Source organism: Nocardia higoensis NBRC 100133, from assembly GCF_000308595.1.
Taxonomy (GTDB): domain Bacteria; phylum Actinomycetota; class Actinomycetes; order Mycobacteriales; family Mycobacteriaceae; genus Nocardia; species Nocardia higoensis.
In genome coordinates, this window is sequence record NZ_BAGA01000072.1 from 57134 (window position 1) to 104029 (window position 46896).

General features: G+C 69.4%; 42 protein-coding genes and 1 pseudogene (1 of these 43 running past the window's edge). 15 read left to right on the forward strand and 28 right to left on the reverse strand.

The window, feature by feature from the left end; genetic code table 11:
- The 5 genes from ON26_RS10770 to ON26_RS10790 all read right to left on the reverse strand — a co-directional run.
- Positions 1–629, reverse strand: partial view of an acyl-CoA synthetase gene (locus ON26_RS10770; RefSeq protein WP_040795909.1) — the 5' end (the start) only. The gene continues 961 nt to the left of window position 1, outside the view; only the first 629 of its 1590 coding nucleotides appear in the window; the start codon lies at positions 627–629; the stop codon falls past the left edge of the window.
- 167 nt (positions 630–796) lie between these two features.
- The gene (locus ON26_RS10775; RefSeq protein ID WP_040795910.1) at positions 797–1639 is read right to left on the reverse strand and encodes an SDR family NAD(P)-dependent oxidoreductase; all 843 of its coding nucleotides are present in this window, start codon (positions 1637–1639) and stop codon (positions 797–799) included.
- Between the two features lie 185 nt (positions 1640–1824).
- Complete coding sequence (locus ON26_RS10780) at positions 1825–2349, reverse strand: hypothetical protein (protein ID WP_040795911.1); 525 nt, start codon at positions 2347–2349, stop codon at positions 1825–1827.
- On the reverse strand, positions 2346–2663 hold the full coding sequence (locus tag ON26_RS10785) for a hypothetical protein (protein WP_040795912.1): 318 nt from the start codon (positions 2661–2663) through the stop codon (positions 2346–2348). Before ON26_RS10785 ends, ON26_RS10780 begins: the two co-directional genes overlap by 4 nt.
- A 39-nt stretch (positions 2664–2702) precedes the next feature.
- Positions 2703–3371 carry a DJ-1/PfpI family protein gene (locus ON26_RS10790; RefSeq protein WP_040795913.1) on the reverse strand — a complete coding sequence of 223 codons (669 nt, stop codon included), beginning with the start codon at positions 3369–3371 and terminating at the stop codon, positions 2703–2705.
- 154 nt (positions 3372–3525) lie between these two features.
- Between ON26_RS10790 and ON26_RS10795 the strand changes: the two genes are divergently transcribed.
- Positions 3526–4470 carry a GlxA family transcriptional regulator gene (locus ON26_RS10795; RefSeq protein WP_040795914.1) on the forward strand — a complete coding sequence of 315 codons (945 nt, stop codon included), beginning with the start codon at positions 3526–3528 and terminating at the stop codon, positions 4468–4470.
- Between the two features lie 25 nt (positions 4471–4495).
- Here ON26_RS10795 and ON26_RS10800 read toward each other — a convergent pair whose 3' ends face one another.
- Together ON26_RS10800 and ON26_RS10805 are read right to left on the reverse strand one after the other, a co-directional pair.
- Positions 4496–5302 carry an SDR family NAD(P)-dependent oxidoreductase gene (locus ON26_RS10800; protein ID WP_040795957.1) on the reverse strand — a complete coding sequence of 269 codons (807 nt, stop codon included), beginning with the start codon at positions 5300–5302 and terminating at the stop codon, positions 4496–4498.
- 108 nt (positions 5303–5410) lie between these two features.
- A complete protein-coding gene (locus tag ON26_RS10805; protein WP_040795915.1) occupies positions 5411–6646 on the reverse strand; it encodes an MFS transporter in 1236 nt (411 codons plus the stop codon).
- A 68-nt stretch (positions 6647–6714) separates the two neighbouring features.
- Between ON26_RS10805 and ON26_RS10810 the strand changes: the two genes are divergently transcribed.
- On the forward strand, positions 6715–7101 hold the full coding sequence (locus ON26_RS10810) for a MerR family transcriptional regulator (RefSeq protein ID WP_040795916.1): 387 nt from the start codon (positions 6715–6717) through the stop codon (positions 7099–7101).
- Between the two features lie 40 nt (positions 7102–7141).
- Here the strand turns inward: ON26_RS10810 and ON26_RS10815 are convergent, their stop codons facing one another.
- The 3 genes from ON26_RS10815 to ON26_RS10825 all read right to left on the reverse strand — a co-directional run bounded on the left by ON26_RS10815 (position 7142) and on the right by ON26_RS10825 (position 10859).
- Entirely contained in the window at positions 7142–7858 is a 717-nt protein-coding gene (locus tag ON26_RS10815; protein WP_040795917.1) for an MspA family porin, read from the reverse strand.
- 249 nt (positions 7859–8107) lie between these two features.
- On the reverse strand, positions 8108–9307 hold the full coding sequence (locus tag ON26_RS10820; RefSeq protein WP_040795918.1) for a thiolase family protein: 1200 nt from the start codon (positions 9305–9307) through the stop codon (positions 8108–8110).
- Between the two features lie 34 nt (positions 9308–9341).
- A complete protein-coding gene (locus tag ON26_RS10825; RefSeq protein ID WP_040795919.1) occupies positions 9342–10859 on the reverse strand; it encodes a carotenoid oxygenase family protein in 1518 nt (505 codons plus the stop codon).
- Between the two features lie 218 nt (positions 10860–11077).
- Between ON26_RS10825 and ON26_RS10830 the strand changes: the two genes are divergently transcribed.
- The 3 genes from ON26_RS10830 to ON26_RS10840 all read left to right on the forward strand — a co-directional run bounded on the left by ON26_RS10830 (position 11078) and on the right by ON26_RS10840 (position 13804).
- On the forward strand, positions 11078–12298 hold the full coding sequence (locus ON26_RS10830; RefSeq protein WP_040795920.1) for an acetyl-CoA acetyltransferase: 1221 nt from the start codon (positions 11078–11080) through the stop codon (positions 12296–12298).
- A gap of 37 nt (positions 12299–12335) precedes the next feature.
- Entirely contained in the window at positions 12336–13298 is a 963-nt protein-coding gene (locus tag ON26_RS10835; protein ID WP_040795921.1) for a winged helix-turn-helix transcriptional regulator, read from the forward strand.
- Between the two features lie 104 nt (positions 13299–13402).
- On the forward strand, positions 13403–13804 hold the full coding sequence (locus ON26_RS10840; RefSeq protein ID WP_157171856.1) for a hypothetical protein: 402 nt from the start codon (positions 13403–13405) through the stop codon (positions 13802–13804).
- 127 nt (positions 13805–13931) lie between these two features.
- On the opposite strand, the gene ON26_RS10845 is transcribed toward ON26_RS10840, so the two are convergent.
- Both ON26_RS10845 and ON26_RS10850 read right to left on the reverse strand, forming a co-directional pair.
- The gene (locus ON26_RS10845; RefSeq protein ID WP_040795922.1) at positions 13932–14225 is read right to left on the reverse strand and encodes a hypothetical protein; all 294 of its coding nucleotides are present in this window, start codon (positions 14223–14225) and stop codon (positions 13932–13934) included.
- A gap of 232 nt (positions 14226–14457) precedes the next feature.
- On the reverse strand, positions 14458–15861 hold the full coding sequence (locus ON26_RS10850) for an LLM class flavin-dependent oxidoreductase (RefSeq protein WP_040795923.1): 1404 nt from the start codon (positions 15859–15861) through the stop codon (positions 14458–14460).
- Positions 15862–16241: 380 nt separating this feature from the next.
- On the opposite strand from ON26_RS10850, the gene ON26_RS10855 reads away from it, so the two are divergent.
- Positions 16242–17450 (forward strand): LLM class flavin-dependent oxidoreductase, encoded by a 1209-nt coding sequence (locus tag ON26_RS10855; RefSeq protein ID WP_040795924.1) that lies wholly within the window; start codon positions 16242–16244, stop codon positions 17448–17450.
- An 8-nt stretch (positions 17451–17458) separates the two neighbouring features.
- Complete coding sequence (locus ON26_RS10860) at positions 17459–18817, forward strand: NtaA/DmoA family FMN-dependent monooxygenase (protein ID WP_040795925.1); 1359 nt, start codon at positions 17459–17461, stop codon at positions 18815–18817.
- A gap of 40 nt (positions 18818–18857) precedes the next feature.
- Here ON26_RS10860 and ON26_RS31585 read toward each other — a convergent pair whose 3' ends face one another.
- The 3 genes from ON26_RS31585 to ON26_RS10875 form a co-directional block, all read right to left on the reverse strand.
- Positions 18858–19394 carry a hypothetical protein gene (locus ON26_RS31585; protein ID WP_051026925.1) on the reverse strand — a complete coding sequence of 179 codons (537 nt, stop codon included), beginning with the start codon at positions 19392–19394 and terminating at the stop codon, positions 18858–18860.
- A 99-nt stretch (positions 19395–19493) separates the two neighbouring features.
- Positions 19494–20711, reverse strand: a complete 1218-nt coding sequence (locus ON26_RS10870; RefSeq protein ID WP_051026926.1) for a DUF3089 domain-containing protein — start codon at positions 20709–20711, stop codon at positions 19494–19496.
- 127 nt (positions 20712–20838) lie between these two features.
- On the reverse strand, positions 20839–22353 hold the full coding sequence (locus tag ON26_RS10875) for a carboxylesterase/lipase family protein (protein WP_051026934.1): 1515 nt from the start codon (positions 22351–22353) through the stop codon (positions 20839–20841).
- Positions 22354–22518: 165 nt separating this feature from the next.
- Between ON26_RS10875 and ON26_RS10880 the strand changes: the two genes are divergently transcribed.
- Positions 22519–23115: a QsdR family transcriptional regulator gene (locus ON26_RS10880; protein WP_051026927.1), complete on the forward strand. Its 597-nt coding sequence runs from the start codon at positions 22519–22521 to the stop codon at positions 23113–23115.
- 449 nt (positions 23116–23564) lie between these two features.
- Here the strand turns inward: ON26_RS10880 and ON26_RS10885 are convergent, their stop codons facing one another.
- From ON26_RS10885 to ON26_RS34500, 3 genes are read right to left on the reverse strand one after another with little or no spacing between them, the layout of a single operon-like run.
- Complete coding sequence (locus ON26_RS10885; RefSeq protein ID WP_245545809.1) at positions 23565–24530, reverse strand: linear amide C-N hydrolase; 966 nt, start codon at positions 24528–24530, stop codon at positions 23565–23567.
- Positions 24531–24567: 37 nt separating this feature from the next.
- The gene (locus ON26_RS10890; protein WP_245545810.1) at positions 24568–25254 is read right to left on the reverse strand and encodes a DUF3089 domain-containing protein; all 687 of its coding nucleotides are present in this window, start codon (positions 25252–25254) and stop codon (positions 24568–24570) included.
- A complete protein-coding gene (locus ON26_RS34500) occupies positions 25136–25810 on the reverse strand; it encodes a DUF3089 domain-containing protein (protein WP_245545811.1) in 675 nt (224 codons plus the stop codon). The genes ON26_RS10890 and ON26_RS34500 overlap by 119 nt, the downstream gene beginning before the upstream one ends.
- Positions 25811–25978: 168 nt before the next feature.
- Here ON26_RS34500 and ON26_RS10895 point away from each other — a divergent pair, with 168 nt between their 5' ends.
- Positions 25979–27802, forward strand: a complete 1824-nt coding sequence (locus ON26_RS10895; protein WP_040795928.1) for an alkyl/aryl-sulfatase — start codon at positions 25979–25981, stop codon at positions 27800–27802.
- Positions 27803–27854: 52 nt separating this feature from the next.
- Positions 27855–28775 carry an NADP-dependent oxidoreductase gene (locus tag ON26_RS10900; protein WP_051026928.1) on the forward strand — a complete coding sequence of 307 codons (921 nt, stop codon included), beginning with the start codon at positions 27855–27857 and terminating at the stop codon, positions 28773–28775.
- 35 nt (positions 28776–28810) lie between these two features.
- Here the strand turns inward: ON26_RS10900 and ON26_RS10905 are convergent, their stop codons facing one another.
- The 6 genes from ON26_RS10905 to ON26_RS10930 all read right to left on the reverse strand — a co-directional run bounded on the left by ON26_RS10905 (position 28811) and on the right by ON26_RS10930 (position 35717).
- Complete coding sequence (locus ON26_RS10905; RefSeq protein WP_040795929.1) at positions 28811–30034, reverse strand: allantoate amidohydrolase; 1224 nt, start codon at positions 30032–30034, stop codon at positions 28811–28813.
- 73 nt (positions 30035–30107) lie between these two features.
- A complete protein-coding gene (locus ON26_RS10910; protein ID WP_040795930.1) occupies positions 30108–31427 on the reverse strand; it encodes an FMN-binding glutamate synthase family protein in 1320 nt (439 codons plus the stop codon).
- A gap of 31 nt (positions 31428–31458) precedes the next feature.
- Positions 31459–32172 (reverse strand): GltB/FmdC/FwdC-like GXGXG domain-containing protein, encoded by a 714-nt coding sequence (locus tag ON26_RS10915; protein WP_040795931.1) that lies wholly within the window; start codon positions 32170–32172, stop codon positions 31459–31461.
- On the reverse strand, positions 32157–33056 hold the full coding sequence (locus ON26_RS10920; protein WP_040795932.1) for a class II glutamine amidotransferase: 900 nt from the start codon (positions 33054–33056) through the stop codon (positions 32157–32159). The genes ON26_RS10915 and ON26_RS10920 overlap by 16 nt, the downstream gene beginning before the upstream one ends.
- 53 nt (positions 33057–33109) lie before the next feature.
- Positions 33110–34459, reverse strand: coding sequence for a type III glutamate--ammonia ligase (gene glnT / locus ON26_RS10925; RefSeq protein WP_040795933.1), 1350 nt, complete (start codon positions 34457–34459; stop codon positions 33110–33112).
- A gap of 67 nt (positions 34460–34526) precedes the next feature.
- Positions 34527–35717 (reverse strand): NAD(P)/FAD-dependent oxidoreductase, encoded by a 1191-nt coding sequence (locus ON26_RS10930; protein WP_040795934.1) that lies wholly within the window; start codon positions 35715–35717, stop codon positions 34527–34529.
- 303 nt (positions 35718–36020) lie between these two features.
- Here ON26_RS10930 and ON26_RS10935 point away from each other — a divergent pair, with 303 nt between their 5' ends.
- Entirely contained in the window at positions 36021–37448 is a 1428-nt protein-coding gene (locus ON26_RS10935; RefSeq protein WP_083884002.1) for an ammonium transporter, read from the forward strand.
- Positions 37449–37656: 208 nt separating this feature from the next.
- A pseudogene (locus tag ON26_RS10940) lies at positions 37657–37980 on the forward strand (esterase-like activity of phytase family protein); the annotation flags it as partial.
- An 11-nt stretch (positions 37981–37991) separates the two neighbouring features.
- Here ON26_RS10940 and ON26_RS10945 read toward each other — a convergent pair.
- Positions 37992–38666, reverse strand: coding sequence for a helix-turn-helix domain-containing protein (locus tag ON26_RS10945; RefSeq protein ID WP_040795936.1), 675 nt, complete (start codon positions 38664–38666; stop codon positions 37992–37994).
- Between the two features lie 70 nt (positions 38667–38736).
- Complete coding sequence (locus ON26_RS10950) at positions 38737–41352, reverse strand: tetratricopeptide repeat protein (RefSeq protein ID WP_040795937.1); 2616 nt, start codon at positions 41350–41352, stop codon at positions 38737–38739.
- 286 nt (positions 41353–41638) lie between these two features.
- Here ON26_RS10950 and ON26_RS10955 point away from each other — a divergent pair, with 286 nt between their 5' ends.
- Complete coding sequence (locus tag ON26_RS10955) at positions 41639–43057, forward strand: phenylacetate--CoA ligase family protein (RefSeq protein WP_040795938.1); 1419 nt, start codon at positions 41639–41641, stop codon at positions 43055–43057.
- A 66-nt stretch (positions 43058–43123) separates the two neighbouring features.
- Here the strand turns inward: ON26_RS10955 and ON26_RS10960 are convergent, their stop codons facing one another.
- Positions 43124–44308: a TetR/AcrR family transcriptional regulator gene (locus ON26_RS10960; RefSeq protein WP_051026929.1), complete on the reverse strand. Its 1185-nt coding sequence runs from the start codon at positions 44306–44308 to the stop codon at positions 43124–43126.
- Between the two features lie 297 nt (positions 44309–44605).
- Between ON26_RS10960 and ON26_RS10965 the strand changes: the two genes are divergently transcribed.
- Positions 44606–44872 carry a response regulator transcription factor gene (locus ON26_RS10965; RefSeq protein ID WP_051026930.1) on the forward strand — a complete coding sequence of 89 codons (267 nt, stop codon included), beginning with the start codon at positions 44606–44608 and terminating at the stop codon, positions 44870–44872.
- A 13-nt stretch (positions 44873–44885) separates the two neighbouring features.
- Here ON26_RS10965 and ON26_RS10970 read toward each other — a convergent pair whose 3' ends face one another.
- Complete coding sequence (locus ON26_RS10970) at positions 44886–45305, reverse strand: hypothetical protein (RefSeq protein ID WP_040795940.1); 420 nt, start codon at positions 45303–45305, stop codon at positions 44886–44888.
- 205 nt (positions 45306–45510) lie between these two features.
- Between ON26_RS10970 and ON26_RS10975 the strand changes: the two genes are divergently transcribed.
- The coding region (locus ON26_RS10975) for a hypothetical protein (RefSeq protein WP_040795941.1) at positions 45511–46896 on the forward strand (1386 nt) is incomplete at its 3' end.

The window sequence follows — 46896 nt, forward strand, 5'->3', positions numbered from 1 at the left end:
GCGCTCACGTACTGGGTGATCAGCGATTTGCTGGACAGCAGCACGCCTTTGGGGCGCGACTCGGTGCCGCTGGTGTACATCAGGCGGATCGGATCGTCGTCGCCGACGAGGACCTCGGGTTCCGACTCGTCGGCGTGGGTCTCCCAGGTCTCGTAGGCGATCCACCGATCGTCGGCCGAGTCCGCGCCGCCGATGCGGACCAGTAGGTCGGGCCGGTGCTCGCCCTGCTCGACCGCGGCGGTCGCCACCTCGAGCAGGCCGTCCTGGACGACGAACGCCTTCGCGCGCGAATGGCGCAGGATGTAGGCGATCTCCTCGGCGCCGAGCATGAAGTTGACCGGCACGAGCATCGCGCCGATCCGGGCCAGCGCCAGCGTGAGCACGGCGTACTGGCTGGAATTGCGCGACAGCAGCGCGACCGCGGTGCCCTTGCCGATGCCCTGGTCGATGAGCGCGTGGCCAACCCGGTTGACGATCGAGTCGAACTCGCGGTAGGTCAGCCGCCGTTCGCCGTCGGCTATCGCCAGCCGCTCGGGGTAGCGCTGGGCGCTGCGTCGCAACAGGTCGCCCACGGTCTGCGAGCGCGCGGTCGCGATCGTGCGGGCGAGGGTGGACTCGTGATCGGGCATCGTGTTCCTTTCGGCCGAGCTCGCCGACGGCGGGAGCGGCACCGGGGTGTCGCGTCGGCCACTGGACAGTAGCCCGGCATTTGCGAAGTGTCTCGACCCGGTCCGCGCCGGACGGCGGAGAAGCAGCGGTCCTCCTCCGCCGGACCGGTGCCGCGGCGAAAGGACCGTCAGAAGGACATGGGCGGCGCGGGAGCCCGTCGCTCGCTCAGCGTTTCCGCGCGGTGGCTCAGTGCGCCGAGGCCGAACGCCTTGTCGGTGAAGCCCCAGAACTCGCCCGCGGCGATGTCGGCGAACATGTTCTCCGCGGCATCGACCGGATCCATGCCCGCGGTCTCGCCGAGATTGTGCAGCACCTCGAACATCTGGTCGGCCGCGGCGTTGCCGCTGGGGGCGGCGGCTTGGGCGTCGACGAAGATCCGGCTGCGCACCGAATACGGCAGCAGCACGGTCACCTGAATGGGTGCGCCGGTGAGCGCGACTTCCTGGTGCAGGCTCTCGGTGAGCGCGACGATCGCGTGCTTGCTGACGATGTAGGGCGTCTGCAGAGCCTGGGTGAGCACACCGCCGACCGAGGACATATTGGCCACCGTCGCGGGCGTGCCCGCCGCGATCATCTTGGGCAGGAAAGCCCTGATGCCATGGAACACGCCGTCCACGTTCACGTTCATCACATGACGCCACCGCTGCACCGGTATCTCCCAGAGCACCCCCGCGGTCTCCAGCCCCGCGTTGTTGATCAGCAGCTCCACGCTGCCATACCGCTCGTAGACGTCGGTGGCGAGCTTCTCGAAGGCCTCGGCATCGGTGACGTCGAGTACCTGCGCCTCGGCCTTCAACCCCTGCGCGAGGATGTCGTCGGCGACCGTGCGGGCCCGCTCGGCATCGACATCGGTGACCACGACCTGCATCCCGATGGCGGCCGCGTACCGCGCGAGCCCCTCGCCGATACCCGAACCCGCGCCGGTGATGACGGCGGTGCCGCCGGCGAAGCGTTCCTGTGCCGCGCTCATCCGGCGCTCTCGATGCGGCTCATGCGGATGATGTTATGGGACAACATGACTCGGTCCTTTCGAGCTGACTGTTCGGTTGTTCTCGTTCGACTACCGAAAGATCATCTCGCTCCGGCCGGTTCCGCGCAGCCCGGATGGCCGCGGCAGCCGAAATGCCGGTGCCTCGACGGCTCTCACCAGCCCCCTCACAAGCCCGCACCGGTGGTCGACCCGGGCCGGTAGATCATCAACACGACCACGATCGCCCAGAGCAGATTGAACATTCCGGTGGACATGCCCAGCCGCGCGGTGAGTCGTTCCAGCGGCGTGGCATCGTCGGCGCGTGAGCGCGTCCGCGGCGCCGCAACGGGCACGCCGACCGCGCTCGGCGCCTGGATCCGGGCCAGCGCCGACTCCTGGGCGGGCAGGATCACCCCCATGAGCAACACGGCGGCAGCGGCGGTGAGGATCATCGACACCAGCAGCCAGGCATCGCCGAGCACGCCGAGGCTCGCCCCGGTGGCGAACCCGAACACCGGAACGAAGACTCCGACGACCGCGTAGACGCGGGTGATCCGGTGCAGCACAGCGACGATGGCGGCCTTACGGGGCTCGTCGGGGTCCCGATGCGCCGCGCGGACGGCGGGCGGATACATGCTGGCCGCGACGGCGACCGGGCCGATGGCCAGAATCGCGGCCAGAACATGGACCGACAGCAGGAATCCGGTCATGCGCCGATCCGTTCGCCGGTGACCTTGCTGCGCGGCAGACGGCCCGCGCGGGAGTGCCCGGTCAGGGTGTCGCCGGTGACGGTGACATCGAATTCGAGGTTCGAGCGCAGCGGTTCGGTGATGCTCTGCCGCCAGGTGACGCGCTCACCGTCGGGGCCGGGTTCGCAGACGATGTCGTGCAGCACGACGTGTTCGCCTGCGCGGCTCGCGGTTCCGCTGATCCCGGTGGAGGTGTCGGTGAAGTCGTAATCGGCTTCGATGGTGCCTATCGGAGTCTTCATCCGTAGCCGCCATGCGCCGGTGATGCTACTCATCTCTGTGCCTTCGGGTCGTGGCTTTCGGGTGGTGGTCGGTCAGGCCGCGGCGGGGGAGCGGCCGGTGTTCTTCCAGGTGGTTCCGCGCCGCTCGTACTCGAACAACTCCTCGACGGCGTGGGCGATTCGCGGCCCGAAGTCGCGTTCCAGCAGGTACAGGCCCAGGTCGAGACCCGAGGTGACCCCGCCCGCGGAGACCAGATCGCCGTCGTCGACGACGCGCGCCCGCACCGCGGTGGCACCGGTGGCGTCGAGCATGTCGATGCCGAGGACGTGGGTGGTCGCGGTGCGGCCATCCAGCAGGCCTGCCATGGCGAGTGCCAGGGAGCCGCCGCAGATCGTCGCGAGGGTGATCGCCGGGTTGTCCAGGCAGCCGCGCAGGAGCGGCATGGCCTCGGTGGCGGCGAATCGGGCGAGCAGTACCGGGACGGTGACGTCGCCGGCGTCGGGATCGCCGTCGACGGGACCGGACGCACCGGGGACCAGGACATAGCCCGGGGTCGTCGAATCCAAGGTTCCGGTGGCACGCAAAGTGATTCCCGGCGTGCCGGAGACGACCTCCCTCGGGCCTTCGGCGGTGACGTACTCGAGGTCGAGCGCCGTCGCGCCGAGGACGTCCCGGCCCGCTGTCAGTACTTCGTGGGGCGCGATGATGTCGAGCGGATCGAAGCCGTCGAACAGGACGAATTGCGCACGCGGTTGTGGCATGAAGATCCTTCCTTGGGGGCGTGCTCCCATGATCGACCGCGGCGCAGTCGCGACATCAGTGGCGATCCGGTCATAGAACATCTGAATCCGGCCACATGGGCGATGTGTACCGCGTCGACCTTCCCGGCCGGGCTCTCCGGCGTACGGTCGACAGATGTACACCGTGGCTGTGCTCCTGCTCGACGATGCGATCGCCTTCGATCTGGCCACACCTATCGAAGTGTTCGGGCGCGTGCGGCTGCCGGACGGGCGTGCGGGCTACCGCGTCGTCGTCGCCGGGCCGCAGCGGGAGATCAGCGCGGGCCCGCTGCGCATCACCGTCGACGCGGGTCTCGATGTCGCGGAACGAGCCGACCTGATCGTCGTCCCAGGTCTCGAGGACCCCGCCCGGCCCACCTCGCCCGAGGTACTCGACACCCTCCGCGCCGCGGTCGCCCGGGGTTCCCGTGTCGCCTCCATCTGCGTGGGCGCATTCGTCCTGGCCGAGGCGGGGCTGCTCGACGGCAAGGATGCGACCACCCACTGGCTCGCCGCCCACGACCTCGCCCGCCGCTATCCGGCCGCACGCGTCGACCCGGACGTCCTCTACACCGACAACGGTCAGATCCTCACCTCCGCGGGCGCGGCTGCCGGGTTGGACCTGTGCCTGCACATCATCGGCAAGGACTACGGCGTCGCGGTCGCCGCCGACACCGCCCGGCTCTCGGTGACGCCGTTACAGCGCACCGGTGGCCAGTCGCAGTACATCCTGCGCAACCGCCCGCTTTTCCGCACCGCCACCCTCGAACACGTCCTCGCTTGGATCGAGCACAACGCCCACCGCAGTCTCACCCTGACCGAGATCGCCACCGCCGCCGAGATGAGCGTACGCACCCTCACCCGCCGGTTCGCGGATGAGACCGGCCAGAGCCCCATCCAATGGGTGGTGGGCGTGCGGATCCGGCACGCCCAGGAACTACTGGAGACCACCGATTACACCGTCGACCGCATCGCCGGGCAGGTCGGGTTCTCCACGCCGAGCAACTTCCGGACCCAATTCGTCCAGACTGTCGGCGTCACGCCGGGTGCGTATCGAAAAACGTTCCGCCCCTTGCCCTGAATGCGCCGAAGGCGCTCCGGGTGGCTCACATGTGCGAGCCGCCGTCGACCCGTACCTCGGTGCCGGTGACGAAGAAGGCGTCGGGCGAGCCGAGCATCGCGACGACCGCGGCCACCGCTTCCGGTCCCGCGAAGATCGCTCCGCCGTCGAGCGGCAGTGCCGGAAGGACTTTGCCGAACAACGAGAAGTCCGCGTCGGCGGGCAGGCCGGGGCCGACGCTCTGCTTGGACTCGCCGGTTCCGTCGGTCATACCCGAGGAGATCGATCCCGGCTGCACGGAATTGAATCGGATGCCCTGCTTGGCGAATTCCGAGGCCAGGGCGTGCGTCATCGCCTGAACACCGGCCTTGGACGCGGCATAGGCGGACATGTAGGGATGGGCGAAGGCCGCCGAGGTGGAACTGAAATTCACCACGGCGGGCTTCGTGCCCTCGCGCAGGGCCGGGATGGACTCGCGGATGACCAGGAAGGTGCCGACGAGATTGACCCGCAGCACACGCTCGAAATCGGCCAGCGTGGTCTTCTCCAGGTGCTCCGAGCGCAGGATGCCCGCCGCGTTGACCAGCGTGTCCAATCCACCGAGGTGCTGGACGGCCTCGGCGACCCCGGTACGCACCGACTCTTCCTCGGCGACATCCACTGTCACGGTGCCCAGCCGCCCGGCGTCGGAGCCGGCCTTGGCGAGGGTGTCCTTCAAGCCGGCGTCGCTGATATCGGCGGCGACCACCCGGCCGCCCTCCCGCAGTATGCGCAGGACGGTGGCCTGGCCGATACCGGAGCCGCCGCCGGTGACGAGGACGCGACGGCCTTCATAGCGCTGGAGGTCGGGCATGTGTTGCTCCTGTTCTCGAAAACCGAAGCCTAATTCGGCCTCGGCCATCCCGGGCGGTCTTTCTCGGGGCGCTTCGAGACGAGCCGAATTTCGCCGGAGCGGCGTAGGTCAGGACGACGGCATGGTCACAGGATCCGATGCGGACCTTTCCCGGCTGCTGAGCGCGGGAAACGCTTGCTCGTGCCCGGCGGCGACGATCGCCAGACCCACGGCGACGAATATCGTGGCGGCCGCCGGGATCGCGCGCGGACCGATCCCGGCCAGAACCAGCCCACCGAGCAGGCCGCCCAGCGCCATGGCCGCGTTCCACAAGGTGACGAGCACGGCTTGCGCGGTGTCCGCCGCCGCGAGGCTGTGCGCGGATGCGGCTTTCGCCCCCGCGGTCTGCAGCAAGGTCGGAACGCCGCCCCATCCGAGTCCCCATACCCCGGCGGCGAGCCAGATCAGCGATACCGGAGGGGCTGTCGCGAGGGCGGCGCCCGCGATGATGAACAGGACGGAGGAGGCCAGTGTGAGCATTCTCAGGTGGGTGTCGATGTAGCGACCGGTCGACCAGATGGCGACCAGGCTCGCAGCGCCGAAGACGAGCAGGATCAGGTCGGTGGAAGAACCCAGCCGTGCGGCTGCGAGGTAAGGGGCGATGTAGGCGTAAAGGACCGTGTGCCCCAGCACGAAGACCAGCACCACCGCCATGACGGCCGCGACGCCGGGAGTGGTCATCGCGGTCCTGGCGGAGACGGATCGCGGTGCTTGCGTATCGGATTCGTCGGCGACATCGGGTACGCCGAACGCGATCCAGGCGATCACGCCGAGTGTGAGGACGGTGATGGCGGCGAACGGGACCCGCCAGTCGGCGAATTGGCCGATGAACGTTCCGGCGGGAACCCCGAGTGACAGCGCGACGGGAATGCCGATCATGGCGATGGCGATGGCGCGACCCTCGGATCCGGCGGACGCGAGGCGGCGGGCGTAGCCGGCGAGGACGGCCCAGGCGAGTCCGGCCGCGATCCCGGCGACGACCCGGGCTGCGAGGGTGATCGGGTAGACCGGAGAGGCGGCCGTCACCGTATTGGCAGCGGCGAAGATGGCCATCGCCCACAGGAGTACGGCTTTGCGCGGCATGCGGGCGGTGGCCTTGGCCAGGGGGATGGCGGTGAGCGCGGTGCCGGCGGCGTAGACGCTCACGGTCTGCCCCGCGGCGGAGTCGGAGACGCCCAAACTTTCGGACATGCCCGGAAGCAGCCCCGCGGGAAGCGTTTCGGTGAGACTGGTGATGAAGACGGCGGTGGCCAGGGCGAGCAACGGCACCCATGGCAGGCCGGTCCGTGTGGTCGGGGAGGTCATGGAGAAAGGGTTCAACCTTCACATCTATGTGAAGGTCAAGTCGGCGTTCCGCGGCTAGGTTGGGAACCATGCGGATTGGTGAGCTGGCTCAGCGGACGGGCACGTCACGCAGGCTCCTGAGGTACTACGAAGAGCAGGGGATAATCGTCCCCGATCGCGCGTCGAACGGTTACCGGGACTACGACCCCCGCTACGTGGACAGGGTTCGGCAGATTCGTGGTCTGCTGGACGCAGGGCTGCCCATCCGGATCATCAAGCAGATTCTTCCCTGTCTGGACAAGCCGCGGTCGATCCATTTCCCCGATGCCACACCGGAAATGCTGGCCTTACTGCGCACGGAACGCGACAAGCTCTCCGAGCGGATCGCGGTGCTCATTCGCAACCGCGACGCCATGTCCGAATACCTGGACGAGGTCGAACGGCGCAAGGCTCCGGTGATCGCCGAGGGGGGCTGAGCTCCCACCTCGGCGGTTCGGGTGCGAAGGTCGGTCGGCGTCAGAAGGTGAATGCGTCGCCGTAGCCGGTGGTCTGGACGGTGCCGCCGTACGTTTCGGCGCGCACGCTGATGAATGGCATCGCCGAGGCGGGGGAGAGGCAACCGTTGACGTGCAGTGGCGTGCTGGTGTGGGCGAAGACGAAAGGGAAGGTCGACTCCGCGTCCAGCGTCGCCGTGCCGACCGGCAAGGCCGTCACGGTTCCCGGCGCGAGGCCGACCGACAGTTCACCGGAAAGCGCTCCCTCGACGCCGAAAGTCTGCGTGAGGTCGACGCCCGCGCCGAATCCGATCACGACGTCCGGCGGTGCGTCCATATTCAGCGCGAAGTCGATACCGGCATCGGCGCCGATGGTCGGTGAGACGTCGTAGCCCGCGCCGATTTCCGGCGTGATGGAGATCCCGATGCCGTCGGAGACATCGACAGCGCATCCGACCAGATAGCCGGCGACGACCTGACCGCTCCGAATCCTCGCCCCCTGCAGTGTCGTCGAGAAGTTCCCGGATACCTTGGCCGCGTGCGAGAACGGCACGCCGAGTGCGGTATCTCCCGCCAGCAGCCAGTTGTTCGAGTCCACCGACGCGACCAGCCGAAGCCCGCCCGCGTTCACCTCCCCCGGGAACGGAGTGGCCGAGGAGACAGCGGTGCCGAACAGTCCGGTAGAGGCCAGCGTGAGTGTGGTGATCGCGGCCAGAAATGACGCGTGCGTGCGATTCATCGGGCTCCAGTCGAGTCGGGATCGAACGGAAAGCTTTCGGATGCGCTCGGCGCGCCGTTGCGCGTATCCGTGAGGTGAGCGCGACACCCCGGCCGGTGAGAACGCACACCGGTCGTGCTCATCCAGCCATACCGTGCGCCACCGCGCCTCACCCGAAACGGGTGAGATCGCGGCGAATCAGCCTGCGCGGTCGCTCAGCCGGTCGGTCACCAGCGTGCTCGGCGAAGGTCGAGGGGCGTGGATTCGGGTTCAGCGCCGGATGCGCTGCACGACCACTGCCGCACCCAGGCCGAGGCCGCCCGGGATGGCGAGCAGGGCGAATTCGCCGTCGATTCGTTCGAGATGATCGAGTGCGTCGGCCAGCAATATGCCGCCGGTGGCGCCGAGCGGGTGCCCGGTGCTGACGGCGCCGCCGTTCGGATTCACCAGGGCCGGGTCCAGTCCGAGTTCGCGGGTCAGCAGCAGCGGTGACACCGCAAACGATTCGTTGACCTCCGCGACGTCGAGCTGGGCGGCGGTGATTCCGGCTCGGGCCAGGGCGTCCTGTGCGGCCTGCACGGACGCGGTGAGACGGGGTGAGCGAACGGCGGTCTGCGCCACGCCCACGATGCGGGCCACGGGAGCGGCGCCGAGTGCGGTTCCTGCGCGTCCGGATCCGAGGACGACGGCGGAGGCGGCGTCGGCGAGTTGGGGAGCGGTGCCGATCGTGTGCAGGCCGCCGGCCGGGCGCCGGGAGCCGGGAAGCTGCCGGGCGACCCGTTCCCAGGACGGGTCCTCGCCGAAAAGCGCCGGCAGCGACGCGAATCCTGCGATCGCGGCATTGCTTCGAGCTCCTTCGTCGTGGGCGAGGATCACCGACTCGCCGGAAACGATCGGGACGATGGACGCCGACGGCGGCGCCGCGGCCGAGCGGTGATGGGAGCGCACGGCGTAACTGTCGAGGTCTTCGCGGGTGAACCCGGCATCGGCGGCGGTGAGGTCGGCCGCCACGCCGATCGTCACATAGCCGGTGCGGTCCTGCAGCTCGCCCTCGAAGGCGAAAGCGGGCTTGTCGAACAGCATCGGCACCCGTGACATGGATTCCACGCCGCCCGCGACGACGATGTCGTTCATCCCGGAAGCGACCTTCGCCGTCGCCGTCCCGATCGCGTCGAGGCCGGAACAGCACAGGCGTGACACCACGCCGCCGGGGACGGAATCGGGCCAGCCCGCCCACAGTGCGGCGGCACGGGCGATATCGCCGCCCTGTTCACCCGCGGCGGTGCTGGTTCCGATGATCATGTCCTCGACGCGCTCGGCGGGCAGGCCGCGCGCACCGAGCGCCCGGAGCGTGGTGGCCAGCAGCTCGTAGGCGGGTACGCCGGCCAATGTTCCGCCGTCGCGGGTGACGCGACCCTTCGGGGTTCTCACGGCGTCGTACACGTAGACGTCGGAAGCGAACTGAGACAAGGATTTTCCGATCGAGGGGTAGGTCGGTGGACGGCTACAGGCCGACGGCCTCGGCCGCGTTGTCGGTCTCGCGCCAGCGGCGCAGCTCCGCACCGGCCGCCCATGCCGAGTGCGTGCCGCTGGAAATGCGCTCCGGCAACTGGAGCTTGCACACCGGGCCGTCGCTCACCCGTGCGGCATCGAAGACCAGGCAGTACGAGGCGTCGTCGTTCATATCGGTGGTGAGCGTGACGAGATAGCCGTCGTCCTCCGAGGTGCTGCCCACGCGCGGAGCCATGGAGGTCTCGCTGCCGAACACGCCGTCGCCGAAGGCGAAATGCTCCTCCGCGCCGGTCTGCACATCGTGCTTGACCAGACCGTCGAACAGGAAGCGACCCGGCTTGCCGGTGGCGGCGTAGATGTAGCGGTGCTCGCGGCCGCCGTGTGCGCCGTTGATCATGCCGAACTCGGTGATCCGTTCGCTCAGCTGTTCCTCCCTCACCTGGCCGGTGACCAGGTTGAACCGCCAGCGGTGCAGCCGGGTCTGCAGGTGGTCGAGGGCGAGGAAGCGGAAGGCGCGCTCCCACTTGTCGGTGATGCCGTCGGCGGAGGGCTCGGGATCGCCCTGGTAGAAGCCGTCCATGACGATCTCGTCGCCGTCTTCGTAGGCATTGGTGAAGTGCAGGACGTAGGTGGTGTCGGCTTCGAACCACGTGATGTCGGAACTCTGGCCGCGGCGCGGGATGACCGCGAAGCGCGAGGGCAGATCGCGGTGGTAGCGCGGGAGGTGCACGCCGTGCTCGAGCAGGGCCGCGTCCCAGAACAGCGGCAGATCGTTGAGGATCGCGTAGTTCTCGGTGAAGGCCATGTCGTGCGGCAGGCGCGGGCCGGGCAGCGGGATGTCGACGTAGTGCACCAGGTCGTTGTTGCCGTCGACGACGCCGTACTTCATGTAGGGCGCCTCTTTGCTGTAGTTGAAGAACAGCAGTTCGCCGGTCGCGTCGTCGACCTTGGGGTGGGCGGAAACGCCCCAGTGGAAGGGGAATCCGCCGTTCCAGTCCTCCTTGCCGAGAGTCTCGGCGGAGTAGGGGTCGACGCGATAGAGGTCGCCGCACTGCCAGAAGCTGGTCAGCGCGCGGCCCCGGTGCACGGTGACATCGGTGCTGGAGGCGTCCTTCATCCGGCGGCGCGCGCCCCAGCCGTCCTCGCGCACGGCCCAGTCCGGCATCTCCGCCATGCCCGCCCAGAGAGGTTTGCCCGCCTCGTTCTCCGCGAGCAGGCCGTCGGTGCGGATGAACCGGTTGCGGTAGAAGGCCTTTCCGTCGCGGAATCCGACGACGTGGATCATGCCGTCGCCGTCGAAGGGGTGGTAGTTCTTGATCGCCGGGTGCAGCGGATTCTCGGTATTGCGCAGGTAGACGCCGTCGAGGTCGTGGGGGATCGCGCCCTCGACGACCCGCAGATCGTCGGCCTTCCACTCGGTGGTCTGCGGACGCCACGGACCCGTTCGATAGGGGTGGTCGTCGTCCTCCGGAAGGGTCGACAGCAACCGGCCCACCACATCGACGTCCATGACCTGATCCCGCCTTTCGCATGCGGCGGTTCGCACGGCACGCGAGCGGTGCGACTTCGCCGGAGGTTCTACAACTAAGAGAGTGACTACCGGGTGGTTGGTTGTCAAGGCGGGCGACGATTTCGGTGGAGGTCTGGGCAGAAACGCGCGCGACATCTAAACTCTTTTAGTTGAAGTAGGGCGGTATCGGGCTCTACCAGGAGGAAAGTGGTGCGGTGATGGCATCCGAACCCGTGTGGATCGCCGGCGGATATCAGTCCGATTTCGCGCGGAATCTGACCAAGGAAGGCCTCGACCTCAGCGACCTCACCGCCGAGATCGTCGCCGGGACGCTCGAAGCCTCGGGCTTCGCGGCGGCCGATATCGGCGTGATCCACCTGGGCAATGCCTTCGGTCAGGTCTACACCGGGCAGGGGCATCTCGGCGCCATGCCCGCCTCCGTCGCGCCCGAACTATGGGAGATCCCCGCCACCCGGCACGAAGGCGCGTGCGCCTCCGGCTCGCTGGCGGTACTGGCCGCCATGGCCGATCTCGAATCCGGCCGCTACGACATCGCCCTCGTGCTCGGTGTCGAACTGGAGAAGAACGTGCCCGGCGATCTCGGCGCGCAGAACATGGCGGGCGCCGCGTGGATCGGGCGCGAAGGCCAGGACGCGAAGTACATGTGGCCGTCCATGTTCAGCCGGGTGGCGCAGGAGTACGACAAGCGCTACGGCCTCGATCCCGCGCACCTGTGGCGCATCGCCGAGCTCAACACCCGCAATGCCAGGAGCAATCCGAACGCCCAGACCCGCGTTCGGCAGTTCGGCCCGGATTCGTTCACCGACGATCCCGCGGCGAATCCCATCGTGGAGGGCTTCCTGCACAAGGCCGACTGCGGACCGCTCACCGACGGCGGCGCGGGCGTGGTGCTGGTCTCCGAGCGCTACCTCACCGCGCATCCGGGACTGCGGTCGCGGCCGCTGTCGCGCATCCTCGGCTGGGGGCACCGCACGGTCGGGCTCCTGCTCGAGGAGAAGTTGCGGCGCAGCGCCGATCAGCCCCTGATGTTCCCGCACGTCGCCGCCACCATCGGGGACGCGTTCGGCCGGGCGGGCCTGAGTGGAGTCGACGATCTCGACCTCATCGAGACCCACGACTGCTTCACCGCCAGCCAGTACATGGCGATCGACCACTTCGGGCTGACCGAACCGGGGCAGAGCTGGCGCGCCATCGAGGCGGGCGATCTGGAGATCGGCGGCAGACTGCCGATGAACCCGAGCGGCGGCCTGCTCGGCGGCGGGCATCCGGTGGGTGCGACCGGCGTGCGGATGCTGCTCGACTGTCATCGGCAGGTCACCGGCAGTGCGGGCGACTACCAGGTCGCCGGCGCTCGCCGGGCCGCCATGCTCAATATCGGCGGCAGTACGACGACGACCGTCAGCTTCGTGATCGGCTGAGGCCGGAGCGAGCGCGGCCCGCCGATAGAGTGCCGATATGGCAGTAGACGGCGCGCCCACCGAACTACGGGCGGGCGGCGACAATGCGATCGCCGTGACCCTGGGCGCGCTCGGCGACGAGTGGAATCTGTGGATCCTGCGTTTCGCCGTCGAGGGTGCCCGCCGCTACGGCGACTGGTTCGCGCACGGGGCCATCTCGAACTCCGTCCTCACCGCGCGGCTGACACAGCTGACCGAGCTCGGCCTGTTCGAGCGGGTCCGGTACTCGCAGCGGCCGGTGCGTCACGAGTACGTGCTGACCGCACGCGGGCGCGGCGTGTGGCCGATCCTGCTGGCCATGTGGGCCTGGGAGCAGCAGTGGGCGCCGGAGTCGGACGCCGCGCTGCCGATCATGCGGCACCGGACGTGCGGCGAGCGATTCGCCCCGCGGCTCACCTGCCGTGCCTGTGGCGAAGCGGCCGCCGGACGTGAGGTGTCGGCCGCTCTCGGCCCGAGCGGCGACTGGTCGCGCAGCGTGCCCGCCTCGATCGGTCGTCGCCGTTCCGCCGCGCGCCCCTCGCAAGTGCTTCCGCACACCATGGAACTGCTCGGCAATCGCTGGTCGGCGGCCATGCTCGGCGCGCTCTTCCTCGGTGCGCACCGATTCGGCGAGCTGTCGGAGCGCACGAGCGCGCCACCGGCGATGGTCGCCGACCGGCTGCGGCGCTTCGAGGATCTCGGCGTCGTCGAGACCAGCCCCAATCCCGCGCGGCCGGACTGGGTCACCTACGGCCTCACGGCGAAGGGCGCGGCGTTCTTCCCGGTCATCGCCCTGATGATCGACTGGGGTCAGCGCTGGTTCCGCGCGCCGGAGGGTCCTGCGATCGTCTTCACGCATACGCGGTGCGGCAACGACTTCCACCCGTGGCTCGCCTGCGGGCAGTGCTCGCGGGATCTGCGTGCCGGACAGGTTGCGATCGAGCCGGCGACGGAAGTCGCCGCGCCGCTGTCCAGCCCCTGATTCCTTGGTCTGAAATGGAATCTGTTCACAACTAGGATGGGTGCGGTGACTCGGCTCCGTCGGGGCCGGGCTCGACAGGATCGAGCGGGCAGATGAAAAGTGCTGTGGGTAGAGGTCTCTCGGTGATCGGGGTGGCCGCGGCCGCGCTGATGACGGCGTCGCCGCAGGCGGCAGCTCTCGACGGGGTCTACGAGATGTCGCTGTCCGGGACCGGCCATGCGGTGGGGTGCACCTACACCCTGTCCATCGTCGATCCGCCGTCGCCCGCCTCGGTGACCTTCTTCGACAACGGCCGCGAAATCGGCGCGTCCTCGGGTTCCTCGGCCCTCACCGGCAAGCTCGAAACTCGGTGGACGCCTGCCACCGCCGGAACGCACACCGTGACCGCCGCGATGGGCTACCTCAGTGCCGCGGTATTCGTCACACCGCTCACTGTCGAGGTGGCCGAGAGCGGCTCGTGCGGCGGGGGTGGGCTGAGCTCGATCCTGCCGAGCTTCTCCGGCTAGCCCGACTTTCCGCCGCCTCGCACGGCGGCTCAGGGCCTGCGAGAACCCCGCTCGAGAGCGCCACCCCGGCCGACTCGCTCGGGTGACGCGCGACTTCCTGGCCGTGACCGGCTGATGGCCGCCGGTATCAGCGAAAAATTCCGCCGATCGCCGACCACCGGTTCAGGGAGACCCGCGGCGCGGCGCATTCGACGTCGATGAATGCCATCACCCGTTCGAGCGTCGACTCGTCGAGATGGCCGGTGGAGGGCAGCAACACCACATCGGCCCCGGACGACATCGCCTGATCGAGCAGGCTCGACATCGAACCGGAGTCGGCCCAGCGCAGCGAGTATCCCAGTTGGCGGGCCAGACGGCGCACCTGAGCCGAATCCCATTCGACCGTCGGTGACGACGGGTCCATCCATCCGAGAGCAAGCATCGCAGCCTCCGTCCGATCGCCGACAATTTCCACCTCGGGGTGACGCCACGGCCTGTCGGGACCGGTCGTCGCCCTCCTGGCGCGGGCTCGAAGCCCCACAGCGAGGGCGGATACCCGGAAACTCGGGTTTGGAACAGCTTCCGGCCGAATTTGTTGTCTCGGGCCCTTGACGGTGTGCGATCACGGTGCAGCGCAGCGACTTCGGCGGCGAGGGTGTCGACGCCGAGCCCACTCAGGCCCGGTGGTGAGCCGCCCCGGCAGTCTGCGTACCGAACGCGCCGCGCCAGCGCCGGGCGGGATGCGAATCCGGTAGGGCGGCATCGCCGCCGGTGAGTTTCTGCCGCAGGGTGCCGGGGGAGTACTCGTGTTGCGCCAGCCCCCGCTTGCGCAGTTCGGGCACCACGTGGTCGGCGAAGTCGGCGAAACTGCCCGGGGTCACCTGGTACTGCAGGTTGATCCCGTCGACTCCCGCGTCCTGCCAGCGTTCGAGTTCGTCGGCGATCTGCTCGGGCGCGCCGACGATACGGGTGGCCTCCTGCTTGTGCTGGACGAAATCGGCGATGGTGACATCGGTGCGGCCGCCCGCGGCACGGATCAAACCCTCGATGGCGCTGCGGGTTCCGTCGACCTGCGAACTCAGCTCGCCGATGGGGGTGTCGATGGGCAGGCCGCCGAAGTCGATGCCGATGCTGCCGCTGCGGTGGGCGAGCAGGCCGTCGAGGCTGAACGAGGAATCCAGGTCGGCTGCCTTGCGGCGCGCTTCGGCTTCGGTGGAGCCGACGACGACGGTGAGTCCTTGGAAGAACTTGACGTCCTCCCGCCGGCGACCCGCGGCGGCGGCCAGGTCGCGGGTCTGGTCGATGACCTCGCGGGCGGCTGCGGGGGAGCCCTGGTTGATGAACACGCCCTCGGCGTGCCGGGCGGCGAACGCGCGTCCGGCGGCCGAGGTGCCCGCCTGGAAGAGAACGGGAGTGCGCTGTGGCGAGGGTGCGGCCAGGTGCGGTCCCTCCACGGAGTAGCGGGCGCCGCGATGATGGATCTTGTGGACGCGGGCGGGGTCGGCGTGGATGCCGCGCTCACGATCCCGGACGAGGGCGTCGTCCTCCCACGAGCCCTCCCACAGCTTGTAGACGACCTCGGTGTACTCCTCGGCCCACGCGTAACGGTCGTCGTGCGGAACCCGGTCGGGCAGATCGAAGTTGCGCGCGGAATTGCGCAGCGCGCTGGTGACCACGTTCCAGCCGATCCGGCCGTGCGAGAGGTGGTCGAGGGTGGAGATCTTGCGGGCGAAGGAGAACGGGTGGTCCTGCAGGACCGAGCTGGTGATCACGATGCCGAGATGCTCGGTGACGGCGGCCAGCGCCGAGACCAGCGAGGCCGGGTCGTGGATGGGGACCTGCAAGCCCTCGCGCAGGTGGGTTTCCGGGCCGCCGTCGTAGTCGTCGTAGAGGCCGACGACGTCGGCGAAGAACACCGAGTCGAAGGTGCCGCGCTCCAGGATCCCTACCAGCTCCAGCCAGGGATCGAGGGTGTGGAACTCGGTCTGGCGGGTGTCGGGGCGCCGCCAGGTGCCGTAGGACACGTGCGTGACGGTGTTCATCGTGAAGGCGTTGAGCAGCAGGCGGGGACGGGTCACGCGGACACTCCTTCTGTTCCGATCATCCGTCCGGGACGGTACGGAGGTCGGTCACCGGTCCGACAGGCTTGCGCTCACCGCAATCCGAATCGCACGGCGGTTGTCGCGCCGCACGGTGTCGGCAGCCGAGTCGGCATGTGACCGGCCGGAGGTCGCGCCACCGTCTCGGAGTTCCGCCGGTGCCGGGGCAGTGTTCCCGCGCGCTCGAGATGATCGCAATCGTTGACGCGCGGCCCGCCGGTGCCCCGATGCTCCCTCCGATCAGGTAGTTCGCCTCCGCCCACGGCGCGCCCGCGAACCGGACACTGTGGCGGCCGGGCGCGCTCGAACCGCACCGCGCGTTGTGCCGTCCACACCCCTTCGCACAGAAATGAGGGACGATGGCATCGAATTCCCTGCACATCGGCGTCGCGCTCGACGGGGCGGGCTGGCATCCGGCGGCGTGGCGTGAACCGAACTCCCGGCCCGCCGACCTGTTCGGCCCCGGGTACTGGACCGATCTCGTCGCCACAGCCGAGCGCGGCCTGCTGGATTTCGTCGGCATCGAAGACAGCCTCGCGCTGCCGGGGGAACGGCACGCCGCGCCCGACGACGCCGTCGACCGGGTTCGGGCCCGCATCGACGCCGCCCTGATCGCGGCGCGGGTGGCCCCGGTCAGCAAGCACATCGGGCTCCTGCCCACGGTGACGACCACGCACACCGAGCCCTTCCACGTCTCCAAGGCCGTCGCCACGCTCGACTACACCTCCCGCGGCCGTGCGGGCTGGCAGGCGCGAGTTTCCGGAACACCGTGGGAAGCGGCGCATTTCGGTAGACGCACCGTGCGTGAACTGTCCTACGACGAGATCGTGGCGGCGATCGCCCCCGGAGCGGAACCCGGGCAACTGCACGATCTGCTCGCCGAAGCCGCCGACCACGTCGAGGTGGTGCGCAGGCTGTGGGACAGCTGGGAGGACGACGCCGAGATCCGCGATGTCGCCACCCGCCGCTTCATCGACCGCGAGAAATTGCACTACATCGACTTCGAGGGCCGGTTCTTCAGCGTTCGCGGCCCGTCGATCACCCCGCGCCCGCCGCAGGGGCAGCCGGTGGTCGCGGCGCTCGCGCACGGCCCGTTGGTCTACGAATTCGCCGCGACCGCCGCTGATCTGGTGTTCGTCACGCCGTCCGGGGAATCCGGGCCCGAGCCGGTGCTGGCCGAGGTCGCCGCCGCGTCGGCCGGTCGCGCCGGGGAGCGGTTGCGGGTCTATGCCGATCTCGTCGTCTTCCTGGACAGCGCGGGGGAGCCGGGCACGGCGCGGTTGGCCCGGCTCGACGAGCTGGCCGGCTCCGCGTTGCGTTCCGACGCCCACATCTTCGCCGGCAGCGCGGACGATCTCGCGGATCTGCTGCTCGACTGGACCGAGCGCGGAATCGACGGCTTCCGGCTGCGTCCCGGCGTCGCGATCGACGACCTGAACGCCATCGCCGACGACCTGGTCCCGGTCCTGCGGCGGCGCAACGTCTTCCGCACCGGCTACCCCGAGGGCAACTTCCGTGCGCTGCTCGGCCTGCCCGCCACCGTCCCCAACCGCTACGCCACCATCTGAGCGAGGTCATCGTGAGCACTCGACGCAAGCAGGTCATCCTGGGCGCCTACCTCGGCGGCGTCAACCACCACACCGCGTGGTGGCATCCCGAGGCGGGCAGCCAGATCGACTTCAGCTCCTTCGAACACACCGCCCGCACCGCCGAACGCGGGAAGTTCGACTTCTTCTTCCTGGCCGAGGGCCTGATCCTGCGCGAACGCGCGGGCAAGATCTTCGACCAGGACATCATCGGCCGCCCCGACACCTTCACCGTGCTGGCCTCCCTCGCCGCCGTCACCGAACACCTCGGCCTGGCAGGCACCATCAACGCGACCTTCAACGAGCCCTACGAGCTGGCGCGTCAGTTCGCCAGTCTCGACCACCTCTCCGGCGGACGCGCCGCCTGGAACGTGGTCACCTCCTTCGACGCCTTCACCGGACAGAACTTCCGCCGCGGCGGCTTCCTCGACCCGGCCGACCGCTATGTGCACGCGGAGGAGACGCTCCAGGCCGTCCGGGCGCTGTGGGATTCGTGGGATGACGGCGATATCGTGGCCGACAAGGAATCCGGTCGCTTCCTCGCGCGCGGTGACGCGGGCGCGTTCGCCTTCCACGGGCAGCAGTTCGACATCGCCGGGCGTTTCACCGTGCCGCGCAGCCCGCAGGGCAGGCCGGTCGTGCTGCAGGCAGGCGTCTCACCGCAGGGCCGCGCCTTCGCCGCCGCGAACGCCGACGCCATCTTCTCGCCCTACGGCAAACTGCCCGAAGCCGCCGACTTCTACCGCGACATCAAATCCCGCGCGGTCGCCGCGGGCCGCTCCGCCGACGACATCAAGATCCTGCCCTCGGCGAGTTTCGTCCTCGGCGACACCGAGGCCGAGGCGATCGAGAAATACCACGCCATCCGCGCCGAACAGGTCACCGGCCAGACCGCCCTGATCCTGCTCGAACAACTCTGGAACCGCGACCTTTCCGCCTACGACCCCGAGGGCCCCGTCCCCGATATCGACCCCGATCCCGAAGCGCCGCCGATCATCCAGGGCCGCGCCTTCATCCACCAGGACCGCTTCGCCACCGTGCGGAAACTGCGCGAGGTCGCCGAAGCGAAGAAGCTCAACCTGCGCGAGGTGGTCATCGACCAGTTCGAGCGCGGTCCGCTGGTGGGCACACCGCAGCGGGTGGCCGAACTGATCGACGATTTCGTCGCCCAGGACGGCTCCGACGGGTTCATCCTCGGCTCACACCTGGTGCCCTCCGGGCTCGACGAGTTCGTCGATCGGGTGGTGCCGCTGCTCCAGGATCGCGGTGTGCTTCGAGCGGACTACACCGGGACGACACTGCGGGACAACCTCGGCCTGCCGAATGTGCGAGCGACGGCCGAGGTGTAGCGCGCAGTAGTGCCGATAGCGGGGTGATCGGCGAACCCGGTCAGGCCGCCGCGACCTGATCGGGTTGTCGCCCCTTCGGGCTCGCCCGGAACCAGGCACGAGCGGCGGAGGCGTACATGGCGGGCACGGCGACAAGTACCGCGCAGACGTGCCCGATCCTCGCGATCGCGACGAGCGCCGACTCCGTGTCGACGTCGGCGAGCGCCGCGCCCGCCTCTCCCGCCGCCAACGCGGCTATCGGTTCCACCAGTAGTGAGGCCAGGCCGACCACGCCGATGCCGAAGGTGATGGCGATCCGTGCCCACCGATCGCCTCGCAGCATCCGCCACCCCGCGGCGAGCACGACGGCATAGATCGTGGCCCGGGTGAGCCAGCCGATCGCGAGTGAACGCGGCTCGGCGGCTTCATCGCTCAGTAGTACGTCCGCACTTCGCACAGCCGTCTCGGCGACGCCGAACACCAGTGCCGCGATCAGAGCGACGAACGCGGTCGTGACGGCGGCGGGGCGGGAGGCAGGCTTCTCGGTGCCGTGCGGCGCGGCGGTGGGGGTGACGCCGCGGAGGTCGCTGGATTCCACACGCCCGACACTGCCGGAGGCGGACCGGTGGCGGGATCACCCCTCGGTGGCAAGGGATTCCGATACCCGGGTATCGCATCGAGCCTACGTCGGATCGGGTCAGCGACCCCAGACGATCTGCTGGCCGAGCTGCTGCTGATAGGTCGCGATCTGGGTGCCGACCATCTCGACCGTATCGCCGAGGGGCAGGGTGATATCGGCGGAATGCAGCCCCCACCCCGGGGTGGGGAACGGGCCCAGCTCCGGCGTGCCCGGCTCCGGCCGGACGAGCAGGACGTGGGCGTTGCCGGTGTGTGTGCACCGGGCCCGGTAGCGCTGGGCGGGCCGCAGCCACGGGGTGTCCGCGGTGGGGGGCAGGCCGCTGTGGCTGACGATGTCACCCAGACCGAAGATCCCGGGGAACAGACTGCTGCGCGTCAGAGTATGCAACGGGACCTCGGCCTCGCCCTGCGGGAAGGCCGGATTCACGCAGGCGATCTCGTAGCCGGGGCCGAACGGGACCGGCTCGGCCTCCGCGGTGGTGGGGGTGACGCCGTAGCGTGCGTCCGCAGGCGGGGTCTGTCCGAAGGTGGACCAGGCCAGGACGCAATGGGTCTGGTCGGTGCGGCGGCACAGCGGCACGGTCCGGAAATCGCCGCCGACGTCGGCGCCACGCGGCACCACCACATTGCCGCCGACCAGGACCGCCGACACCAGCCGCGCATTGGCCGCCGCGTCGGGCTCGATGCGTTCACGCAGAAGTTGCCGCAGCAGTCTCGTGCCCTGCGAATGGCCGATGAGCACCACGCCGCGGCCGTGGTTGTCCTCGGCCAGATACTGTTCCCAGGCCCGCGCCACGTCCCGGAACGCCATGGCGGCAGCGGCTCTGGCCTGGCCCGGAGTGCCCGGTGACTGCAGGGCGAGCAGGGTGCGCTGGCGGTAGACCGGGGCGTAGACGTCGCACACCTCGGAGAACCGCTGCGCCTGCTGCTCGGCGATCGCGCGCACGGGGGCGGTGATATCCAGACTCGCGGAATACGAGAGTTCCTGCGAGACGGTGGGGTAGACGTAGAAGCAGTCCACCTCATGGCGCTTCGGCTCGGGCGCGGGCAGCACCACATCGGGCTGATCCTGTGTGCGCACAGTGGTGGTCAGGTCACCGCGGCACGGGTCGGCGGGAAGGTCGGGGCGGCACAGCCAGACGGTGTCCTGCGGCTCGGGGTCGGCCGGAGCGGTAGCCGCGTGCGGCGCGAGAAACGCGACGAACAGGATCAGAGCCGTGGCGAGCCCGGCGCGCGGACGGTTTGCCGGGCGGGGACCGAAGAACTCGGCGGGCACGGAAGCTCCCTTCGAACGAACCCGCCCACCTTATGACGGTGGGTGTGCTCGTGCGAGGTGGCGTTGCCACTGTGCGGCAAGGTGCCCAGGGCAGGACCGAGTCCGTGGGCCGGGCGCACGAAGTCGCTCAGCGCAGCCCCTTCCACAGCAGGCGTTCGGCGGAATCCGGGTCCTCGACGACCGTGCGTTCCCGCGCGAGCAGGCCGGTGGTGCGGGTGGTCGTGTCGTAGCGAGTCCAGCCGGGATCGCCCTCGACGACGAACGCCCGGTACATCTCGTGAGTCGTGCGGGCGACGGCGTCGGGGGCGTCCGGGCCGGTGAGCAGGTGGCTGCCGGGATGGCGGTGGGTGGCGAAGACGAACGGCAGGTCGACCGCGTGTGCGGAGCCGAGCTTGCCGCCGAGAGCGGGGGAGCGCCAATCGAATCGGAACGCCCAGGCCTGCCCGCCCGTCGCGGCCTGGGTCTCGGCCAGGCGAATGGCCGGAATGCGGAAGAACCAGTCGGTGACCACGGCGGCGAGCAGATCGCCCGAGCTCGCCCGAGGGCGCGCGGACCGGTATGTCTCGACTGCCGCGGCGTCCAGACCGTAGGAGGTCGATGCCGCGAGCAGCGTGGCCTCGTCGATCAGGTCGATGGCTCCCGAGGCCGCGAGGATGAGCCGGGCGTCCTCGACATTGGACCCGGCCAGTATCGCGATGTCGGCGGCCGCGCCGGACGCGACGGCGCTGCGCGGATCGGTGCTCACCACGGACCCGTCGACGACCGGCGCGAACGGCAGCGTCGACAGCGCGAGCCCGCCCCAGATCGCTGGATCGGCGGCTGTCTGCACCTCGTGCAAGAGATCGCGCGCGTGCTGGGCCAGCCTTTCCGGCGCCACGGAGGCGAAGCCGGCGACGGTCGGCTCCACCCCGGCGCGCGCGGCCAGTTGCGTGCGCACCACCCGCGCCTGGTCGGGGGTGATGGTGTTCGCGGCGGCGCCGGAGTGCGCGATCAGGCGGTGGAACAGGCCACGGGCGGCGGGCACGGCGAGCAGCGTGGTCGCGAGCATGGCGCCTGCCGACTGGCCGGCCACGGTCACCCGCGCCGGATCGCCTCCGAAGGCGGCGATGTTGTCGCGTACCCACGCCAGCGCTGCCAGCACATCGCGCAAACCGAGATTGCTTGCCTCGGAGTCGTTTCCGTCGAAGTGCACCCACCCCTCGGCGCCCAGTCGATAGTTGACCGACACCACGACGACGCCGTCGCGGGCGAAGGCAGCGCCGTCGTAGAGGGGAAGAGCGTTCGAGCCGTTGGTGAACGCGCCGCCGTGGATCCAGAACAGCACCGGCCGTGCCTGTCCGCGGCCCGGCGTCCAGATGTTCACATGCAGGTGATCGTCACCGGGTGCGAGCAGTTCGGGGACGACGCCCTCGTAGGCCGGGACATAGGGGGCGCGGGCCGCCGTGGGGCCCGGTCGCGTCGCGTCCCGAACGTGCTGCCACGGCTCCGGTCGTTCGGGTGGCCGCAGCCGTCGGGGGCCGACCGGCGGGGCGGCATAGGGGACACCGAGGTAGACCTCGATGTCGCCGTCGCGGAGACCACGTACCGGGCCGTGCGCGGTGACGGCCTGGGCGAGCGATTCGGTAGGCAACGCCTTTGTCATCAGTTGCATCCTTGTAGCGTCGTTGGCTTGTGTTGCCATCAACGCGCGAACCGAGCCCCCGGTCAATGGTTTCTTCCGAAACTCGTACGTCTCTCTTGTGCAACCACATCCGGCTTTTGCCGAGGAATGCAACGCCTTGATCATATGTTGCGTTAGAGTCGCCGCATGGTCTCCCGTACGCCGCTACAACGTGCGCTCGCCGGTCCCGGCCATCGCAAGCCGGAGCCGATCGACGCGTTCCGGGCGGCGCGCCGCTGCTTCCTGCGTGGTGAGCGCGTCGACGTGGGCAGGCTCGCCGCGGAACTCGGCGTCAACAGGGTGACCCTCTACCGCTGGGTCGGCAGTCGTGACCAGCTGCTCGTCGAAGTGATCTGGTCGCTGACCGAGGCGAGCCTGCGCGAGCAATGGGAACGAGCGCGTCACCGGCCGGGGTCGCGCGTGCCCGCCCTGCTCGCCGGATACCTGCGTTCGGTGCTCGAACAACCCGGAGCGCGTGCCTTCGTGCTGGAGGAGAACGAACGGGCGATGCGTCTGCTCACCCTGGCGAGCAATGGTTTTCAACCCAGGCTGGTGCGGGCCGTCGCGGCGTATCTGGAACAGGACCTGGCCGACGGGCGGATCAGCACCACTCTTTCGGTGGACGAGTTGGCCTATGCGAGTGTGCGGATCGGTGAATCGTTCCATTACCTACCGACGATCGCCGGGGCGCCTCCCGACCCGGACGGCGCCGAACGGGTACTCGCGGCGCTCTTGCGGCCGTGACACCACTGTGACGGTGGCCGGGTGAATCTTTACCTTTCGTCGTCTGGTGTCCGACCGGCTACGCGGCGAACACTGGGGTTCGGCATGCCAGTGTTTGTGATCGGTTAGCTCGCGTCCACTCTGAAGGGTTCGAAATGTCCAGATTCACCAAGTTGTTCGCCGCCACTGCGGTTGCGCTGTCGGTCGGTGTGTTCGCTGCCCCCTTGGCGTCGGCCGCGACGACTCCGTCCGCCGACCCGATCGGCGGCGGCGGCTCTGTCGTGATCTGTCTTCCACTAGGCAGCGCGACCATCTGCATCTGATCGGACTTTCTGCGTTATACGGAAAGCATGTCATGCGTGCGTCGGGTACGTACGTGCCGTAGGCAGGTCGCTTCGTTGCGGCCTGCTTCTCTTTTTTTCGGGATGCCCGTGGTCCGGGCGCGCCGTTCCACGCGCGCTGTCCCGGCCCTACGACAGGACGAAGGGCGGCGGGTCGGCGGGGGTGAACGCGTGACCGACATCGCCGATGAGTCCGCTCGCCGCGGGCTCGAGCTTGTGATGGGCGGTGAAGTCGAGATCGGCCAGCTCGGCCCAGATGATGTTGGGGCTGAACGAGGATTCGTAGATGTAGCGCCGCTGGGTCAGGTCGCTGAGCGTGCGCCAGATGGTCGCGGAGATGTTGGGACGCTCCGGGTCGGGCTCGCCGAAAGGCTGCGCGGCATTGCGCATCACGCTGAGCAGGGCAGCGTAGGCGCGGGGCGCGGTCTCGGCGGGCGGGAGACGATCGAGGTAGTAGGAAGCCCGGACGAAGCGGTCGGCGGCCTCGGTGGTGCCCGGCAGCGGGTTCGCGCCGCCGAAGCCGGCGAAGTTCTTCTTCAGTGCGATTTGCTGTTCGTACGGCGGTGAATTCGTCATGACCGTGTAGGCGCGGTCGTGGTGCAGGCGGGCGACGCCGTCGATGTGCTCGATGATCAGGGAATCGCCGGTGGCGTCCTCCAGGGCGAGGTGCACGGTCGCCGCGCGCTGACTGCGCGGCTCGATCAGCGGCAGCACCTGGAACGGTTCGCGCGTCATGAGTTCCACGCATTCCTCGACGGTCGCGCACAAGTCGAGGAACACCTGCGCCCACAGCGAGACCGCCACGGATGCTTTGGTGGAGTCACGTTCGCCGAAGTCGGCTTCGGCCAGCCACAGCAGATGCGCGGCAAGGCCCTGTTCGTTGATGCCGTCGGAGGTGGCGTTGTCCCACACCGTGGCCACCAGGCTGCCGTGCCGGGCGGTCCAGCGCATCGGGGACGCGTCGCGGTCGTGACCGACCCGCTCGACGCCGCGCGGCAGCACCCACAGGTTGGTGTCCATCTCCTCTCGCCAGTCCATGTTCCGGCCGACCAGCACGCCGTGCCCACTGGTTGTCCACATCGCTCGCGTGCACATGACTTCCTCGATTCGCCAGGAGTTCGATCGGAAAGGTTCAGTGATCGGATAAGGCCGGGGTCCCCTCCCGCTTCCGGTAGGCGGCGATCTGCGCGCCGACGATGTCCACGGTGTCGCCGAGAGCGAGGGCCATCTCGGCCACGTGCAGGCCCCAATCCGGATTCGGGAACGGGCCGATGGCCGGTGCCCCCGGCTCCGGACGTACGAGCAGGACATGCGCCTCGCCGATGTGCGTGCACTGCGCCCGGTATCGCTGCGCCGGCCGCAGCCACGGCGTCCCCGCCATCGGCGTGGGACCGAGTGCGGGGGCGAGATCGGCGAGGCCGACGGCGCCGGGCCGCACGTCGCTGCGCAGCAGCGTGTGCAGGGCGAGTTCGTCGTTGCGGGCGAGGGACGCGGGATTGACGCAGGCGATCTCGTATTCGGGGCCGTAGGGGACCGGTGCGGCTTCGGGTGTCGTCGGTGTCACGCCGTAGCGCGCGTTCGCGGGCGGTGTCTGTCCGTAGGTGGACCAGGCCAGCACACAGCGGATCTGATCGCGCGCGCGGCACAGCGGCACCGATCGGAAGTCGCCACCGATATCGCCGCCGCGCGGCACCACCACATCACCGCCCACCAGCACCGCCGACACGAGCCGGGCGGCCGCCGCCTGATCCGGCTCGATGCGTTCGCGCAGTAGTTGGCGCAGCATCCTCGTGCCCTGGGAATGGCCGATCAGCACCACGCCGCGACCGTTGTTGTGGTGGGCCAGGTACTGATCCCAACGCCTGCGCCACATCCGCGAAGGCCGCTTCGACGGCGGCGCGGGACTGCTCGGACGGGACCGGAGTCCGCAGTGCGAGCAGCGTGCGCTGCCGGTAGACGGGCGCGTAGACATCGCACATCCGCGAGAAGCGCTGCGCCTGTTGCCCGGCCATGGCGCGCATGGGCTGGGTGATCTGCAGGCTCGCCGAATACGTCGATTCCTGCGAGACGGTCGGATAGACGTAGAAGCAGTCCACCGCATTGCGGCGCGGCCCCTTCGGACGCACCACCCTGTCCGGTTCACCTGCGCTGCGTTCGGTGGTGGCGAGGTCGCCGCGGCATGGGTCGGCCGCCAGGCGCGGGTGGCACAGCCAGACCACGTCATCGAGTTGCGACGGATTCGCCGATGCGGGGGCGGGGGCGGTGAACTGCGCGAGGAAGGCGGCGAGCAGGATGAGGACAGCGGCGGCCCCGCCGCGTGGTCTGCTCGCTCGAGGCAACGCGAGGGGCACGGTCGGCACGGTGACTCCCTTCATGAACGGGCTAACTGTACGGTCTCCGGCCGCCAGAATCCGGCATTGGGCGCGGCATGTGGTTTCACCCCGTGTGGGTGATCACAGTGCGGTTGCCGATGATTAGCGTGCCGGTGGAGGCGGGTGACCGCTACGGCGGAATCGGCGAGGTGACCCACGGATGAGGTGCCCATGAACCCCGGACCGGACTTCGACGACAGAACCGATTTCGAGAACGCGACCCGCGGGCTGATCGCCGAGTTCGACCAGCCGGCGATCACCGCGGCGGACGGGCAGGTGGTGTGGGATCTCGCCGCCTACGAATTCCTGGACGAGGACTGTCCCGGTACCGCGAATCCGAGTCTGTGGCGACAGGGACGGTTGTGCTCGAAGCAGGGACTGTTCGAGGTCGCCGAGGGCATCTACCAGGTGCGCAATCTCGATCTGTCGAACATGACACTGGTCGAGGGCCGCGAGGGCGTCGTGGTCGTCGACCCGCTGGTGTCGGCGGAGACCGCGGCGGCCGCCCTTGCCCTGTATCGCGCGCACCGCGGCGAGCGCCCGGTCACGGGCATGATCTACACCCACTCCCACGTCGATCACTTCGGCGGCGCGCGCGGAGTGGTGCCGGAGGGGCATCCGGAGATCCCGATCCTGGCCCCGGCGGGTTTTCTCGAACACGCAGTGAGCGAGAACGTCTACGCGGGCACCGCGATGTCCCGGCGCGCGGTGTTCATGTACGGGGCCGGATTGCCGAAAGCACCCGACGGACAGATCGGCTGCGGACTCGGCATGACGAATTCGCTCGGCACGGTCACCCTCATCCCGCCGACCGTCGACATCACCCGCACCGGCCAGCGCGAAGAGATCGACGGCGTCCGGATGGTCTTCCAGATGACGCCCGGCACCGAGGCCCCCGCCGAGATGAACTTCCTGTTCCCGGACCGCCGGGCACTGTGCACGGCCGAGAACGCCACCCACAACATGCACAACATCCTCACCCTGCGTGGCGCGCTGGTCCGCGACGCCCGGGTCTGGGCACGCTATCTCGACGAGGCGATCGGCTTGTTCGCCGAGCACGCCGACGTCGCCTTCGCCTCGCACCACTGGCCGACCTGGGGCCGGGACAACTGGACGGCATGGCTGGCCGGGCAACGCGACATGTACGCCTACCTGCACGACCAGACGCTGCGGCTGGCGAACCAGGGTCGCACCGGCTCCGAGATAGCCGAAGAGCTGACCTTTCCGCCCGCTCTGGACGCCCTGTGGGCGAACCGTGGCTACTACGGCTCGCTGAGCCACAACGTCAAAGCGGTCTATCAGCGCTATCTCGGCTGGTTCGACGGCAACCCGGCCCACCTCTGGGAACATCCGCCGGTCGAGACCGCCCGCCGCTATGTCGCCGACTACGGCGGGATCGACGCGATCGTCGCGAGAGGCCGCGCATACGCCGACCTCGGCGACCTACGATTCGCCGCGACCCTGCTCAACCACGCGGTCTTCGCCGAACCGGGGCATGAGGGCGCGCGCGGCGCGCTGGCCGAGGTCTACCGCCGGCTCGGGCACGGCAGCGAGAACGGCGTCTGGCGCAACTTCTATCTGGTCGGCGCCCAGGAATTGCGTCACGGCGTGACGCCTTCGGCCCTGGGCAGCTCGAATCCGCAGATGCTGGCCGCGTTGACCGTCGACATGATCATCGATGCGCTCGCGGTGCGCATCGACGGCCTGCGCGCGGCGCGGACATCCTTCGTCATGGACTGGAAGCTGACCGACGAGAACCGGGTCATCCGGCTGACCGTGTCCAACGGCGCGCTGACCCACCGCACCGGCACACCCGACGCGCCGCTGACCGGACGCGCGGATCTGACACTGACCTTCGCCAAGCCCGCGCTGCTGACGATCCTCACCGGCTCCGAGCTCACCGGTGTCGACCTCGAGGGCGACCCGGCGTTGCTCGCGACATTCATCGGCCTGCTCGACGAGCCCGATCCGACCTTCCCGATCGTCACCCCGTGAGTTCTCGCGCACCGCGACACGACAGTGCCCCGGCTTCACCCAGGAGAGGCGCATGACGCAGACCAGGACCGTGCTGATCGCCCGGCACTTCGGCGGACCGGAAGTCCTCGAGTTCTATACCGAACACGCGCCCTCCCCCGGCCCCGGCGAAGCTCTCGTCCAGGTGCGCGCCGCGGGCATCAACCCGATCGACGCCCGCCGCATGACCGGCGAGTTCCACAAGGACCTTCCACTCACCTTCGGCACCGAATTCGCCGGAACCATCCAGGCGCTCGGCGCCGACACCGCCCCCTGGGAGGTGGGCGATGCCGTTCTCGGCTTCAGCGGCGGATTCACCCACGCCACCCACATCGTCGTCCCCGCCCGGAACCTCGTCGCCAAACCCGACTCTCTGAGCTGGGAAATCGCCGGATCACTGGCGGGCGCCGCCCAGACCGCCGCCACCATCCTGCGCGAACTCGCCCTGCCCGCCTCCGGTTCCCTGCTGATCCACGGCGGCTCCGGCGGCGTCGGCTCCATCACCGTCCAGCTCGCCGTCCGCCGCGGCCTGACCGTCGTGGCCACCGCGTCGGCCGCCAACCAGAACTACCTGCGCGCTCTCGGCGCCATCCCCGTCGAATACGGCCCCGGCCTCACCGCCCGCATCACCGCCGTCCACCCCACCCCCTTCACCGCCTCGGTCGACATGATCGGCAACACCGAAGCGATCGACGCCTCCCTCGCCCTCGTCCACCCCGACGGCACCGTTGCCACCATCGCGGGCCGGCCCGTGGATTCCCCACGCGTCCGACCCATCTTGATGGAGCGCAATCGCGAGGATCTCCAGGAGGTCGTCGACGGCGTGGCCGACGGCACCCTCCACTGGGAGGTCAGCCGCAGCTACCCCCTGCTCGACGCGGTCAGCGCCTACACCGACATCCTTTCCGGCCACACCCGCGGCAAATCTGTCCTCACCGTTCCCGCCCAGCGCTGAACAGGTCTGACGGTCACGGCGCCGGTTGGTTCGGGTCAGGCGCTCACCCACTCCGCCATCACATCCGCCAGTGCCTGCGCGCCGAGGCGGCAGTCCTCGGGGGTGGCGTATTCGGCGGGGGAGTGGGAGACGCCGGTCGGGTTGCGGACGAACAGCATGGCGGTGGGGACCACCGCGGAGAGGATGCCCGCGTCGTGGCCTGCCTGGGTGGGCAGGACGGGGATGTCGCCCAGGCGGGCGAGGGCCTGGCTGACGCGGGCTCGGGGGCCTTCGGGGAATTCGACGATGGGGGTGATGGATTCGGCTTCGATGTCCAGGCCGATGCCGTCACGGGCGGCGTGCTCCTTCGCCTCGGCGCAGATGTGGGCGACCAGGGCGTCGAGGGTGGGTTCGTCGGCGGCGCGGGCGTCGAGCCAGGCGAGGATCTCCGAGGGGATGGCATTGGCGCCGTTGGGCAGGACACGGAGTTTGCCGAAGGTGGCGACCGCCTCGTGGAGTTCGGCGGCGTGCCGGGCGGAGTGCACGGAGGAGGCGTAGGCGAGCATCGGATCGTGGCGGTCCACCAGGCGGGTGGCGCCCGCGTGGTTGGCCTCGCCGGTGAAGCGGAACAGCCAGCGGCCGTGCGGCCAGATGGCGGAGGCCACGGCGATCGGGCGGTCCACGAGGTCGAGAGCGCGGCCTTGTTCGACGTGGAGTTCGACGTAGACGCCGACCCGGTCGGTCAGGGTGGGGTCGGGACCGAGGTGGCGGGGGTCGCGGCCGTTTCGCGTGAGCGCTTCGGCGAGGGTGATGCCGTCGGCGTCACGCAGGCGCAGGACGCGCTCGGCGGTCACCGCGCCGGTACTCAATTGGGAGCCGACACAGGCGACGCCGAAGCGCGCGCCCTCCTCGTCGGAGAAGGCCGTGACCGCGACGGGGCGGGTGGGGGCGATGCCGCGGGCGCGGACGATGTCGACGGCGGCGAAGGCGGAGACCACGCCGAGCGGTCCGTCGTAGGCGCCGCCGTCGGGCACCGAGTCCAGGTGCGAGCCGGTGACGAAGGCGTCACGCGGCTCGCCCTGCCAGCCCTCCGGAAGCCACCACGCCCACAGGTTGCCGTTGCGGTCCTCCTCCACGTCCATGCCGCGCTCGGCCGCACACCCGGTGAACCACTCCCGCAGGGTCATGTCGGCGTCGTTCCAGGCGAAACGGCGGTATCCGCCGGTCGCGGCTTCCCGGCCGACATCGAGGATCGACTCCCACATCGTGTCGAAGGTCATCGGTGACTCGCTCCTGTTCGCGCGGCTGCGCGGTCGTCGTGATCGGTGATAACGGGTTGTCCTGGTGGAGGACTCAGAACTGTCCGGGAATCCAGTTGGTCCCGGCCAGTGGCACTCGCGCCATGGCGGAGGCCTCCACGGTCAGCGCGACCAGATCCTCGGGTTCCAGATTGCGCAGATGCGACTTGCCGCACGCCCTGGCCAGCGTCTGAGCCTCCATCGTCAGCACGCGCAGGTAGTTGGCCAGGCGACGGCCGGCGGCGACCGGGTCGAGATTGCGGGCGAGCTCGGGGTCCTGGGTGGTGATGCCCGCGGGGTCGCGGCCGTCCTGGAAGTCGTCGTAGAAGCCGGGCGCGGACCCCAGCGCGGCGTACTGCTCGGCGAAGCGAGGGTTGTTGTCGCCCAGCGCGATCAGCGCGGCCGTGCCGATGGCCACGGCATCGGCACCGAGCGCCATCGCCTTGGCCACGTCGGCGCCGCTGCGGATGCCGCCGGAGACGATCAGCTGCACCTTCCGGTGCACATCGAGTTCCTGCAGGGCCTGCACGGCCTGCGGGATGGCGGCCAGGGTGGGAATGCCGACGTGCTCGATGAACACGTCCTGGGTCGCGGCGGTTCCGCCCTGCATACCGTCGACGACGATCACGTCCGCGCCTGCCTTCACCGCCAGCTTCACGTCGTAATAGGTGCGAGTCGCCCCGACCTTGACGTAGACGGGCTTTTCCCAGTCGGTGATCTCACGCAGTTCGATGATCTTGATCGCCAGGTCGTCGGGACCGGTCCAGTCCGGGTGGCGGCAGGCCGAGCGCTGGTCCACCCCCTGCGGCAGGGTGCGCATCTTCGCGACCCGCTCGGTGATCTTCTGCCCGAGCAGCATGCCGCCGCCGCCTGGCTTGGCGCCCTGGCCGAGCACCACCTCGATGGCGTCGGCCTTGCGCAGGTCGTCGGGATTCATGCCGTAGCGCGACGGAAGATATTGGTAGACCAGATTCTTGGACTGGCCGCGCTCCTCGGGGGTCATGCCGCCGTCGCCGGTGGTGGTGGAGGTGCCGACCTCGCTGGCACCGCGCCCGAGCGCCTCCTTGGCCTGTCCGGAGAGAGCGCCGAAGCTCATCCCGGCGATGGTGATCGGAATATCGAGGTGCAGGGGGTATTTCGCGTGCCGGTCGCCGAGGACCACATCGGTGTCGCAGCGTTCCCGGTAGCCCTCGAGCGGATAGCGGGACATGGAGGCGCCGAGGAACAGCAGGTCGTCGAAGTGCGGTAGGGCGCGCTTGGCGCCCCAGCCGCGGATGTCGTAGATGCCGGTCTCGGCGGCGCGCTGGATCTCGGCGATCACCGAGCGCGGGAAGGTGGCCGACTCGCGGAGCGTGGGATCGTGAGCTGTGGTCATCGAGGACTCCTGTCCATGATCGATCGGCAGGTCAGTAGGCGCTGACGTTGTCGACGTGGAAGTTGTAGAGCGTGCGGGCCGAGCCATAGCGGGTGAAATCCGCCGGGTCGGCGTCCATGCCCGCGGATTCCAGCAGTTCGGCCAGCTCGGCGAGGTGCTCCTCGCGCATGGGCTTGGCGACGCAGTCGGCACCGAGAGAGGCCACCTTGCCGCGGACGTAGATGCGGGCTTCGTAGAGCGAATCGCCCAGTGCCTCACCGGCGTCGCCGAGCACCACCAGACGACCGGCCTGGCCCATGAAGGCGCTCATGTGGCCGATATCGCCGCCGACCACGATGTCCACGCCCTTCATCGAGATGCCGCACCGTGCGGCCGCATTGCCCTCGATGACCAGCAGGCCGCCGTGTGCGGTGGCGCCCGCGGACTGGGAGGCGTCGCCGGTGACCCGGACGGTGCCCGACATCATGTTCTCGGCCAGTCCCACGCCGGCATTGCCGCGCACGGTGATCGAGGCCTGCTGGTTCATTCCGGCGCAGTAGTAGCCGACATGGCCTTCGATGGTGACATCGAGGTCGTCGGTGAGGCCGCAGGCCAGCGCGTGCGCACCGCGCGGCTCGGTGAGGGTGATCCGCCGGGGCGCGTCCTGGCTGTGCAACAGGGCGTTGACCTCGCGCACCGAGGTCTCGGTGAGATCCAGCCGGGTGGTTTCGGTGGCTGTATCCACGGTGGTCACTGCCGGTGCCATAGGTAGACCTCTTCCGGTTCGGGTTCGAAGATGTGGGCGTCGGCGACGCCGGGCAGGCCGGCCAGCGCGCGATATTCGGAGGCCATCGCCACCCAGCGGTCGGTCTCGGCGACCACCGCGGGCTTGCAGGCGATGGGATCGCGCAGCACGGCGAAGGATTCGGAGTTGGCGACGAGCAGGGTGTAGAAGCCGTCGAAGCGCTCCATGAGCAGCCGCAGCGCCTTCTCCAGATCCACGCCCTGAGCCAGCTGAGCGGCGATGAATCGCGCCCCGACCTCGGTGTCGTTGTCGCTGTCGAAGACCACGCCGGCGCGCTGCAGTTCGTGCTGGACGCTGCGGTGGTTGGAGAACGAGCCGTTGTGCACCAGGCACTGGTCCGGGCCCACCGAGAACGGGTGCGAACCGGCGGCGGTCACGGCGGATTCGGTCGCCATCCTGGTGTGCGCGACGCCCTGCCAACCGGCGGCCTTCGGCAGGCCGAAGCGATGCGCCAGTTCGGTGGGATTGCCGATGCCCTTGACCACGGTGAGATCGGCGCCGAAGCCGATGACACGGGCGGCGGGGGCGACGGCGGGCACGGCGGCGGCCAGTTCCGCGGCGTCGATCGGGGCGTGCAGCACGGTGGTCGGCTCGAGGTCGATACCGGTCACGGTGACACCGAGCACGTCACCGAGCCCGGCGGCGAGTTCGGCGGCGGGCACGCCCGCGTCGAGCAGCGAGACGGTCGACTCGCCGGGTGGCGACCAGATCGGGTCACCGTAGACGGCCATGCCTGCCGAATCGGGCCCGCGATCGCACATCTGGTCGAGCATGCCGGTCAGCAGTGCGCCGAGCCGCGGATACAGCGTCTCGTCGCGCAGGTGCAACCCGACTATTCCGCACATGGGAAACTCTCTCTCTGAGTGGAGGGACGGTCTGGGTGGGTATCGGGGCCGCGTCAGAAGGCGGTGAGATAGCGGTCGATCTCCCAGTTGGAGACCGTGTTGTGCCAGGCGAAGAACTCCTCACGCTTGAGGCCGCTGAAATAGGAGCTGACGCCGGGACCGGCGCCGTCGAGCGCCGCGGTGATCACCGGATCGGCGTCGAGGGCGTCCATGGCGTGCAGCAGGGTCATCGGCAGCATGTCGCCGTGGACGGCCCCGGAGCCGGGCTCGCCCGGATCGAGTTCGCGTTCGATGCCGTCCAGGCCGGCCGCCACGGTCGCGGCGATCGCCAGATACGGATTGGCCGAGCCGTCGCCGCCGCGTAGTTCGACCCGGTTGTGGTCGGGCACGCGCAGGTACTGGGTGCGATCGTTGCCGCCGTAGGTCGCGTAGCGGGGCGACCAGGTGGCGCCGCTGGAGGTGGACGTCGCGCCGATGCGCTTGTAGGAGTTGACCGTCGGAGCGAGCACGGCCTGCAGGGCACAGGCGTGTTCGAGGATGCCCGCGATGGCCGAGTAGGCGGTGCGCGAGAGGCCGAGCCTGCGCGGATCGGCGGCGTCGGGGAACAACGCCCCCTGGCCGTTCCACAGCGACAGGTGCAGGTGCATACCCGAGCCGGTGCGATCGGTGAACGGCTTGGGCATGAACGTGGCGCGCATGCCGCGCTTCTCGGCGATCACCGAGAGCAGGTAGCGGGCGGTGATCACGCGGTCGGCGGTCGTCATCGCCTCGGCGTAGTCGAAGTTCTGCTCGAACTGGCCGTTGGCGTCCTCGTGGTCGCTGGCGTAGTTGCCCCAGCCGAGCGCGTTCATCGCCGCGGCGACCTCGGTGAGGTGGTCGTACATGCGGGTCACGTCGCGGGCGTCGTAGCAGGGCTGGCTGCTGGTGTCGGCGCGGTCGGCGGTGCGCAGCATGCCGCCGGAATCGCGGTCGACGAGAAAGTATTCGATCTCCGCGCCGACGTTGACGGTCATGCCGCGCTCGGCGGCCCTGGCCAGGCTCGCGGCGAGCACATTGCGCGGGGCGAACGGCCAGGGCTTGCCGTCGACGTAGGGGTCGCAGTGCACGATCGCCAGGCCGGGGCGGATGAACGGGATCGGGGTGAAGGTCGATACGTCGGGGATCGCGATCAGATCGGGGTCGCGCGGTTGCTGGCCCATGGTGCCTGCCGCGTAGCCGGCGAAGCCGGCCCCGTCGGCGGCGAGCCGGTCGGCGGCCTCCACGGGGACGAGCTTGGCGCAGGGCTTGCCCGCGAGCGTGACGAACAGCGCCAGGATGTACGTGGTGCCGGTGGCGCGGGCGAGTTCGGTGAGGGTGTCGGCGGTGGCGGCGGGGACCGGTGCGAGTGCGGTATCGATGGCCATCTTGGCTCCAGGTTGCGAGGCGGTTCTCGGGTGGAAGTCGGTTCCTCGGGGTGGTTCTGCCTGCGGCTCAGCGCATTTCGCCCGCCCCGTCGTAGGGATTGAGGCTGAGCAGCAGATCGCCTTCGGCGAAGCGCTCGTAGCGGAAGTCGCGCGGGTCCACGTTCGGCAGATCGGTCGTCCCCTTGGTGAGCAGGTCGGCGGCCAGCCTGCCGACCGCGGGGGAGATCTTGAAGCCGTGGCCGGAGAAGCCCGCGGCCAGGAAGAGCCCGGCGGCCGGGGAGGGGCCGATCACCGGGTTGTAGTCCGGGGTCACGTCGTAGGCGCCGACATAGGAGCCGGTGATGCGCGGGTCGGGCATGTCGGGCAGGCGGTGGCCGAGCTTGGCGACGACCTTGTCGATGGTCGACTCGTCGGCGCGGTTCACGTAGTTGTCGGGGTCGATGTACTCCGGCGCGCTGTGGTCGGAATTGCCGGCCAGGATCTCGCCGTTGGGTTCGCGGCAGAGGTAGGACAGGCCGGCCAGGTCGGAGAGCACGGGGACGACCGGGGTCGGCTCGCCCTGATCGACCATGACCAACTGCGCGCGCTGGGCTCTGATGTCGATGTCCACGCCCGCCGTGGCGGCCAGGGCCGGGGTCCACGGCCCGGCGGCGAGCACGACCGTGCCCGCGTGGATCTGCGTGCCGTCGGCGAGGGCCACGCCGTAGACCTCACCCGCGGAGTTCTGCAGCAGTGTCGATACCGGGGTGGACTGCCGGATGCGCACACCGAGCTTGCGAGCGGCGGCGGCGAACCCCATGCCGGCCAGGTAGGCGTCGCCGCGCCCGCCCAGCGGTTCGTAGGCGAAGGCGGCGAAGTCGTCGAGGTGCAGACCCGGCCACAGCGCCGCCATCTCGTCGTGGTCGATGAAATGGGTGGCGATGCCCAGGCCCTGCATCATCGCGATGTTCGCGCGCAACGGCTCGACATTGTTCTCCCCGACGCCCACGACATATCCGCACTGCTGGAAGCCGAGATCGTCGTCGAGGAGTTCGGCGGCATGGGTGAACACGTCCACGCCGTACCAGGACATGGCCGCCAGCGAGGGCGTCCCGTAGTGGCAGCGCACGACGCCGCTGGACTTGCCGGTCATGCCCGAGCACAGGGTGTCGCGTTCGAGAACCAGGACGTCGGCCTCGCCGCGCTCGGCGAGCGTCCAGGCGATGGCGAGTCCTTCCAGGCCGCCGCCGACGATGACGTAGCTGTGGGTTTCGGTCATTCAGTGCCCCAGTGCTTCATGTGGAGTGAGCCCCGCTGTTTCATAGAGGGAACTGCTGTCGAACACCATGAAACAATGCCTTTATGACGGCGGGATTACGCACAGGTCAGTTCCGTGTGACCCGGAGCGCTGCCGAAACCCGAGGACTCCACACCTCGAGGGTGGTTCTGCCTGGTGGTGTTAACAGGAATGTCACCCGTGTGCCGTCAGTGGCAATCTGCACGGCCGTCTACTGGGAAACCGGGACTGTTCACCACTGAGAGACAACAACTCTCGACGGCTGACCTGGATGATGAGGGAAAGATGAACGAAGCGATCGCTGCGGCTGATACCGCATGGATTCTGGCGGCGACAGCCGCCGTGGGCATCATGGTGCCCGGTCTCGCCATGTTCTACGGCGGCATGGTCAGCATCAAGAACACGCTCAACATGGCGATGATGACCTTCGGCGCGTTCGCCTTGGTCGGCGTGCTGTGGATCATCTTCGGGTACTCGGCGACGCTGGGCGACTCGATCGGCGGTGCCGGCCTGCTCGGTGATCCGCTGGAGTACTTCGGCTCCTCGAAGTTGCTGGACGCGCCCGCCGAACCGGGCCTGCCGCCCGCGTTGATCGCCGCCTTCCAGTTGCTGTTCGCGGCTATCACCGTCGCGCTGATCTCGGGTGCGGTAGCCGACCGGATGAAGTTCGGCGCGTGGATGCTGTTCGCCGGTGTGTGGGCCACCCTGGTCTACTTCCCGGTCGCGCACTGGGTCTTCGCCTTCGACTCCGCCGACGGGTCGGTGACCGGCGGCTGGATCGCCAACAAACTCGCCGCCATCGACTTCGCCGGTGGTACCGCGGTGCACATGAACGCCGGTGTCGCGGCGCTGGCGCTGGTCCTGGTGCTCGGCAAGCGCGGCACCTTCCCGAATCCGCCTCGCCCGCACAGCCTTCCGCTGACCATGCTCGGTTCGGGCATCCTGTTCTTCGGTTGGTTCGGCTTCAACGGCGGCTCGGCGCTCGCGGCGGGTAGCAGCGCCGGTGTGGTCGTGCTCAACACCATCGCCGCGGCCTGCGCCGGTATCTGCGCGTGGCTGGTCACGGAGAAGGTGCGCCAGGGTCACGCCAGCTCGCTGGGCGCGAGCTCGGGTCTGATCGCCGCGCTGGTCGGCATCACCCCCGCCTGTGGCGCGGTCTCCCCGATCGGCGCGGTGATCATCGGTGCGGTCTCCGGTGCGGTGTGCTGCCTGGCGGTGTCGATGAAGTTCCGTCTCGGCGTGGACGATTCGCTCGACGTGGTGGGCATCCATCTCGTCGGCGGCATCATCGGCACGATCCTCATCGGCTTCCTCGCCGTGCCCGAGGCGCCCAACGGGGCGACCGGCCTGTTCTACGGCGGCGGCGTGGACGCGCTGTGGCGGCAGACCGTCGCGGTGATCGCGGTCTTCGCCTACACCTTCATCGTCACCATCGTCATCGCCAAGGTGCTCGACATGGTGATGGGCCTGCGCGTGCCCGCCGAACACGAGGCCGACGGTCTCGACTCGGTCATCCACGGCGAGTCCGCCTGGATCATGGAGACCGCGACCCTCACCACGACCGTGGTCACCCCCGCGGCGACCGTCGCGGCCGCCGAGGCCATCACCGCCGAGGCCGCTGCCTCGGACGGTGATTCCGAGACGACGGAGACCGGGAAATCCGAGGCCGACAAGGCCGACGCGGACACTCCGGCTACTGCCGCCGCCGAGTGATCGACGGTCGGCACTGAAGAAGCGAAGCCGGCCGGTCGGGACGCCACCCCACCCGGCCGGTTTCGTCGTCTCCGGATTCGGGCGTAGGCAATTCGAACATTTCCGACATTCGATCGTCGCCTGGCATTCACCCGGCAATCCCCTCCGACTCACTCGAGAGCGTCGAGCTGCCTCGACCATCATCGAGTGTGAAGCAGAGGACGAATGCGTCTACACCGATGCCGCTGCCGAGCGCATCGGATTCCTCGACATCCGCGATCCCGCGAAACCGGTGGGTATCGGCACCCTTTCGCCGGCCGAGCTCGGCCACGCCGACGACCAGCCCACCTCCGTGGTCGCCTACGGCGAGTTCGTCCTCGTGGTCGTCGACACCACCGGCGGCGACTTCTCCGCACCGTCCGGCCGGGTGGACATCGTGCGCGTCGCCGACCGCACCCGGGTACACAGCATCGATCTCGGCGGCCGGCCGGACTCGATCGCCGTCAGCTCCGACGGCGCGTTCGCCGCGATCGCGATCGAGAACCAGGCTGAGCTGCGCCTGTGTCAGGCTTCCTCGTGGTTGTCCGGGTAGGCGGTGACGGCGAGGAAGCGGATCGGCAGGCGTACCAGTTCGTTGGGGCCGTGGATGCCCTCGCCGTCCAGCAGCAGTGAATCACCCGGGCGCAGTGTGTATTCCGCATCGCCGTGGCCGTAGACCATGACGCCTTCGAGCATGTAGAGCAGTTCGGTGCCCGCGTGCTGGAACCGGGGGAACACCTCGCTGGCGTTGGTCAGGGTCACCAGTACCGGCTCGAGCCGCTTGTGCTGCCCGCGCAACGCGCCGAGCAGTTCGTAGTGGTGGCCGATCCGGGTGCCGCGGCCGACGATGACCGCGCCGCTGCCCGCCGGGACGTAGACGGCCTCACGGACGGTGTCGGCGCCGCGGAACAACGAGGTCACCGGCACGTCGAGACCGGCGGCGAGGCGGGCCAGGGTGGACAGGCTGCACGAGGTCTGGGCATTCTCGATCTTGGACAGCATGGCCTTGGAGATGCCTACCTTGGTGGCCATCTCGCCGACGGACATGCCGCTGGCCCGCCGCAACGCCCGCACCTGACGGGCGATGGCGGCTTCCAGGTCACCGCCGGTCGGCGGCTCGCCGACGACTTCCCGCTGGACGGGGGCGGGATCGCCGGTGTCGCGGTGTACGCGGGACGCGGCCTGTGCGGACTCTGCCATGTCGCTATCGTAGTCGGGGTTTCCTCACAGTGGACATTTGGCGGTATGTGAGTTGCGCCGGATCCGGGGGTCACCAAGTCGGGACCTCGAACCGCCGGTCGATGGACCCGTAGCGCGTCTCGGCGCTGTCGATATAGGCAGCCAGGGCGACCGACCCGTCGGGCATCCGCAGCCGGGGCGGCGGGCGCATGGGCAGCACGGCGCCTGCGATCAGAGCGCCCGTGGTGGCGAAGTCGGGTGCGTCGGCGCGGGCCTCGGGGTCGGCGGGAGCGCGCAGGCCCGTGCCCGCGAGCCGGTCCGGATCGGCCTGCGGGTCGGCGGCGATATCCGCCGCCAGGGCGGCCAGGCGGTCGGCGCGAGCAGGGGATTCGGCGGCGCCCGGGGTGTGGGTCCCGGAGTTCAGCGACACCTCGACGAGTTCGGCCATCAAGACCGGGTCGCCCAGCCGTGCGGTCCAGTCGAAGATCGTGGAACGGAACAGCGCCGAGCGGGCGGCCCATGCCGAGCGGGTTCTGGCGTGGACGAACTGCAGGCGCTGATGGTCGATGAACAGCAGGGCGGGCAGGGCGAGATCGAGCGCCGGGCGCAGATCCTCCGGGTCCCGGGCAACCCGGACGGTCGCGGCCAGAAAATCGCAGCGAGCGGCTTCCAGCATGAGGTTCAACCCGGCGTTGATCGCGCGGGCGCGGCCGATATGGGTCAGCGCGAGGTCGTACTCGCCGCGCGCGCTGTGCGCCAGCCCGATATTGAGATCGCACGCGGCGCAATTGCGCCGATAGGCCACGTGCGGTTCGAAGATCGCGCGGGCCGCCGCCAGGTCGGCCAGCGCCGCGTCGAGGTCGCCGAGCAGCACGCGGGTGCCGCCGCGATTCTGCCTGCACACGGCCGCGCGGATCGGCTGCCCGGCTGCGGCCAGACTGGCCTCCGCGGTGGTGTACATCCGCTCGGCGTCGAGGTGCTTGTCCTGTCGCAGGAACAGGCCGGCCAGATTCGCTTCCACGACGGCCGTCAGGCGGTCGCCGGGGAAAGCGCGCAGCGCCGCGTGACTGCGTTCGAAGGCCGCCTGTGCCTCGGGCAGCCGGTGGGTCTCCAGGTAGACCAGGCCGAGATGGCAGTTGGCGACGGCGACGTGGCGGGTCTTGCCGTGCCGCGTCAGGCCTTCACAGGCGTCCAGCAGCAGTTCCTCGGCCTCCCGATAGTTGCCGAGCGCGAACTGGACCATGCCGCGAACATCCTGCACCTGGGCGGCTTTCGCCCACTCGGAACCGGCGACGAAGGTCGTCCGCGCCTCGTCCAGCAACCGCAGGGCCGGATGGTATTCGCCGGTGTGTGCCATCGCGCCCGCGAGGTGCACCGCGCAGTCGGCGGCCAGTTCGGCGTCGGGCAGCGCGAGAGCGTCGGCGCGAGCATCGGCCAGCAGCCGCTTCGCGCGGTCGAAGTCTTCGCGTTCGGAGTGCAGCACGCCCGCATACAGCTGTGCCCTGGTGCGGTGGCCGCGATCTGTCTCCCGCAGGGTCGCGCTCACGGTGGTCAGCAAGCGCTCGGCGGTATCGAGCTCGCCCCGCGCCAGATGCACGGTGGCGATGTTCATATCGCACCAGGCGACCTCGCCCGGGTGCCCGGCGGCGGCGAAAGCCGCTCTGGCCGATCGGTACATCCGCAGCGCTTCGTCGTAGCGTCCGAGGTCCTCGAGTGCCATGCCCGACGGGATCAGCACCTCCGTGGCCTGATCCGGTCGGCCCGCGGCGAGCAGCTCGGTGCGCGCGCGGGTCATGGCCGCCAGGAATTCCTCGGTCCGTCCCTGCTGCAGACGGATCAGGCCGATGCGTCGGTGGCAGTCGGCACGCTCATGGGCCCGGTCGAGGGGATAACCGCCGGTGGCCGCGGCCAGGGCGGACACGGCTTCGTCGTATCGCCCTGCGGTGGTGAGCACTTCGCCCAGCGCGTCATCGCATTCGGCCACCGCGGCGTAGTCGCTCAGGGCCGCGAATCCGGCACGGGCTGCGCGCAGATGCTGTTCGGCGCCGCTCTGGTCGCCGTCGTCGGACAGCAGACAGCCCAGCAGATAATGGCTGCGGGCCAGGTCGTCGGGATTGCGATCCGCGTCGAGCAGCGGGATCGCCAGCGTGAGATGGTGGCGGGCGGTCGGGAGATCGTCGAGCCGGATGGCCAGATCCGCGCGCGTGGTGTGCGTCGCGGCGATCTCGTCGGGCCGGTTCGTCGCGGTGAAGCCGCGGCAGGCGGCCTCGAAGGCGGCGAACGCGCCCGCGCTGTCGCCGGTCTCGGCGAGGCTGCACGCGAGGGCGTATTCGTTGTCGGCCTGACGGTCGCGATCGCCCAGGTGACCGAAATCGTCGGCGGCGCGGCGCTGATGTCGTACGGACTCCGCGATGCGATCCAGGTCGACGAGCACATCGGCGGTGAGTTCGGCGCTCTCGGCGCGGAATTCGTCCGGCTCGAATCCGGCGAGGATGTCCTGGGCGGCCAGCAGTACGGCCGCGGCCTGCTCGAGCTCACCGGCCTGCGCGTGTGCCAGCCCGGTGAAGTGCAGGCATTCCGCGGTGGCGCCCGGATCGCCGGACGCCTCGCGGCGAGCGAGTGTGAAGGCCGCGATCGCGTCGGCGAAGCGTTCGGCCTCCAGCGACTCGAGGCCGAGGAGGAACGCCGAACTCGGCCATTCGGTCATCTCGCGATGCCTTTCTCACCCCCCGGTGCGGTGCGTACGAGCGGTCTGCCCGCCCTGCAGTTTCTCGCGACGTCCGGTGCCACCGCACACCAGGTGTACCGACTGCTCGGTTCCGTGCGCGGGCAGGCGCCGCTCCTGGCTCGGGAGCCCCGGACCAGCCTCCCACGCGGTCCCGGCTGTGTCTGTCGGGTGAGCGGCCCACAGGCGGGCGGGCCGCAGCGATCCGGGGGATCGGTCTTTCCGGTAGGCGCGGTCGCCGCGTCCTGCCAGAGAGGAGTCACGACGGATGGACCATCAGCTCGCTGTCCCCGGTTTCGATCACGCACTCGAGGTCTTCCGCTCCGCGGTGGATCGGGTTCCCGCCTACGCGAAGTTTCTCTGTGACCACGGCATCGACGCCGAGGAGATCCGCACCCCGGCGGACTTCGCCGCGCTGCCGCCGGTGACCAAGGACAACTATTTCCAGGTCCATCCGCGCAACGACCTGATGGCGGGCGGGGACATCGGCGTCGCGGGCATCTGGTCGTCGAGCTCGGGCTCCACCGGCCGTCCCGGTTACTGGGCGCGTGACGAGATCGCCCACGCGCAGGGCGTCGTGCTGCACGGCCGCATCCTGCGCGCGTTCGGCGCGAATCGGCGGCGCACGCTGGTCGTCGTGGCCTTCGCGATGGGCAACTGGATCGGCGGCACCTACACCCTGCGCTGTGTCGAGGGACTGGCCGCGCGCGGCTATCCGGTGTCGGTGATCGCACCCGGCCAGAACCTCGAGACCGTGCGCGCCGATATCGCCGAACTGGGCCCCTATTACGAGCAGGTCGTGCTGGCCGGATACCCGCCGTTCGTGCGTGACGTCCTCGACGGCGCGGGTCCGGAGGTGCTGAGCCAGGACCTGAAACTGCTGTTGGCGGGGGAGAACATCACCGAGACCTGGCGCGACCGGGTGCTCGAGCTGATGGGCAAGCCGGGTCGTGCCGAAGACACCTGCCTGATCTACGGCACCGCCGACGCGGGCATGATGGGACACGAGACGCCGACCACCATCGCCGTTCGGCGGGCGGCCGAGGCCGATCCCCTGCTGCGGCAGCGACTGTTCGGCGACGCGACGGTCACCCCCACGCTGGTCGAGTACGACCCGGGCTACCGCTATACCGAGACCGACGAGGCGGGCCGGTTGCTGTTCACCGTCGCCAATGCGATGCCGCTGGTGCGGTACCGGATCAACGACGAGGGCGAGGTCCGCACGGCCGAGCAGCTCGCCACCGAACTGCTCCGCGCGGGACACCGCCTGCGGGTGCGCACCTGCACGCCGTCGTCGGGTTTCCTCGTGTTGCGCGGCCGCCCCGACGTCGCGGCCACCTTCTACGCGGTGAAGATCCGCCCGGACGGCATCCGCGCCGCGCTGGGCGATCCGCGCGTGCGCGATGAACTCACCGGAAAGTTCGTGCTCACCACCGTCACCGACGCGCGGTCACGTGACGAGTTGCGCCTGCGGGTGGAACTGCGCGCGGGCGCACGTCCCGCGCCGGGCTTCCCACGCCTGGTCGCCGCCGTGGTCACCGGACAGCTGGCGGCGACGAGTGCGGAGTATCGCGAATTGCGGCGCGCCAGAGGCGATCTCGCCGAACCGGTCGTCGAGACCGCGGCCTACGGCAGCGCTGGGTTCCGGTACGCGATCAAGCACACCGGATTGCAGCGCGCCGGCTGACACCGGGTCCGCAGGTCCGCCCCGCCACAAGGCCTCGATGCCTCCTCGTGGCGGGGCGTTCGGCGTTCAGCGCTGGACCAGGCCGCGCAGCACCAGGTCGGCGACGATGCGCGCGTTCTCCTCGGGGGAGTGGCTACGCCGGGTGAAGCAGCGCAGCAGCAGCGCATTGGTCAGTTCGGCGGCCACCTCGACCGGCTGGTCGATGCCCGCGAACACTCCGTTGCGACAGCCCGCCTCGATGATCGGCGCGATGATGGCGGGCAGGTCCAGCTCCTGTTTGAGCGGCTTGACCTGATTCGGCTCGCCGTAGGTCTCGTGCGCGAGCGCCAGCATGAGGGCGTCGGTGAACGGCATGTCCTCGGTGCACACCCTGGCCAGGCGCAGCAGATAGTTCTCGATGATGACCGGCTCGTCCAGTTCCAGCAGCAGATCGTCGTCGATGGCTTCCTGGATGGCTTTGAAGCGCGGCCGCAGCGCGCCGATGATCAGATGCGTCTTGGACGGGAACAGCTTGCGCAACTGCTCGATCGGGACGCCGGAACCCAGGGCGATGTTCTCCAGCTGGGCCATGAAGAAGCCGCGCTTGGCGAATTCCTCGCGGGCCACCGCGAGTACGGCCGTCCGTGGATCGCGCGGCAACTCGGTGACATGGGGAACCGATGCGCGCACCAACGGCAGATCGTCGAGGTGGGCGTGGGCGCCGCCGGCGTCGAGGACGCCGCCGAGGATGGCGAGCAGCGAGTCGGCGAGCAGGGCGGGGGTGACCGAACCGGGGTCGCTGCGGTGGCGCAGCTGGAAGCCCTCGAACAGCGCATTGATCACCATGGCCAGCGATTTGGGGGTGAACGGCCTGCGCAGTGCCAAGCCCTTCTTCGCCAGTGCCTCGTCGTAGACGGCGAGGATGCGGCTGTCGCGGCGCGCGTAGTCGGCGCGCACCGAGTGCGCCGCATGCGGAGTGCTGTCGGCGAACGCGTGGGCGAGCACCCGGCGCGACACCGCCCGCGGCTCGGTCAGCACCGGAAACGACGCGATGATCAATTCGCGCAAGACCGTGATGGGCGGACGGGTTCCGTTGCTCAGCGCGCGTACCCGCGCACGCATCTCCGCGTCGGTACTGCCAGGCCCCTCGATCAGGCTGCCGATCAGCGCCTTGACATAGCTGCTCTTGTTCTTGAACCGGCGATAGAACGTCGCATTGGAGACGCCGGCCTCATTGAAGACGTCCTCGGCCGTGAATCCTTTGTCGAGCAACTGCTCGGGGTGTTCGATCAGTGCCGTCAGCCCGGCATCGATGAGCCTGCGAAAAGTCGGATCTGCTGCGGTAATCGGACCGGACCCCTTTCACCTCCGTCGCGCACGGAGTGCGCATGTCCCCCCGGTACATACGAAGGTGAGAGTACTTCATTACATGGCTCGATAGCCGAGTCTCTCGGATGAGAGCCAATGCCCGCACGAACTGGAGTGATTTCCGGGCAATCTCGGCTTTGAATGATGAGGGATGACAAAGCGTCATCGGTGGCTCGGCCGCAAACCGGAGGGTGTCGTTACATGACCTTTCAGCAGTCTTCCCGTTTCGTCTGCGAGTACCCCGAGGCGGGATTGACCAAACGCGAAGTCGAAGTTCTGCTCGCGTGGCTTCGATCCGACACCAAGGCACAGGTCGCCGCCGAGCTGTTCATCACTCCGGCCACCATCAACACCCATCTGGTGCGGATCCGCGACAAGTACGAGTCGGTGGGCCGTCCGGCGGGCACCAAGGCGGCGCTGGTCGCGCGTGCGTTGCAGGACGGGCTGATCGAGCTCGACGAACTGTAGGCGGCGGGCGGTCTCAGGCGGTGGCGGTGTGCCGCACCAGTCGGGCCCGCACGCCCCGAGCGGTGAGCCGGGCCATCGTCGCGGTCATCAGATAGCGGGCGAAGGAGGCCGGTCGCATGGTGTCGAGGGTGTCGGTCGCCCCGCACCCGGTGTCGAAGCGGGCGGTCGCCGCGCCGTCGGCCAGCGCGAAGCGGACATCGACGCGCACGGATCCGTCGGCCTCGACGATCACCTCCGCGATCGGCTTGCCGTCAGGGTGATCTCGGCCTGTGCAGGTGTTCGCATCGGGGAAATCCCTGATCGTGACATCGCGAGCGGCCCAGCCGCGCTCGGAAGGCCGAACCGGACGCTCGGCCGCGTCGTGGACCGCGTCGATGAGGTCGCTCAGCGCGCGATCGGCGACGGTGATCTCGTAGACCCCGGATTCGTTCACACCGACAGTATCGACCGCGCGGCCGGGCGAAGATAGTCCTCGATTCCATCTACATCGCGCACCGATTCCGCGATGCGATCCATGCTGTGTCGTCTGTTCGGCCGATTCCCGGGCGACGGCGGACGGAGGCACAATGCCGAGGGGCATGGTCCGTGCCGGACAATCGCAGGCGGCCCCGCGCCGGGGACGTCGTGAGGGAGGACTGATGCCGCCGTATCCGAAGGCGAACTGGGTGTGCGAGTCGTGGTGGGCCGCGACCCCCGCCCAGCGGAGCACCACCCGCCGCAAGCTGGCGGTGCTCTGGTCGAAGGCGGCGGCCGCGCCCAAACCCCGGCACAAGGAATTCGTCGACGAACTCAAGGGTTGGTCGGGCCGACTCGCCGACGGCCGGGAATGGGTGCGCGCGGAATACGGTCCGCTGGCGATGTTCCTGGCGCGTACCGACAGTGCCTGCGACGAGCCCGCGGGCTGGCTCGAGGTCTCGCGCATGTTCACCGACTACGCGGATCCGCTGGCGCGTTTCACCGCGCAGTTCGCCGCGGCGGCGCACGAGTACCGGCCGCGCGGGCTGCCGCACGAACTCGGCGACTCGGTCAAGTGCTATGAACTGCAGGTACCTCCGACGGTGCGGGCGGCGATGGTGCGCGAGCACGGTGGCGAGGGCGCGGGCGGGGTGCTCGACTCCGCCGTCACCGCAGACGAATTCGTCGCCGACCCCGACTGCCACCACGACGACTACCACGCGCTCGCCATGCGCCGCTATGCCTCGGTGCTGCTGGAGAAACTGGCCGACTTCGCCGACGACCCGCGCGCGCAGGCCGCCTTCACCGAGCAGATCGCCGCGCTGGCGGTGTTCGGAGATCCCGAGCAGCCCGCGCGCGCACCGCTCCCGGAGGAGCATGCCAGGGCCGAGCGGCTGCTCGGCGCGCAGATCCGTGCCGACGAGCGGCTTCGCGAGGACCCGGACCTGCCGGAGGCGTACCGGCGCGCTCGTAAGACGTTGCTGCGCTGGCAGGTCGAGGGCCGTGAGCTGGTCGACGCCAGGATCATCTACCGGAAACTGAAGTCGGCCCGCCTGGACGCCGGGCGTGCCGAGCAGCGCCGCGCGCGGGCCGAGGTGCCCGTGGATGCCGAATTCCTGCTGGCGCATGCCGATCTCGCGGTCGATGCCGAGGGGTATCGCGCGGTCCGCGATGCGCAGATCGTCGCCCGCGCCCATGCCTGCCTGTCCGGATATCGCGCGCCCGGCCCGGACGGCTCGGGGGACTGCTGGGAGAAATCTCTCGCTCTCGGCGTGCTCGCCGGCCCCGGCGAACTGCCCGCCTCCGCCGACCCGGCGGAGCTGGTACACGCAGCGTGGCAACAGGGCTGCGCCGAGTCCGGTGCCGGGCGGCCGGACGGGGCGGTGTCGGCGTCGGCCGAGACGGCCGCGCGACTGGTGGACGCACTGCTGTTCCTGGCGGTGGGACAGGTGACGCAGGTACGCGACCGCCCCGACCTGTATCGCGGCGCCGAGGCCGCCCGCCGTACCGCGCTGCGGCACGCGGAGGCCGAGGAGATGCTGGAGCGCCACGGATTCACCGAGGGGGTG

Bases quoted from the DNA above. Each gene is read 5' to 3' on its own strand.
- ON26_RS10780 (WP_040795911.1), bottom strand. From the start codon at position 2,349: ATGACCGGATTCCTGCTGTCGGTCCATGTTCTGGCCGCGATTCTGGCC.
- ON26_RS10900 (WP_051026928.1), top strand. From the start codon at position 27,855: ATGACGCAGACCAGGACCGTGCTGATCGCCCGGCACTTCGGCGGACCG.
- ON26_RS10875 (WP_051026934.1), bottom strand. From the start codon at position 22,353: ATGACAAAGGCGTTGCCTACCGAATCGCTCGCCCAGGCCGTCACCGCG.
- ON26_RS10930 (WP_040795934.1), bottom strand. From the start codon at position 35,717: ATGACCGAAACCCACAGCTACGTCATCGTCGGCGGCGGCCTGGAAGGA.
- ON26_RS10800 (WP_040795957.1), bottom strand. From the start codon at position 5,302: ATGCCCGACCTCCAGCGCTATGAAGGCCGTCGCGTCCTCGTCACCGGC.
- ON26_RS10920 (WP_040795932.1), bottom strand. From the start codon at position 33,056: ATGTGCGGAATAGTCGGGTTGCACCTGCGCGACGAGACGCTGTATCCG.
- ON26_RS10805 (WP_040795915.1), bottom strand. From the start codon at position 6,646: ATGACCTCCCCGACCACACGGACCGGCCTGCCATGGGTGCCGTTGCTC.
- ON26_RS10885 (WP_245545809.1), bottom strand. From the start codon at position 24,530: ATGTGCACGCGAGCGATGTGGACAACCAGTGGGCACGGCGTGCTGGTC.
- glnT (WP_040795933.1), bottom strand. From the start codon at position 34,459: ATGGCCATCGATACCGCACTCGCACCGGTCCCCGCCGCCACCGCCGAC.
- ON26_RS10910 (WP_040795930.1), bottom strand. From the start codon at position 31,427: ATGACCACAGCTCACGATCCCACGCTCCGCGAGTCGGCCACCTTCCCG.
- ON26_RS10935 (WP_083884002.1), top strand. From the start codon at position 36,021: ATGAACGAAGCGATCGCTGCGGCTGATACCGCATGGATTCTGGCGGCG.
- ON26_RS10950 (WP_040795937.1), bottom strand. From the start codon at position 41,352: ATGACCGAATGGCCGAGTTCGGCGTTCCTCCTCGGCCTCGAGTCGCTG.
- ON26_RS10835 (WP_040795921.1), top strand. From the start codon at position 12,336: ATGGCAGTAGACGGCGCGCCCACCGAACTACGGGCGGGCGGCGACAAT.
- ON26_RS10810 (WP_040795916.1), top strand. From the start codon at position 6,715: ATGCGGATTGGTGAGCTGGCTCAGCGGACGGGCACGTCACGCAGGCTC.
- ON26_RS10830 (WP_040795920.1), top strand. From the start codon at position 11,078: ATGGCATCCGAACCCGTGTGGATCGCCGGCGGATATCAGTCCGATTTC.
- ON26_RS10855 (WP_040795924.1), top strand. From the start codon at position 16,242: ATGGCATCGAATTCCCTGCACATCGGCGTCGCGCTCGACGGGGCGGGC.
- ON26_RS10895 (WP_040795928.1), top strand. From the start codon at position 25,979: ATGAACCCCGGACCGGACTTCGACGACAGAACCGATTTCGAGAACGCG.
- ON26_RS10965 (WP_051026930.1), top strand. From the start codon at position 44,606: ATGACCTTTCAGCAGTCTTCCCGTTTCGTCTGCGAGTACCCCGAGGCG.
- ON26_RS10785 (WP_040795912.1), bottom strand. From the start codon at position 2,663: ATGAGTAGCATCACCGGCGCATGGCGGCTACGGATGAAGACTCCGATA.
- ON26_RS10945 (WP_040795936.1), bottom strand. From the start codon at position 38,666: ATGGCAGAGTCCGCACAGGCCGCGTCCCGCGTACACCGCGACACCGGC.
- ON26_RS10795 (WP_040795914.1), top strand. From the start codon at position 3,526: ATGTACACCGTGGCTGTGCTCCTGCTCGACGATGCGATCGCCTTCGAT.
- ON26_RS10845 (WP_040795922.1), bottom strand. From the start codon at position 14,225: ATGCTTGCTCTCGGATGGATGGACCCGTCGTCACCGACGGTCGAATGG.
- ON26_RS10815 (WP_040795917.1), bottom strand. From the start codon at position 7,858: ATGAATCGCACGCACGCGTCATTTCTGGCCGCGATCACCACACTCACG.
- ON26_RS10955 (WP_040795938.1), top strand. From the start codon at position 41,639: ATGGACCATCAGCTCGCTGTCCCCGGTTTCGATCACGCACTCGAGGTC.
- ON26_RS10905 (WP_040795929.1), bottom strand. From the start codon at position 30,034: ATGACCTTCGACACGATGTGGGAGTCGATCCTCGATGTCGGCCGGGAA.
- ON26_RS10915 (WP_040795931.1), bottom strand. From the start codon at position 32,172: ATGGCACCGGCAGTGACCACCGTGGATACAGCCACCGAAACCACCCGG.
- ON26_RS10825 (WP_040795919.1), bottom strand. From the start codon at position 10,859: ATGGACGTCGATGTGGTGGGCCGGTTGCTGTCGACCCTTCCGGAGGAC.
- ON26_RS10880 (WP_051026927.1), top strand. From the start codon at position 22,519: ATGGTCTCCCGTACGCCGCTACAACGTGCGCTCGCCGGTCCCGGCCAT.
- ON26_RS34500 (WP_245545811.1), bottom strand. From the start codon at position 25,810: ATGAAGGGAGTCACCGTGCCGACCGTGCCCCTCGCGTTGCCTCGAGCG.
- ON26_RS10790 (WP_040795913.1), bottom strand. From the start codon at position 3,371: ATGCCACAACCGCGTGCGCAATTCGTCCTGTTCGACGGCTTCGATCCG.
- ON26_RS10775 (WP_040795910.1), bottom strand. From the start codon at position 1,639: ATGAGCGCGGCACAGGAACGCTTCGCCGGCGGCACCGCCGTCATCACC.